Below are 44,754 nucleotides of genomic sequence, written 5' to 3'. Positions count from 1 at the left end.
ACTGATGTGCCGTCCCATATGTGGATGCCCGCCCCGATCCCGTCATGGCTGGAAAACACGATCCTGCCATCCGGCAGCAGCCCGTGATCGTTGTTGCACCGCTCATTGCTGCCCGTGTCAATCAGGCAGAGACCATCGGCCGATGCCTGCCACAGGCGGCCATCACCATTCACCAGGAACCAGCCGTCGGGATCCCAGTTCGGCGCCTCGATCAGCCGTGACGTCCGCAGGATGACACGCGTCTGGCCTGTGGTCAGATCAAAGACTTCCAGTGAGGAACGCCAGGTCATCCCGGCACTACCCTGCGTCGCTGCTGCAACGCGCGCAGGCCCAGCACCAGCAGGATCGCTGCAAAGACGGCCATCTGGTAACCGAGCGCATGGGACAGCGAGGCAGCATAATCACCCGCCGCCCGCAGATGAACGAAGAACAGGCTGGAGGCGACCGCGATACCAATGGCTGCACCGACCTGCTGCAAGGCCTGCATGCTGCCTGTCGCCGCCCCCGCGATCCGTCCGGGAACGTCACGCAGCACCAGCTGGAACAGCGGCGAGATGGCAAGCCCCATCCCGAAGCCGTTCACTGCCAGCGGGCCTGCCAATGTCAGCACGTCCAGATCGGGCGGCGGATGGCCCCCTGCATTACGCAGCCAAGTCATCCCCACCAGCAGGACAGCTGCACCAATGGCGATCCGCATCATCAGCGCGCGGATGCCGAAGCGCCCGGTTATCCAACTGCCCAGCATCACGCCAAGGGGAAAAGGTGCAGTGGCGAGCCCCGACTCCAATGGCGTCAGTCCGAACCCTGTCTGCAGATAGATCGCCAAAATCAGGAACATTCCCGGAATGGCAGAAAAGTGCAGCATCACGACCAGCACCGCCGACAGAAATCCGCCGTCGCGCAGCAGCGTCATGGGCAGCAACTGTTCGCGTCCCGCGCGCTCCAGCGCGTACTGGCGCTGGAGGAACAAGGCGACGACAGGCAGCGCCATGATCAGGGCCACGAGGCTCCACCACGGCCAGCCCAGCAACGGCCCCTCGATCACCGGCAGGACGATCAGGACAATGGCCAGACCGAACAGCCCGACACCCGGCCAGTCGATCGTCATGCCGCGTGCCGGCGCCAGCGCGGGGATCAGGCGGATGCCGCCCAGGACCACCAGGATCCCCACCGGCAGGTTCACCAGAAAGATCGGCCTCCAGCCCAAGCCTTGAAGGTCGCCGGTGATCAGAAGGCCGCCCAGCAACGGTCCCGTCACGGCACCGAGGCTGACAACAACCCCGGCAAGTGCAAAGGCCCGCGCCTTCTGTTCGGGTGGAAAAATCACGTGCATGATGGCCATGACCTGCGGCACCATCATCGCGCCGCCCACCCCCTGCAGGCCGCGCGCCCCGATCAGGACCCAGATGCCGGGTGCAAGTCCGCACAGCACCGAGGCCAGGGTGAACAACCCCACGCCCCACAGGAACAGCCGCTTGCGCCCCAGCTTGTCACCAAACCGGCCGCAGGGCAGCAATCCCACCGCAAAGGCCAGAACATAGGCTGCGGATACCCATTCGATCTGCGTCTCCGTGGCGTTCAGGTCCGCGCGGATCGAAGGCAAGGCCACGTTGACGATGCTTACATCGATCAGGTTCATGAAGTTGCCCATCAACAGCAGCACCGTGGCCGCCCAAGGGTTCGTGCGTGATGTGGTCATGTCTTCCTCGTGCTGCCGTGGCTGAACCGGCTGTGGCCGAAAGGGTTCCGCAACGCGAAACGGCCCCGGCGCGTGCCGGGGCCGTTTCCGATGTTCAAGCGATCAGCTCAGACCGATCAGACCCATGCCTTCCAGCTTCAGCAGCACCTGATGGGCGGCGCTGTCCACGTCAATATCGGTGGTGTCCACACTGAGTTCGGGGTTCTGGGGCTCTTCGTAAGGGTCGGAAATGCCGGTGAACTCCTTGATCTTGCCTTCGCGCGCCAGCTTGTAGAGGCCCTTGCGGTCGCGCCGTTCGCATTCGTCCAGCGGGGTCGCGACGTGGATCTCGACAAAAGCGCCGCCCGCCTCCACCATTTCGCGCACGGCACGGCGGGTCGCGGTATAGGGCGCGATGGGCGCGCAGATCGCGATGCCACCGTTCTTGGTGATCTCGGACGCGACATAGCCGATGCGCTTGATGTTGATGTCGCGATGCTCCTTGGAGAAGCCCAGTTCCGAAGACAGATGCTTGCGCACCACGTCACCGTCCAGCAGCGACACGGGGCGGCCACCCATCTCCATCAGCTTGACCATCAACGCATTGGCGACGGTCGACTTGCCCGAACCCGAAAGGCCCGTGAAGAACACGGTAAAGCCCTGACGCGCGCGCGGAGGCGAGGTGCGGCGCAGCTGCTGAACGACCTCGGGGAAGCTGAACCATTCCGGGATGTCCAGACCCTCGCGCAGGCGGCGGCGCAGTTCGGTGCCGCTGATGTCCAGGACGGTCGAACCCTCCGGAACCTCATTTGCAGGGTAATAGCTGGCCTTTTCCTGCACATAGACCATGTGCTTGAAGTCCACCATCTCGACGCCGATCTCGTCCTGGTGCGTCTTGAACAGTTCCTGCGCGTCATAAGGACCGTAGAAATCGCGGCCTTCGCTGTTCTTGCCCGGGCCGGCGTGGTCGCGGCCGACGATGAAATGCGTGGCACCGTGATTCTTCCGGATCAACCCGTGCCACACCGCCTCGCGCGGGCCGGCCATGCGCATGGCCAGGTTCAGCAGCGATAGCGTCGTCGTCGCGGCCGGGTACTTGTCCAGCACCGCCTCGTAGCAACGGACGCGGGTAAAGTGATCGACATCGCCCGGCTTGGTCATGCCGACAACAGGATGGATCATCAGGTTGGCCTGAGCCTCGCGTGCCGCACGGAAGGTCAGTTCCTGATGCGCACGGTGCAGCGGGTTGCGGGTCTGGAACACCACGACGCGCTGCCAGTTCAGTTTCTTGAACATCGCGCGCAGTTCGTTGGGGCTGTTGCGACGGCCGCGGAAATCGTAATGCGTCGGCGCCTGCAGGCCCTTGATCGGCCCCCCCAGATAGACCGGTCCCGCCACATTGTGCAGATAGTTCACGGCCGGATGCGCAAGGTCATCCGCGCCAAACACCTTTTCAGCCTCCAGCGCCTTGTTCGGCACCCATTTGTCGGTCACCGACATGATGGCCAGGATCACGCCTTCCTGGTCGCGCAGCGCGATGTCAGTGCCCGGTTCCAGTCCTTCAGCGAACTTCTCGTTCACATCCAGCGTGATGGGCATGGGCCAGAGCGCGCCCGATGCCAGGCGCATCTCGCCGACGACGCCGTCATAGTCGGCCTGCGTCAGGAACCCTTTCAGCGGGTTGAAGCCGCCATTCATCAGCAGTTCCAGATCGCAGATCTGCCGGGGTGTCAGATCCCAGCTGGGCATCCGGCCCGCCTCGTCCTTCAGCGCGGCAGCCGCTTCGGCCGAAACATAGAGTTCAGGAATCGGGTTGTGGTTCGATTGGGTCATGGGCGCTCGGGGTTGGCAGGATGCAGGGAACCATGCGTCGTGGCATGGCCAGGTGACTCGCCGCCTCCATTAGCGAGACGAAAAGCGATATTCAAGTCTGGGAAAACGCTTTTGCGTTCGGGCCTGCGTTCGGAACCATGCCCGGACGGTCCCGTTGAGTCTGCGACAACGAATGCGAAGGAGATCATCATGTCCAGCAACGACGCCGTGACGCCCGAAGAACAGCGCGCCCTCAGCCGAGACGAGCTGGAGCTGGCCGATCAGACACGGCCGCCTTTGTTGAAGCAGCTGAGCGACAGGGAGCTGTCCGATCTTGTCACGCGCCTGCGCGACCGGCGCAACCGGGCACGTGATCTGGCGGACCGTCAAGGCCGGGAAGCGCGCGGCAAGGCCGAGCCGGCCGGTGCGACCCCCGCTGCGGGCAATCGCGGGACGCTGACCAAGACGGATTACCTGGATGCCGCGCTCCACCGCGCAACGGCGGAACGCCATCGGCGCGAATCCGGTGACGGACCCAGTCAGACCGAACTCTCACAAAAGGCTGCCGCGCTGAAGGAAGAGGGTCAGACCGCCAACCCGATGGTCGAGGACGGCGCACCCCTGCATCCTGCAGACCCCGACGCCGATCCCGGCAAGGCGCCGCTGGCAGGTACCGAAAGAAACATGCCTCCGTCGGGTGCTTTCGATCATGCCGGCAACTTGCCTGCACGCGAGCGGTCCCGGAACCGGAACTGAATTCTCAAGCCCGCGCGGCGCCGATGCCGCGCAGGCTGCTTCTTCAGTAGATGGCTGCCACCAGTTGCTCGGGTACTGTTTCGACACCATCCTGAGCCGCCAGGAAGTGTTCAGCATCGAGTGCGGCCATGCAGCCCATTCCTGCACTGGTGATCGCCTGACGATAGGTGTGATCGGTCAGGTCACCGGCTGCAAAGACCCCAGGAATGGAGGTCCGTGTGCTGCCGGGTTCGACCTTCACATAACCGCCATTGTGGGTTTCCAACTGGTCGCGGACCAGTTCACTGGCCGGCGCGTGGCCAATGGCCACAAAGACGCCATCTGCACGGATAACCTGCGTCGAGCCATCGCGGATGTCGCGCAAGACAGCGCCTGTGACGCCCATGGGTGTGTCCACACCCGTTACCTCGGCCAGTTCGTGGTGCCAGATCACTTCGACCTTCGGGTGGTCCAGCAGGCGGTTCTGAAGGATCTTTTCCGCACGCAGCGTGTCGCGACGGTGAACCAGGGTGACCTTGCTCGCGAACTTGGTCAGGAACAGGGCCTCCTCGACGGCAGTGTTGCCACCGCCGATGACCACGACCTCGCGATTTCGATAAAAGAACCCGTCACAGGTCGCACAGGCGCTGACGCCAAAGCCCTTGAACCTTTCCTCGGACGGCAGTCCCAGCCAGCGGGCCTGCGCTCCCGTGGCCAGGATCACCGCATCCGCCGTCACCACCCGCCCACTGTCGCATTCGGCACGGAACGGGCGTCGCCCGAGGTCCAGTCGCGTGACCATGTCGGTCACGATCTCGGCACCCATCGCGCGGGCGTGGGACTCCATCTTGACCATCAGTTCGGGGCCTTGGATCTCGGTCTCACCCGGCCAGTTCTCGACCTCGGTGGTAATGGTCAGCTGTCCGCCCGGCTGCATTCCCTGGATCAGCATCGGTTCCAGCATGGCGCGCGAGGCATAGACGGCGGCGGTATAGCCAGCCGGACCCGAGCCGACGATCAAAAGTTTCACATGGCTGCGTTCGGTCATCTTGCGCCTCTTTCCCGGTTTGTGCATGAGGTAATCGCTCATGCACCGGACTGCAACGTGTCCCGGCGGAGTTGCGGCATCAGAAAGATTGTTGCGCCCCAGCGGGCGTCACTGTAGTTTCCGGAAACGCCAAGATCCGACAGAAGAAAGAGAAACATGGCCGGCGCCAAGCTTGACGATATCGACCGCAAGATCCTGGCCGAACTTCAGGCCGATGGTCGGATGACCAATGTCGAGTTGGCGCGCCGCGTCGGCATCTCGGCCCCGCCTTGCCTGCGTCGCGTCCGCACCTTGGAAGAGTTGGGCTATATCCGCGGCTATCACGCCGATCTTGATGCGCGGGAACTGGGCTTCGAGGTCAAGGTCTTTGCCATGGTCCGCCTCGCCTCGCAATCGGAGCGCGACCTGTCGGCATTCGAGGCACTGGTTCAGGACTGGCCGCTTGTGCGCGAATGCCACATGTTGAACGGAGAGATCGATTTCATCCTGAAATGCGTCTCGCCCGACCTGTCGACTTTCCAGCGCTTCCTGACCAACAGCCTGACGGCTGCGCCGAATGTGGCTTCGGTCAAGACCTCCTTGGTGATCAGGGGCGCCAAGGACCAGCCGGCTGTTCCCTTCGAAATTGTCGAGGAACGCGTTCGCGAAGCTGGTTGAGGCCTGTTGTCACAACCGTATTGCGCTGATCAGCCGGCCGTAGTCGGCCTGTCCTTCATGCGTGGCACGGCGATAGCTGAAGAACCGGGCGGGATCGGAATAGGTGCAGTGGCGTGACCATTCCGCCTCGACCCCGGCCGCGCGCAGCCGCATCAGGCCAAAGCCCGGCAGGTCGAACATCGGCCGTCCATTGGGCCCACCGCTGAAAAAGCGCTGGTATTCCGGATCTTCCGCAAGAAACTCGTCCATGAACCCATCGCCGACCTCGTAGGCTGCTTGGCTGATCGTGGGGCCGATGACGGCGCAGATCTGCTCGGCCCCCAGATCGCGCATTGCTGCGACCGTTGCCTCGATCACACCCGACAAGGCGCCGCGCCAGCCGGCGTGACAGGCCCCTATGACGCCCGCCCCTGCATCCGCCAACAGGATGGGTTGGCAATCGGCGGTCAGAACGGCAATGGCCACATCTCGCCGCGCCGTTACCAGACCATCGGCCCTGATCTCCCTGATGTCCTCGATCCGATCCTCGTCGCGCAGGGTGACGACATCGGCAGAATGAACCTGCTTGACCGTTGCCAGATGGTCTGCAGGCACGCCCATGGCCTTGGCCACCCGGGTGCGGTTGACCCGCACCATCTCGCTCTGGTCGGAGGAGCGGCGCCCGCAGTTCAGACCGGCAAACAGGCCCGACGAGGCTCCGCCCTTGCGCGTGAAGAACCCATGCCGAACCTGTGACAGCAACGGGTGGGTCAGGATTTCAAGCGTCGTGTGCATGATCCTCCAGCGCGACAAAACCGGGAACGGGTGGCGCTCCCTTTGACCAGATGGCGATGGCCTTGAACAGGTGACCCATTTCCGCCGGATCGGTCAAGCGGTGAAGCGCCGCCATGGCGCCTGCATCGCCGGCCTGCGCCAGCCGCCGGGCCCGCGCCTCGGCGCCAAGCGACAAGAGCCAGTCTCCCTGTCGTACGGGACATGAGGCCACGGCTCCGCCACGCAATGCGGCCGCTGCGAGCGGCGCGAAATCCACATGCGCGGTCAGGTCCGCCAGCCCGGGAGAGGCCAAGGGATCCTCGGTCTGATGGTTGCGCAGGGCTTGGAACGTGTCGCCCACACCGTTCCAGCCGCCGTAATCGATAATGATGGCCGCCCCGCCATGGGCTGCGATGCGTCGTGAAACGGCCTCGACAAAGGCCACGCCTTCGGGGCACTCCTCGACAATGTCGCCGATCCCGCCCTGCCGGGGCAGGGAAACCGGGGATCCAAGGCCGATTTGGAGCGAGCCATTGTCGGACAGTCCGACCAGACGTTCCCGCCAACCCTGCTCGGTCTTCTGGAACTGCCGGATCGGCAGCGCATCGATAAACTCGTTTGCAATCAGAAACAGTGGCTTGTTTGGCAATTCCTCGACATGATCGAGATGTTGGACTGCCCCGAGGCGAACGCGTTGAAGTCTGCGCAGGTGAGGCGAGGCCTCGATCAGGGCAACCTTTACCGCATCATGCAAGCCAGGGACCACTCTGGTCGCGCGCAGCAGGTCCTCCATCAGCGTTCCGCGGCCCGGGCCCGGTTCGGCCAAGGTAACGGGCACCGGGCAACCCTGATCTATCCAGGCCTGCGCCAGCGCCAGTCCGCAGAGTTCGCCGAACATCTGGTGGATCTCGGGGGCGGTGGTGAAATCACCCTTTGCCCCAAAGGGGTCACGGGTCGCGTAATAGCCATGCCGGCTGTCCAGCAGGCAGATCTGCATGTAGTCGGCAAGGCTGATGGGCCCGGTGGCGCGTATGCGGGCCGCGATGATCTGGGCGAGCGGTGTCACGAGGCCGCAATGGCCGGACGCCGGCGTGCATTCCAGATCAGCACAAGGCCGATCAGCACCATCGGCAGCGACAGGACCTGCCCCATCGTCAGACCCATCACCGGCCCGCCGATCACATGGCCAAGCGGGTTGCCCGGCGTGATGAATTGCGCGTCGGCAACCCGGAACAATTCGACAAACATGCGGGCGAGCCCATAGCCTGCCAGGAATACGCCAAAGGCCAATCCCGGGCGGCGCAAGCCTCCGGCCCGGACAAGGGCCCAGAGGATCAGCCCGAGGACCAGCCCTTCCAGCCCAGCCTCGTAAAGCTGGCTGGGGTGACGGGCGCAAAGCCCTTGGACCCCCGGGCAGGCCTGTGCGGCCTCGCCAGGGAAAATCACGCTCCAAGGAAGGTCGGTCGGACGCCCCCAAAGCTCAGCATTGATGAAATTGGCAATACGCCCGAAAAAGATTCCGATGGGTGCCACCACCGCCATTGCATCCGCCAGGCGCAGGACCGGCACCGAATGCGCGCGCGACCAGGCCCAAGTGGCGACGATGACGCCCGCAAAGCCCCCGTGAAAGCTCATCCCGCCTTGCCAGACCTTGAGGATGTCGGCAGGGTTCGCGAGGTAATAAGCAGGTTCATAGAACAGCACGAATCCTAGGCGCCCGCCCAGTATGACGCCCAGGATCACCCAGGTCAGAAGGTCGTCCACCTTGTCAGGATCAGTGGGCGCACGATCACCCCACAGGGCCTGACGGCGCATCATGACGACGATCAGCCGCCAACCGATGATCAGCCCCGCCAGATAGGCCAGCGCATACCAGCGCAGCGACAACGACAGGCCGCCCAGGTTGATCGTGAAGATCTCGGGGGCGATATCGGGAAAGGGGATCATGGGGCCTCGGCTGCAATTCGCCGCGCACGCTAGCGGTCAAAGCAGCGGAGTCAACATTGAACCCCGGGCCCGTCCGGACCATATAAGGGCCAAGCAGCGACAAAGGGCCAAGCCAGATGACCACGCAAAACCGTATCTTCGACGACATCTCCAAGCTGATGACGAACGCCATGGGCGTGGCGCAGGGCGCGCGCACCGAGGCCGAGACCGCCATCAAGAGCCGCATAGACCGCTGGCTGGCGGATCGTGATTTCGTGACCCGTGAGGAATTCGAAGCCGTGCGCGAGATGGCCATCAAGGCCCGCACCGAAAACGCCGAACTGAAGGCCCGTCTGGAAGCTCTCGAGGCTGGGCGTGGGGGCGAACAGGGTCAGGGGATCTGAAGCACCACCTGCCCGACCAGTGCCCCTGATCGATCATAGACCAGCACCTCGTCCGCGTCCGTCAGAACAACGATCCGGTCGCGGGCAAAGGCGATGGTTTGTGCCGAAGCCCCTTGGGGCAAGGTGATTGCGGCGGGCAGTTCAGGCAGCACAGGTTGACTCAGACGCAGCCACAGCAGTGCCACCACGGCAATCATTCCAAGGCCCATGACCAATGTCAGGCCAGTGACAAGCGTTTTGAGAAAGCGCAGTTCCGGCACGGCTTTCGCAGCAGCCTTCCATTCGGTATCATCATCCGCCATGTCGAACCTATCCGTGATCATTCCGGCGAACCCGCCTGACCGGCTTGATAAGGCGCTTGCGCTGGCTGTGCCAGAGGAGGCGGCCTTGTCACGGTCCCGTTTGGCCCGCCTGATCGCCGAAGGCTCAGTGACTGGGCCGGAAGGCGTGGCACGAGACGGCAAGGCCCGGGTCGCGGAAGGACAGGAATACCATATTGCCCTTGCTCCGCCCGAGCCGGTCGAGACGCGCCCCGAGGCCATTCCCCTTTCCATCGCCTATGAAGATGATGACCTGATCGTGATCGACAAGCCGGCCGGCATGGTTGTTCATCCGGCCCCGGGCAGCCCCAATGGCACCTTGGTCAACGCCCTTCTGGCCCATTGCGGGGACACGCTGTCAGGGATCGGAGGTGAAAAGCGGCCCGGCATCGTGCACCGGATCGACAAGGACACGTCCGGGCTTCTGGTTGTTGCCAAGTCGGATCGCGCCCATCATGGACTTGCCGCACAATTCGAGGCACATTCTGCGCAGCGACGGTATCTGGCACTGGCGCATGGCATCATCGACGGTGCCGATCCGCGTTTGCGGGGAACGCCGGGTGTCAGCTTCGAGGACGGCGGTGTCCTGCGCATCGCTACGCATCTTTCGCGCCATCCGACGGATCGCCAGAAGCAGGCCGTTTATTTTGACAAGGGGCGCCACGCGGTCACGCGTGCTCGTCTTTTGGAGCGGTTCGGCACACCACCCGTGGCCATGCTGGTTCAGTGTCAGTTGGAAACGGGGCGGACACACCAGATCCGCGTCCACATGGCGCATGCGGGTCTGGGCCTGATCGGCGACCCTGTTTACGGCGGGTCGCGCCGTGCCTCCACCCGCGCCTTGGGCCGGGCAGCAGAAGCAGTGCAGGCTTTCCCCCGTCAGGCACTGCATGCCGCGCATCTGGGATTCACCCATCCTGTCAATGGAAAGGTGCTCGGCTTTGACAGCCCCCTTCCCGATGACATGCAAGGGCTGCTGGATGCTCTGAAGGGGGTGCCAGGCAGGGCGCCATAGTTCAAGGAAGATGTTCAAGGCCACTGAAAGAGCCCTGTTTTTCTGAAATGGATCTTGACAGGTCCGCGCTCGGATCCCATCTTCGATAACCGCGAAGAGAGAAGTAGCCGGCAGGCTTGCCCTTCAGCGGTCCAACCTTGGTATCCACGTGGTCGGGAACCTGACTGCGTCAAGGCGCGTTCGTCGATCTCTGCGAAAGGCAAATCTCATGGCGTCTTATGGTAACCTTCCCGCCCCCAGTCCGGAACAGGGCCTGAACCGCTATCTGCAAGAGATCCGGAAGTTCCCGCTGCTGGAGCCTGAAGAAGAATACATGCTCGCCAAGGCTTGGGCCGATCATGAGGACAGCGAGGCTGCACACAGGCTGGTCACCAGTCACCTGCGCCTCGCCGCCAAGATTGCCATGGGTTATCGTGGATACGGCCTGCCGCAGGCCGAGGTTATCAGCGAGGCCAATGTCGGGCTGATGCAGGCCGTCAAGCGTTTCGACCCTGAGCGTGGTTTCCGCCTTGCAACCTATGCGATGTGGTGGATCCGTGCCTCGATCCAAGAGTACATCCTGCGGTCATGGTCGCTGGTGAAGATGGGGACGACCAGCGCGCAGAAAAAGCTGTTCTTCAACCTGCGCAAGGCAAAGTCCAAGATCGGCGCGCTTGAAGAGGGTGATCTTCGTCCCGAGAACGTCGCTCAGATCGCGACGGAATTGAATGTAACCCAGCAGGAGGTGATCGATATGAACCGCCGCCTGTCGGGTGGCGATGCCTCGCTGAATGCGCAGGTCGGATCGGGAGATGGAGAATCGGCGGCCCAATGGCAGGACTGGCTGGAAGATACGGACGCCAATCAGGCCGAAAGCTATGCCGAGACCGAGGAACTAGACACCCGCCGCCGCATGCTGGTCGGCGCCATGGATGTATTGAACGACCGCGAGCGCGACATCCTGATGGAGCGGCGGCTGCGCGACGATCCGATGACATTGGAGGATCTTTCTGCACGCTATGGTGTCTCGCGCGAGCGGATTCGCCAGATCGAGGTTCGCGCCTTTGAAAAGCTGCAGGAGCGCATGCGTGCCCTCGCCCGGGAAAAAGGTATGCAGATCGTCGAGACGGCCGAATGACCGCATATGAGCACCGCGCAGCCGATTGACGGCAGGCGGCGCGGCGCTATGGTTCGGTGAACCGATAGGATCACCCTCGACCGTGTCAAACTCATGACGGCATTGACAGAATTTCAACGGCTCGAGGCACAGGGAATGTGGCGCGAGACGCCGGATGTTGCTCCGCGTGAGGTGGTCGTGTCCGTGGGCAAGGCCACCCTGACCCTGATGGACCCGCGAACGGACCGGCCCTTGTCGCATTGGTCGCTGCCGGCCGTCACGCGGTTGAACGGTGACACTCTGCCAGCCCTGTACACGCCCAGCACGACGCTGCCCGACGAGACGGTCGAGATCGACGACCCCCTGATGATCGATGCGATCGAGCGCGTGCAGCAGGTCATCGCTGCACATCGCGGGACCCGGCGCGGGCGGTTGCGCGGCGTGGTGACCGGCTTGGCCGTTCTGGCCATGCTCATCGGCGCTGTTGTCTGGCTGCCCGATGCGCTGATCCGTCACGCGGCCGCGATCGCCCCTCCTGCACAGGCGCGAACGATCGGTCTGGCCATCCTGCGCGACATGGAAGACACGGCGGGCAGTGTTTGCCGCCGCAATTCGGGACAGCAGGTGCTGAACTGGATCACCCCGGACTTGATCGGGTCCGGTGCGCTGGCGCAGGTCCTGCCGGGCCCCATCAATGGGGCGAGGCGCCTGCCAGGAGAGCTTTATGTTCTGGGCAACGATCTGCTGATGGCGACCCCGGGCCCCGAGGCCGCGGCGGGTCACCTTGTGGCGGCAAGGATGGCGCGTGACGATCATCAGGTCACGTTGGAGGCACTTCGCCACGGGGGCCTGATGGCCTCGCTGCGGTTGATGACCTTGGGCACCCTGCCGCAGAAGGCAATGGAAGGTTTGGGCGAAGCGATGCTGAGCCAGCCCCTGCCCCGGCCGGACATGGCCGCCTTGCCCGCAGCCTTTGCCGAACGGGGTCTGTCCACTGAACCTTATGCGCGCAGCATCGACCCGACCGGGGCAGCCATGCTGCCCCTGATCGAGGCCGACCCGATCCGCAGCGGGACGCCCCCTGTGGATCTGCTGACGGATGAACAATGGCTGGCCCTGCAGCAGATCTGCGCCGGCTGACTGTTTAAACGAACTGTTCGCGCAGCAGCCGTTCTTCCAGGCCATGGCCGCTGTCGAACAACAGGCGGTGGCGGATGTCCTGTGCGCTGCGGATTTGCACGCGCGTCACATGCCGGACCGAACGGCTGTCCGCGTCGGCCATGACAGGGCGGCGCTCGGGATTCAGCACCTCGACCACCACCTCGGCCGCCTTGGGCAGCAAGGCGCCCCGCCAGCGCCGGGGACGGAAGGGAGCGATGGCCGTCAGCGCCAGAACCTCGGAATTGATCGGCAGGATCGGACCATGAGCCGAATAGTTGTAGGCTGTGGACCCTGCGGGCGTGGCCACAAGCGCTCCGTCGCAGACCAGTTCCTCCATCCGCAGGCGCCCGTCGACGTGGATGCGGAGCTTGGCGGCCTGAGGACCTTCGCGCAGCAGGCTGACCTCATTGATGGCCAGTGCCTCGTGGCTGCTGCCGTTGGCACAGGTCGCATTCATCCTCAGCGGATTGATGACGGCTTCCTCGGCTGCGGCGAGCCGGTCGGGCAAGTCATCCTGGCCATAGGTGTTCATCAGAAATCCGACGGTGCCCCTGTTCATGCCGTAAACCGGAAGGTCCCGCCCCTGGATAGTGTGCAGTGTTTGCAGCATGAACCCGTCCCCGCCCAGTGCCACGACGACCTGCGCCCGCTCCAGAGGGGCGTTGCCGTAACGCGCCGTCAGTGCGGCGAGCGCCGCCAGCGCCGGTTCAGCCTGGCTGGCGGTGAAATGTATTCTGGGCGTCATCAGCCAGTCCGCTCCCCTTAATGGCCCGCAGCATCACGCGAGGGCGCCGCAAAGACAAGCCCCGCCGCCTGCCCTTGCCGCAGTGCGGTCGCCTGTGGTCGTTTTGACACTTTCCGCGCAAAGGGTGTTGGAGTAGAAGGCCGCAACCTCAGCCGCTCCAGCTACGAAAAGGACGCGAGACCCATGAACGCCCCCACCCGCGACAATGGCTTTTTCACCGAGACCCTGACCAGCCGCGATCCCGACATCGCCAAGGCCATCACCCAGGAATTGGGCCGTCAGCGCGACGAGATCGAATTGATCGCCTCGGAAAACATCGTCAGCCGCGCCGTGCTGGAGGCGCAGGGTTCGGTCCTGACCAACAAATATGCCGAAGGCTATCCCGGCAAGCGTTATTACGGCGGCTGCCAGTATGTCGACATCGCCGAGAACCTGGCGATCGAGCGGGCGAAAGAACTGTTCGGCTGCGACTATGCCAACGTCCAGCCCAACAGCGGCAGCCAGATGAACCAGGCCGTGTTCCTGGCCCTGCTGCAGCCGGGCGACACCTTCATGGGCCTCGACCTGAACTCGGGCGGGCACCTGACGCATGGGTCACCGGTGAACATGTCGGGCAAGTGGTTCAACGTGGTCAGCTATGGCGTGCGCCAGCAGGACCAGCTCCTGGACATGGAGGCGATCGCTGAAAGCGCGCGCCAGAACAAGCCCAAGCTGATCGTCGCCGGCGGCACGGCCTATAGTCGCGTCTGGGATTGGGCCGCCTTCCGCAAGATCGCGGATGAGGTCGGTGCCTATCTGATGGTGGACATGGCCCATATCGCGGGTCTGGTCGCAGGGGGCCAGCACTCTTCGCCCATTCCGCACGCACATGTCGTCACCTCGACCACGCACAAGTCGCTGCGCGGGCCGCGCGGTGGCCTGATCCTGACGAATGACGCGGACATCGCGAAAAAGATCAATTCGGCCGTGTTCCCCGGCCTGCAGGGCGGGCCGCTGATGCATGTCATCGCCGCCAAGGCCGTGGCCTTCGGCGAGGCGCTGCGCCCCGAATTCAAGACCTATGCCGCACAGGTGGTCAAGAACGCGCAGGCCATGGCGGACGAGTTGATGAAGGGCGGCATCGACATCGTGTCGGGAGGCACCGACAACCACCTTTGCCTGGCTGACCTGCGCCCCAAGGGCGTGACCGGCAAGGCGACCGAGGCAGCCCTTGGCCGCGCGCACATCACCTGCAACAAGAACGGCGTGCCGTTCGACCCGGAAAAGCCCTTTGTGACTTCGGGCATCCGACTGGGCGCGCCTGCCGGCACCACCCGCGGCTTTGCCGAGTCCGAGTTCCGCCAGATTGCCCGCTGGATCATCGAGGTGGTGGACGGTCTGGCCGCCCATGGTGAGGACGGCAACAGCGAGGTCGAGGCCAAGGTTCGCGGCGAGGTTGCCGAACTCTGCGCCCGCTTCCCACTGTATCAGGGCATGTGATCGCGCCGTTCCGAGTCGTTCTTCAACCCCGCCACTCGTGTGGCGGGGTTTTTGTTTCTGGCCGCGACGCAAAAAGATGCCATCGATCGGCGCAGCCGGCAGCAGGCCGCATCACGACCGGCCGCTGCCCAGCCAGTCTGGCTTTCGCTTGTCAAAAAAGGCGTTGATGCCTTCCACTGCCTCGTGGCCCTCCCAGACGGCCACCAGCCTGTCGATACTGTCCTCGATCACGGCCTGGTCGATGCGTGCGCCCAGTGCGCGACATTGCGCCTTGGCAGCCGCGATGGCTTGGGGTGCTCCCTGCAGAAAAGGCGTCACCTCTGCGTCGACGGCCGCGTCCAGTTCGTCAGGTGCGACCATTCTCGTGGCAAGGTTCAGGCCCACGGCTTCCTCTGCATCAAAGATTCGGGCCGAGAAGAACACGCGCCGCGCCTTGTCCTCGCCCATGCGGGCAACGACATACGGCCCGATCGTCGCCGGAATCAGGCCAAGGCGCACCTCGGTCAGGCCAAATCTTGCTGTACTGGCCACGATGGCGATGTCGCTGACCGACATTATGCCGACGCCGCCGCCGAACGCATTGCCCTGCACCCGCGCAACCAGGGGACGCGGCATCTCGTTCAGGGCCGACAGCATCCCCGCCAGTGCACGCGCGCCTTCGCGCCGTGTCTCCTGGTCGGCCTGCATCTGCTGGCGCATCCAGCCAAGGTCGCCGCCTGCGCAAAAGCTGGTTCCTTCGCCCGCCAGCACAACCACACGCACCGCCGGATCCTGGCCCAGATCATTGGCTGCCTCGGTCACCTCGTCCATCATCTGGCGGGACAGGGCGTTGTGCTTGTCCGGTCGCGCCAGCCACAGGGTCGCCACCCCCCGGCCATCGGTCTGGATGCGGATCGTGTCAGGCATGGGTGCCCTCCCTCAATGCGCGGGCCATGTCCGCCGCCCGCTGGATGATGTTCATGTCCAAGCCATGGTGAAAGCCGCGGTCTTCCAGATGCTCAGCCAAGGCTTCGGTCGCGACATTGCCCGCTGCACCCGGGGCATAGGGACAGCCACCTAAGCCCCCCACCGCAGCGTCGAAGATGCGCAGGCCGCGCGCAAGGCTTGCGTCCACATTCGCAAGGGCGCGACCGGCAGTGTCATGGTAATGGCCTGCCAGTTTCTGGGAGGGCAGTTCGTCCAGAACGGCCGACAGCATGGCGTCAATCGTCTCGGGACGGCCCTGCCCGATCGTGTCACCCAAGCTGATCTCGTGGCAGCCCATGTCCCGCAACGCCGCCGCCACCCGCGCCACCTGCGCCGGCGGGGTCGGGCCGTCGAACGGGCAGTCGGTCACCACGCTGATATAGCCGCGCAGCGGAATGCCGGCAGCCTGTGCGGCCGCGGCGACAGCGGAAAGACGCTCCAGACTGTCCGCGATCGAGGCGTTGAGGTTGGCGCGGCTGAAACCTTCCGATGCGCTGGCAAAGATCGCCACTTCATCCGCGCCCGCCGCTTGCGCCGCCTCGTACCCCCTGAGGTTTGGCGTCAGGACCGCATAGCCGACACCCAGGGCGCGCGTGATCCCCGCCATGACCTGAGCCGCGTCCGCCATCTGCGGGACCCATCGCGGCGATACGAAGCTGGTCACCTCGATCCGGCGGAACCCTGCCTGCGACAAAAGATCGACCAGGGCGATCTTGTCTGCGGCAGGGATCAGCCGCTTTTCGTTCTGCAGGCCGTCGCGCGGGCCCATCTCGAAGATCTCGACGCGTTCAGCCATCGGTGACCTCGTCCAGCCGGATCAGGGCGGCGCCTGCCTCGACCTGATCGCCGGCCTGCGCCAGGACCTCGGCCACGATGCCGTCACGGGCGGCGGTCAGGCTGTGCTCCATCTTCATGGCCTCCAGCACGGCCAGCCGGTCGCCGGCCTTGACGTGCTGGCCCTGACTGACATGCACCGCCTTGACCAGCCCCGGCATGGGAGACCGCGTCAGCCCGTCGCCGCCATCATCCGCCCCTGCTCGCGCCAGCGGGTCCAAGGCTGCCAGATGCACGGTATGCCCGCCAAAGACGCTGACGCCCGCCCTGTGGCAGACGATCCGTTCGCGGCAAAGGTCGCCGTCGACCCACCAGCGGTCACCTTGCCAGCGAACTTCGTGCGGGCCCTCCAGCGTGACACGCGCCGCTCCGGGTCCCAATACCTCTAAGATGGCGCTGCCACCGTCCCAGGCCACCGTGCGGCGAAGAGGCTGCCACAGCGTCATGCCGCCACGGGCGGCAGGATCGGCAAGGCCAGCCAGCCCGATCACCGCCAGGACCTGTGCCCGATCACCAGGGACAGAGGCTCCGATCAGCGCCTCCAGGTCGCGCCCGATCAGGCCGGTGTCGACCTCGCCCCGGCGAAAGCCGTCGTGGCGCGTCAGGGCGATCAGGAAGTCCAGGTTGGTGACCGAGCCCGCAACCCCGGTATCGACCAGCGCCTGCTCCAGGGCGCGCAGCGCAACCGCGCGGGTCGCTCCATGGGTCACCACCTTGGCGATCATCGGATCGTACCAAGGGCTGATGGCATCGCCCGTGCGCACGCCCGTCTCGATGCGGGCATGATCGGGAAAGTGCAGATGCGCCAGCCGCCCCGTGGCGGGCAGGAAACCGGCGGGCACATCCTCGGCATAAAGCCGCGCCTCGAAGGCATGGCCGCGGATCGACAGATCCTCCTGCCGCGCCGGAAGGGATTCACCGCTGGCAACGCGCAGCTGCCATTCCACCAGATCGATCCCGGTGATCGCCTCGGTCACCGGATGCTCGACCTGAAGACGCGTATTCATTTCCATGAACCAGAAGCGGTCGGGGCGCAGACCGTCACTGCCGTCCACGATGAACTCGATCGTGCCTGCCCCGGAATAGCCGATGGCTTCGGCCGCACGAACGGCGGCATCCCCCATGGCCGCGCGCATCTCGGCCGTCATGCCGGGGGCCGGCGCTTCCTCGATGACCTTCTGGTGGCGCCGCTGGAGCGAGCAGTCGCGTTCGAACAGGTGGACCGCGCGCGTCCCGTCTCCAAAGACCTGAACCTCGATGTGGCGGGGCTGCAGCACGTATTTCTCGATCAGGACGACCGGGTTGCCGAAGGCGTTCTGCGCCTCGGACCGGGCGGAGGCCAGCGCATCGGCGAAGTCCTCCGCATCATCCACGCGGCGCATGCCCTTGCCGCCCCCTCCTGCAACCGCCTTGATCAGGACAGGGTAACCGATGGCTGCGGCCTGTTCACCCAGAAAGGCGGGGTCCTGATCGGCGCCGTGATAGCCCGGGACAACCGGCACCCCCGCTTCCTGCATCAGGGCCTTGGCAGCATCCTTCAGGCCCATCGCGCGGATCGCACTGGCCGAGGGGCCGATGAAGACCAGTCCCGCCGCCTGGACAGCGTCGACGAAATCCGGGTTTTCGGACAGGAACCCATAGCCCGGATGAATGGCCTGGGCACCCGACGCCCGCGCCGCCGCGATGATCGCATCGCCACGAAGATAGCTGTCGGCCGGTGCGGGACCGCCCAGATGAACGGCCTGATCCGCCATCGCGACGTGGCGCGCGCCGCGGTCGACATCGGAAAAGACGGCGACGGTCGAAATTCCCAGCCGGCGGCATGTGTCGATGACGCGGCAGGCGATCTCGCCCCGGTTGGCGATCAGGATCTTGTCGAACATGGCAGACCTTTCCTCAGATCACGGGTCCCGAAAGACGCGCCCGTTGGCGTGTCCCGAACTGCACAGATGCAGGCCGCGCAGGCCTGCCACGGGGCCCGGTCAGGGCCATCAACCTTGCCATTCCAAGGAATCGCCATACCTCCCTCACATCCGGAAGAGGCCGAAGCGCGTCGGCTCGATCGGCGCATTCAGTGATGCCCGCAACGACAGGGCCAGCACGTCGCGCGACTTGCGCGGATCGATGATGCCGTCATCCCACAGCCGCGCCGAAGCATAGAGGGGATGGCTCTGCCGTTCGAACATCTCGATCGTCGGACGCTTGAACTCGGCCTCTTCCTCGGGCAGCCAAGTGCCACCCTGGCGCTCAATCCCGTCGCGCCGCACGGTGGCCAGAACGCCTGCTGCCTGTTCGCCGCCCATCACGCTGATGCGGCTGTTGGGCCAGGTCCACAGGAAGCGCGGGGAATAGGCACGGCCTGCCATGCCGTAATTGCCGGCGCCAAAGCTGCCGCCGACCAGCATGGTGATCTTGGGGACTGCCGTCGTCGCGACAGCCGTCACCATCTTGGCCCCGTGGCGCGCAATCCCTTCGTTCTCGTATTTGCGACCGACCATGAAGCCGGTGATGTTCTGCAGGAACACCAGGGGGATGCCGCGCTGGCTGCACAGTTCGATGAAATGCGCTCCCTTTTGCGCCGCCTCGCTGAAAAGGACGCCGTTGTTGGCGATGATCCCGATCGGGCAGCCTTCGACATGGGCAAAGCCGGTCACCAGCGTTTCGCCGAAACGGGCCTTGAACTCGTCAAAGCGGCTGCCATCGACGATGCGGGCAATCACCTCGCGGATGTCGTAGGGGGTGCGCAGGTCGGCGGGCACGATGCCCAGAATGTCATCGGGATCAAAGGCGGGCGGTTCAGGCGCCTGCCAGCGTACCGAGCCCGCCGGTTGCCGGTTGAGGTTCATGACGGCACGCCGGGCCATGGCCAAGGCATGGGCATCATCCTCGGCCAGGTAATCGGAGACCCCGGACAGCCGGGTGTGAACATCGCCGCCGCCCAGATCCTCGGCCGTCACGACCTCGCCAGTCGCCGCCTTGACCAGTGGCGGCCCTGCCAGAAAGATGGTCCCCTGCCCGCGCACGATGATCGTCACGTCGGACATGGCCGGAACATAGGCCCCGCCCGCCGTGCAGGACCCCATGACCACGGCGATCTGTGGGATGCCCTTGGCGCTCATCCGCGCCTGGTTGAAGAAGATGCGTCCGAAGTGGTCGCGGTCGGGAAAGACCTCGTCCTGGTTCGGCAGGTTGGCGCCACCGCTGTCGACCAGATAGATGCAGGGCAGATGGCATTCCTCGGCGATTTCCTGAGCGCGGAGATGCTTTTTCACGGTCATCGGGTAATAGGTGCCACCCTTGACCGTCGCATCGTTCGCCACGACCATCACGTCCTGCCCGTGCACGCGGCCGATCCCCGCAATCACCCCGGCTGCCGGGGCAGCTCCGTCATAAAGGCCGTGCGCAGCCAGGGCCCCGACCTCCAGGAAGGGGCTGCCCGCGTCCAGCAGGTTCGCGACACGTTCTCTCGGGGGCATCTTGCCGCGGCTGACATGGCGCTCCATCGCCTTGGGGCCGCCACCCGCGGCCGCGGCCTCCGCCGCATCGCGCACAGTGTCCAGCAGCGCCAGGTGCGCTTCGCGGTTGGTGCGAAAGGCGTCCGACCCGGACAGGATCTGGCTTTGCAGCTTCATGGTCACTCCTTTACATTCGTCAAAGGTCGGACGATGGTCATGATCACTCTTCCTCGGCCCGCTTGCGCAACTCGCGGCGCATCACCTTGCCCGTCACCGTCATCGGCAGCGCATCGAGAAATGCGATTTCCCGCGGATAGGAATGGGCAGCCGACTGCCGGCGGGCAAAGTCCTGAAGCTCTGTCACCAGCGCCTCATCCGGAGCAAAGCCAGGCCGCAGCACGACATAGGCCTTGACGATCTGGGTCCGCAGCGGGTCCGGCTTGCCGACCACGCCCACCTGCGCAACGGCCGGATGGCGCAGCAGGCAGTCCTCGATTTCCGAAGGCCCGATTCGGTAGCCGGCAGATGTGACGACATCATCATCCCGTCCGACAAAACGCACTGCGCCATCCTCGATGATGCCGCGGTCCCCGGTGACCATCCAGTCACCGCGAAACTTGCCGGACGTTGCCTGCGGGTTCTGCCAATAACCCAACATCATGCTGCCCGCGTTTCGCGCGATGGCGATGTCGCCCTCGCCTGCAACGGGATTGCCGTCGTCGTCGATGACCGCAACATCGAAGCCCGGGACGGCGCGGCCGATGTCCCCCGGCCGGGTCGCGAACATCGCAGCAGAGGCCGAGACGGCCATGTTGCATTCGGTCTGGCCATAGAACTCATTGATCGTCAGCCCGAAGGCCTGCCGCCCCCAGTCCAGCACCTGGGCACCCAGTGTTTCGCCCCCCGAAGCCACGCTGCGCAGGCTGGGAATGACCGCATTGGTGGCCTTGAGCATCTTCAGCGCAGTCGGCGGAAAGAACACGTTGCGCACCTTGCAGTCGGCGATCAGTGTGGCAGCCGCCGCAGGATCGAACCGCGCCATCCGCGCGGCCACTACCGGAACGCCAAGCGCCAGCCCGGGCATGGCGACATCGAACAGGCCGCCGATCCATGCCCAGTCCGCTGGGGTCCAGATCACGTCACCTAGCTGCCCCAGCAGATCATGGCTCATCTCGACCCCCGGCAGATGGCCGGTCAGGACGCGATGTCCGTGCAATGCCCCCTTGGGCGCGCCGGTCGTGCCGGATGTATAGATGATCAGGGCCGGATCCTCGGGCCCGGTTTCCCGGGTCACAAAGGGTCCTGCGTCGGGCAGCCCTTCTTCCGGCACGATCACGCGCAGATCATCGAAAGGTGCCAGCATCGCACGGCCTTCGGGGTCGGCAATGACCGTCCTGATGTCCGCATCGCGCAGCCGCAACGCCAAGGCGTCGGGCCCGAACAGCTTGAACAACGGGACCGAGATGGCCGCCGATTTCCAGATTGCCAGATGAGCGGCGGCAGTCCAGGCCGATTGTGTCCTCAGAACCCCCACGCGGTCACCGCGTGCGGCCGCCAGCACATGGGCCAGCCGGTCCGTCATGGCGGCCAGTTCGCCATGGGTGACGTGACGCAGCTCCGGCCCATACTCGATGATGGCGACATGCGACGGGTCATGCGCCATGCACTGGTCAGCCATGTTCAGACGCGCCGGAAATGCCCAGCGAAAGTCGCGACGAAGCTGCTGATAGTCGGTATGAGCAAGTGTGCGGACCATGAAATCAGCGCCCTTCATCCAGATATTCGCCCAGCCACAGCGCCTGCCGGGCGGTCAGGGTCAAGATGCATTGGTGCGCGGCCGGGCCCGCGCCGGTCCCGCCACTCCACCGCGCGGCCTCGAAGGCACAGGCCGCATCGCGATAGGCGATCCAGCGCCGCTGCATGTCCTGCAGTGCCGGTTCCTGCCGGTCGGTTGCGACCAACCCTTGGTCGGCGGCGCGGGCACGATCGCGGACTTCGGCATAATTCGCGTTCAGGTGTTGATCCCAAAGATCGCTTTCCTGCTCCAGGCAATAGGACATGCCATAGGTCGTGTCCCCGCCCGAAGCCTCCATGCATGCAGCAGTTGCCAAGCCTATGCAGTCTTCGCTTTCGTTTTCCAGACAAGCCAGCAGCGGTGCAGGATCGAACACCGGCACGTCCTGTGCCACGGCAGGCGCGGCAAGGCCAGCCAGCAGCAGCAAGGCGCGCATCAGACCAGACCCATCAGCTCGCGTCCGATCAGCATGCGCCGGATCTCGCTGGTCCCGGCGCCGATCTCCATCAGCTTGGCATCGCGGAACAGGCGGCTGACCACGCTGTCGTTGAGGAATCCTGCGCCGCCAAAGGCCTGAACCGCCTGATGGGCCTGCACCATCGCCTGTTCGCTGGCGTAGAGCACGGCACCCGCGGCGTCCTGTCGTGTCACCTTGCCTGCGTCGCAGGCGCGTGCCACCTCATAAACATAAGCGCGTGACGTGTTCAGGGCGACATACATGTCCGCGATCTTGGCCTGCATCAGCTGAAAGGACCCGATGGGCTGTCCGAACTGCTTGCGCTCGGCCATGTAGGGCATGACCTGATCGAGGCAGGCGGCCATGATGCCGGTGCCGATGCCCGCCAGAACAGCCCGTTCGTAGTCCAGCCCCGACATCAGCACGCGGACGCCACGGCCTTCTTCGCCCAGGACATTTTCGAACGGGAGCTCGCAATCGTCGAAGATCAGTTCTCCGGTGTTCGAGCCGCGCATGCCCAGCTTGTCGAAATGGGGACTGGTGGAAAATCCGGCCATGCCGCGCTCGACGATGAAGGCTGTGATGCCGCGGCTGCCCGCCTCCGGGTCCGTCTTGGCATAAACAACCAGCGTGTGGGCGTCTGGCGCGTTGGTGATCCAGTACTTGCTGCCATTCAGGACGTAACGGTCGTTCCGCTTTTCCGCGCGCAGCTTCATGCCGACAACGTCGCTGCCTGCCCCTTCCTCGGACATGGCCAGTGCGCCGACATGTTCGCCCGAACACAGTTTCGGCAGATACCGTGCCCGTTGATCATCCGTCCCGTTCAGCTTGATCTGGTTCACGCAAAGGTTCGAATGCGCACCATAGGACAGACTGATGCTGGCGCTGGCGCGGGCCATTTCCTCGATCGCGATCACATGGGCCAGATAGCCCATGCCCGCACCGCCCCATTCCTCGGAAACGGTGATGCCCAGAAGGCCCAGTTCGCCCATCTCGGCCCACAACTGGTTCGGGAAGGCGTTCGTGCGATCAACCTCGGGCGCAAGCGGAGCAACCCGATCCTGGGCCCAACGGTGCACCATCTCGCGCAGCGCGTTCACATCTTCGCCCAGATCGAACTCCATGCCTCGATTGAACATCGCAACCACCCTCCCCGGTTATTGAACGTTTGTTCATTTCCATAGCGCGACCCCGCACCGCGCGTCAAGCACAGGCTGCGCCCACCAAGCGCGTCGCGTCAACAGAAACGCGGGCTTGCTCCTTGGGGCGCTGCAGGCCAGACAGGCGCCAAACGACGGAGACACCCATGCAGCTTTCGATCCTGCGTCACGCACCCAGTCTGGCAGGCGGCCTGATGGCCGGACGGCGCGACGTGCCGGCGGATTGTTCGGATGATGCGGCCTTGGCATGGCTGATGGCACGGATAGGCCGCCCATCCAGGGTGCTGGCCAGCCCGGCGCTGCGTTGCCGCCAGACTGCGGAGGCGCTGGGCCTGAAGGTCGACGGGCTGGAGCCTGACCTTTGGGAACAGGATCTGGGCGCATGGGAAGGACTGCCCGCGGAACGCCTGCCGGATTTGGGCCCGCTTTCGCCCGCTGAACTGGCTCGTTATCGGCCTGAGGGCGGCGAAAGTTTCGAAGACATGGCAGCGCGTGCGATACCCGTTCTGTGCGGACTGACTGGGCACAGCCTGGTGGTTGCGCATGCAGGGACAGTGCGCGCCGCGCTGTCGATGGTCGTGGGCCCCGCCGCCCTGTCCTTTGCCGTGGCGCCGCTGTCACTGACGGTGCTGCGCCGCGCCGGCGACGTCTGGGCCGTCGAATGCGTCAACGTGACCGGCAGGATCTGAGCCATGGCCATGATCGCGGCAGTGGCTCTGATCATCGATGCGCTGATCGGCTGGCCTGAAGGCATTTACCGCCGGATCGGCCATCCTGTCACATGGCTCGGCCGACTGATCGCTCGGCTCGATCGAGACATGAATCGGGGCGACATGAAGCGCCTCAAGGGAGCGGCGGCGGCCATGCTGGTCGTGGCGGCGGCAATTGCTCCGGCCGTCATGCTCCAGTCATGGCTGGGCCTGTGGGGGGCGGCCATCATGGCATGGCCGCTGGTCGCCGCGCGGTCGCTGGATCAGCACCTGCAGGCTGTGGCACGTCCATTGGCTGCCGGAAATCTACAGGATGCAAGGCAGGCGACGGCAATGATCGTCGGGCGCGACGTCCGCCGCGCCGACGAGGCCGCCCTGTGCCGCGCCAGCTTGGAGAGCTTATCCGAGAATACCAGCGACGGAGTCATCGCGCCCCTGTTCTGGGCGGCTGTCGGCGGACTTCCGGGTATCGCCGCCTACAAGGCGATCAACACGCTGGATTCGATGATCGGGCACCGCACGCCGCGTCATGAGGCTTTCGGCATGTTCGCGGCACGGTTGGATGATGTGGCAAACCTGATCCCCGCACGTCTGACTGCCCTGCTGATCGCGCTTGCCTCGGGTCCGGGTGCGGGCCGGGCCTTGGGCTGTGCACGCCGCGACGCCCCTGCGCATCGTTCGCCCAATGCGGGCTGGCCCGAGGGCGCAATGGCCGGGGCACTTGGGGTGCGACTCTCAGGCCCGCGCGCTTATGCAGACCGCGTTGCGGACGAACCCTGGCTGAATGGCGGCGCACCCGACCCGCAGGTCGGTGATCTGCTGCGAGGGATCGGCCTTTACCGGCGCGCAGTGGCCGTAATGGCCGCGCTGCTGATCGCCGCTGCCCTGGTGTGAGCGTTCACACCAGTTGCCGGACCGAAACGGTCTGGGTCTGCAGGTTCGCCCCCGTGATGGTTGTCAGGAAGGCGACGTCCGTCGCATCCCGGCCCACGGCGACCATGGCCATGCTGTCGGCCGTGGCCATCCCGGTCGCATCGACCAGATGCCACTCGCCTGACAGATACACCTCGGCCACGGCATGGAAATCCTGCGGCTCGACCGACGGGGCATAAACGCTGGCGATGCGCGCCGGGATTTGCGACGCCCGGCACAGCGTGATCAGCAAATGGGCGTAATCGCGACAAACCCCGCGGCGGTCCAGAAAGGTGTCGGCGGCGGTCGTGTTGCCGTCGCTGGACCCGGACACGTAATCCAGGTTCCGCTCCACCCAATCCCGCAGCGCTACGACGCGGGCACCGCCCCGCGTGTCGCCAAAGCGCGAGCCCACAAAATGGGCAAACCGCTCGGTCGGGCAATAGCGCGAAGGCAGCAGATAGCGCAGGGCATCGCCCGGCATGTGCTCGACCTCGACCGGTTGCAGGCGCGACAGGTCGGGGCGCGGGCGGGTGACCTCGACCTCGGCCGAATAATGGCAGGTCATGCGGTCGTTGGCGCGCATGACGATCCGTTCTCCGATACCTTCTTCGCCCGGGACGCGGGCCAGATGGGCAGGCTGACCCAGGTCGATCGACGCCTCGTGGATCGTCTGGCCCGTGACGCCGGCCGCTTCGATTACCAGAAGGGCCGGTCCGGGAGCTTCAAGGCGGTAGTCTAGGGCAACGTCAATCTTCATCCGCATTGCAGGCTCCTGTCAGGTGGGTTGGGGTCAGGGAACAAGGCGCTATGGCAGCACCGGGCGCAGGTCAATCGCCGAGTAGTCAACGGGTTCCGCGACACATGGTCCGGCAGCAAAATTGTGTACCAATGCGGCAGTCACTCGCCTTGCGGTGGCTGCCGCCTGCTCCCGTCCTCCCAAGGATGGGAGATGTGTCACGCAAAGCCTCAGCCTGGTCCTTCAGTGACCGCCAGGGGGCGAAGCTCATGCAGCCCGGTGCCGTGACGGGACAATCCCGGCGCCAGAGGCAGCAGATCCGCCTGCAAGGCATGATAAAGATCCGGCTTGCCTTTGAACTGATGCTGCGCGGGATTGTCATCGTCGCCAAGCTCGGGGAACCAGCCGCCACGTTCGTGATCGATCAGCCGGACGCTGGCGAACTGCCACAAGCGGCGATACCACGCCTCGTCCTCCGGCTGCGGCTCCAGCTTGATCGATGCCGCCAGCGCGCCAAGTGCCTCGGTCACCGGCCACCAATAACGCGCTGGATTGTCCTTGAACCCATCTGGACGCAACGTATAGATCAGGCCGCCGCGCCTGTTGTCCCATGCGTCCGACAGTGCCGTGCAAACCAAGGCATGCGCCTGCTGTGGCGCGTTGCTGTCTGGTCTGCCCGCCAGATCCCACCATTGCAGCAGCAGGCGCGCCATTTCAAAGCTGTGGCCCGGCGTCGTGCCTGCCGGGCGGAACATTGGATCGCCTGCGTAATCAGGGTCCGGCTTCCATTGGTCGTCGTAATGCTCGGGGATCCGCCAGCCATGAGCAGCCGCCTGGCCTGCGATGAAGAATTTCAGGATGCGCCCAGCGCGGGACAAATACTCCGTCTCGCCTGTCGCTTCATGCGCGGCCAGCAGCGCCTCGACACCGTGCATGTTCGCATTCATGCCGCGATAGGTCGAAAACGCCTCCCAATCGCGCGTGAACTCGTCCCGGAAAAGTCCGGCGTCCTCGTCCCAGAAATGGCGGTCCAGCACCTCTGCCGCGTCCGACAGCAGGCGATCAGCATCAGGATGGCCGACCATTCTTGCGCTGGAGGCGGCCAGCAGGACGAACACCTGCCCATAGGCCAACTTGGGCCCTTCCACCGGCACATCGCCGTCCAGCGCCCAAAGATAGCCGCCATACGTGGCATCCCGGTGCCGGGTCCAGAGATATTCCATACCCCGGTCGATGATGCCGGCGCGGTCCGGTCGCCCAGCCAGTTGCGCCAGCGCATAGGAGTGCACCAGACGCGTCGTGCTGTGCAGTTCCTGCAGATCTCCCAGCAGCGGCCGTCCCCGAAGGTCGAGCACATGGAACCCGCCGCCGAGGCGCGGACTGGCGTCGAAGAAATCAAGCTGCCGTCGGGCGTCCGTGATCAGGAAGCCGCGATGCGCGGCATCATCCAGCCAGAGTCCGTCCCAGTCCCGTGATCCCGCCTGCATGGCCGCCTCCTTCACCGCCGCCGCAACGCATCGGCCAAGGCCGATCCGAAAGCGCCCTGAGACGCGGCACCCTTCGGTGCGGCCTGGGACGCTTGTGTCTTGGAAGGTTTGTCCGGCCGCGGGCCACGCGGCTCGGGCATCGCGCCGTCCTTGCGCATGGTCAGGCCGATGCGCTTGCGGGCGACATCGACCTCGGTCACCCGGACCTTGACCACGTCGCCTGCCTTGACCACCTCGTGTGGGTCCTTCACGAAGCGATCGGCCAATTGGCTGACATGAACCAAACCGTCCTGGTGTACGCCGATATCGACAAAGGCACCAAAGGCCGCGACATTGGTCACCGTTCCTTCAAGCTGCATGCCGGGACGCAGGTCCTTGATGTCTTCCACACCTTCGGCAAAGCTGGCGGTGACGAAACCGGGACGCGGGTCGCGACCGGGCTTTTCAAGCTCTCCCAAAATGTCGCGAACGGTTGGCAGGCCGAAATCGCCCGTCACGAAATCTTCGGCCTTCAGACGCTTCAGCGCGCCCGCGTCACCCATCACCGCCCGCAGGTCGCGCCCGCAGGCAGCGACGATCTTGCGGGCCAGCCCATAGGTTTCGGGGTGAACGGCCGAAGCGTCCAAAGGCTCGTCCCCGTCACGGATGCGCAGGAACCCGGCGCACTGTTCGAACGCGCGGGGCCCGAGGCCCGCGACCTTCTTCAGGCTGGCACGCGTCCGGAAGGCGCCTGCGGTGTTGCGATGAGCCACGATGGCCTGCGCCAGTGACGGCCCCAGCCCCGCAACATGGGCCAGCAGCGGCGCCGAGGCCGTGTTCAGGTCCACGCCCACCGCATTCACCGCGTCCTCGACCACCGCCTCCAGCGTCTTGGCAAGCTGCCTCTGGTCCACGTCATGCTGATACTGGCCGACGCCAATCGACTGGGGCGGCACCTTGACCAGTTCCGCCAGCGGGTCCTGCAGGCGCCGGGCGATCGACACCGCCCCACGCAGCGAAACATCCAGGTCAGGGAATTCCTTTGCCGCCAGTTCCGAAGCCGAATAAACAGAAGCTCCGGCTTCGGAAACGATCACCTTGGTGGGCGCCTTGACGCCCTTGGGCAGCTGCTTCAGCGTTTCGGCAACCAGACGCTCGGTCTCGCGGCTGGCGGTGCCGTTGCCAATGGCGATCAGGTCCACTCCATGCCGCGCGATCAGCGCCAGCAGCGTGGCCTCGGCCCCGCGAAGGTCGTTCTTGGGCTGAAAGGGATAGATCGTGGCGGTCTCCAGCACCTTGCCCGTCGCATCAACAACCGCGATCTTGCAGCCGGTGCGGATACCCGGGTCAAGGCCAAGCGTCGCCCGTGGCCCTGCAGGTGCCGCAAGCAGAAGGTCACGCAGGTTGCGGGCAAAGACGTGGATCGCTTCGTCATGGGCGCGCTTGCGCAACTCGGTCAGCAGGTCGATATACATCGTGTTCGACAAACGGACGCGCCAGCACCAGCCCGCCACCCCCCGCAGCCAGTCTGTACCCGGTCCCTGCCCCACTGGACCAAGCCCCCGCGCCACGATCCCCTCGGCCCGTGCGACGCCGGCCTCTGGCTCGGGAGAAATGTCGATGGTCACGACCTCTTCCTTGGCCGCGCGCAGGATTGCCAGCGCACGATGGCCGGGAATATCGGCCCATGCCTCCTGATGGGCGAAATAGTCGCTGAACTTGGCGCCGGCCTCTTCCTTGCCCGACACCACCCTGGCCGAGATACGGGCCTCGCGGCGCATGAAGTCGCGAAGGCTTCCCAGAACTTCGGCGTTTTCGGACAGTTCCTCGACCAGGATGTCGCGGGCACCTTCCAGGGCAGCCTTTGGCGTGTCGATGGCCTCCCCCATATACCGCGGCGCAAGAACGGCCGGATCGGCGGAAGGATTGGCCTGGATGGACCGCAACAGCGGCTCCAGCCCGTTCTCGCGGGCGATCATCGCCCTGGTGCGGCGCTTGGGCTTGAAGGGCAGATAGATATCCTCCAGCGCCGCCTTTGTATCGGCCCCGGCGATGGCGCGGGCCAGATCGTCCGTCAGCTTGCCCTGATCGCGGATCGAGGAAAGGATGGCGCCGCGACGGGCCTCCATCTCCCGCAGATAGGCAAGGCGCTCGGCCAGGGTGCGCAGCTGCGTGTCGTCGAGGCCACCGGTTGCCTCCTTGCGGTAACGCGCGACAAAGGGCACCGTCGCGCCCCCGTCCAGAAGCGCTGCGGCGGCTGTCACCTGTGCGGGGCTGGCCGCAATCTCGGCGGCGATCTGGCGGGAGATGCGGGCGGCGCTGTCCATGCGAATTACCTGTGGGATCGTGGTCGGAAAGGCCTTTCTAGCTGCTTGGCTGCGCCTCGCCAAGCGGAGCGTCCAATCGCAGTTCGGGAAGTTTCAACGCTTCTGCCGAAGAACCCTTGCCGACGATGCTGTCCCGCACCGCCCCGCGCAGCGCGGGCGAGCGTTTCAGCAGGCGGCGAAACCCTGTCTCGTCCAGCAGCAGCAGGCTGGTCGGCGTGATGGCGCGCACCTCGGTCCGGCGGATGCGGCTGGTCAGGACACCCATCTGGCCGAACATCTCGCCGCGGCCGAGGCGGGTGGTCTGGCCCGCGACCTCTTGCTCGACCGCGCCGGAGGCCACGAAATACACCGTCCGGGCTGGCGTATCCTTGCGTGTGATGATCGTGCCGGCGTTGAAATAACGGGTGCGAACCTCGCGGCTGAGGCGCTTCAGTTCGGCATCGTCCAGATCGGCAAAGAGCGGAAACTGGCGGACAAGGTCGTTCTTGCTGAGGGCTAGGTCCAGCTTCGGACGGCTTTCGGTCTGCTGGCGCCTGCGCCCGATATCGGCCATCAACTCGGTATGCACCTCGGCGCCGATCAGGCCGTCCTCCCGCATGGCCGCATATTCGCGCTCCTCAAGCCGCAGCGCGGTGCGGCGAATGAAGCGACGTTCCAGTTCCTCGGCATAGCCCGGATATTGCAGGCGCAGGCCCTCCAGCGCCGTTTCGGCCGCCTCGATCCGGCGGTTCAGCAGTTCGTGCAACAGTTCGGCCACGCGGCGCCCGTGGATGCGACGGATGCGGCGGTCGATGAAGGCGTGAAGGTCCCGCAGGATCAAACGCTTACCCAGAAGCATCTCGAAGCGGTCGGCGGTCATTCGGGCCAGCATGCCGGACAGGCCGAGCCGGTTGCGCAGGAACGCGGCGAACCGGAAGGCCGGCCCATAGCGCAGGCTGCTGCGCGCCGCACGCTGATAGCCGGTGCGACCGCCCGAGCGCGCCCCTTCGATCAGGCGATCGGCATCGAACAATGCTTGTTCCGACAAACGCGCCGACAGCGCACGTTCCCGGAAACGCTGCACGATCACCTCGCGTTCGTGACCGGCCAGTGCGATCAGGCCCAGGGTGATGCGATCGCGGTCGAGAATTTCGGCATTGTCCTCGGCCTCGGCCCGTTCGATGGCCTCGTCGAGGCGGGCGCCAAAGCGCTTGGCCTCGCTTCGGACCGTTTCGCGTGTCAGGTCATAGTTCTCGGTCGCCGAAGCCACGCCTTCGCGTACGCTTTGCAGCGCCACGGCAACAACCTGGTTCGACAGCGCCCGATCCAGCGGCGACAGCTTGTCGAGGCCCAGAAGGCTGATGACGCCGCGCAACGTCGTGCCCTGCACGATCAGGGTGAACAGTGTGAATCCTGTGGCAAGGATGCCGACGACGCGTTTTGTTTCCACGGGCACGCGAAGGTTCTCGGTCACGGCCAAGGCCAGCGCCAGGGTGACCGCTCCGCGCAAGCCCCCCCACATGATCGCGATCCGATAAGGGCGCTGGATCCGCGGCGACAGCCGCAGCCCGGTCAGCAGGGGCAGCAGAAGGAACAGGATGATCGCCCGCGCCACAAAGGCTGCCAAAACCACGATGCCGACAAGAACCAGGTCGCTCAGCCGCACCTCGCCCAGGAGGCGCGGGATCAGCAGCGCAGCAAGGATGAAGATCATGGCTCCCGCCCAATGGGCCAGAAGGCCCCAGACCTCGCGCAGGTTGACCCAGAACGCGGGCGCCAGCCGACCGCGGCCCATGAAGTTCAACGTAAGGCCCGCCGCCACGACCGCGATGACACCCGAAGCCCCCAGCAGCTGTTCCGCGCTCACATAGGCCAGATATGGCACCGCGACTGAAACCGATATCTGCGCGGTCTCAAAGCGCGAAAAGAGCCCCATCAGCATCAGCGCCAGGCGCGCGGTCAGCCAGCCGGCCAGAACCCCCCCAAGGATCAGGCCAGGGAACTGGCCCATCGCCTCGCTCAGGCTCGGGTTCGGCACGCCCAGCATCACATAGCCCATGAACAGGCCGAACAGGGCGATGGCGGCCGCGTCGTTCAAGAGGCTCTCGCCCTCGATGATCCGGGCCAGCCGTCGCGGCGCCGACAGCGACCGGAAGATGCTGACAACGGCCGAAGGGTCGGTGGTGGACACGATCGCCCCGATCAGCAGGCCCACCATGATTGGCAGACCGCCGATCCAGGACAGCGCGAAGCCGATGGTCAGCGTCGCCACAACGACCGCCACCACCGCCAGCGTCAGGATCGGCACCCAGTCATCCAGCATCCGCCGGATGTTCATCTCGAGTGTGGCCTGGAAGATCAGCGTGGGGAGAAAGACATAAAGAAAGACCGAGGAACGGATCGGCAGGCCCAGGATGCTTTCGGCGATCGGGTTCAGCGTGTCGGTCAGTTCCGTCCGCAGCAAAAACACCGCGCCCCCGCCGATCACGATGCCGATAGCGGCCACCACCACGCTGAACGGCAGGGACAGGCGCGCGGCCAAGGGTTCGGCCGCGGCGATCAGCAGGAACAGAAAGGCGGTGAAGGTCGTCAGAAGCACGATATCCATGATTTCGAATACCTCCAGATGTCGTTCTTGGAAAGCTGGCCAGCGCCAAATCTGGTTCGAAATGCGACGAACTGGCAGTAACGTGAAAGTCGCTGCCGAAGAAGCCTGGTGCTTGAAATACTGCCGCGCGATCTACAGCTGTGCCTTGACGCAACAACCATGAAAGGAGGCCCCATGCCTTCGATGTTCAAACCCCTGTCTCTGGGCGCTGTTACCCTGAAGAACCGTATCGTGATGGCACCGTTGACGCGGAGCCGTGCAGGCGAGGCGCGGGTGCCCAACGAGATGATGGTCGAGTATTATGCCCAACGCTCGGGTGCAGGGATGATCCTCTCCGAAGCGACCAGCGTGACCCCGATGGGGGTTGGCTATGAAGCCACGCCGGGCATCTGGAACGAGGAGCAGGTGGCAGGCTGGGCCGAGGTGACGCGCGCCGTGCATGAACGTGACGGCCTGATCTTTCTGCAGCTGTGGCATGTGGGCCGGATTTCGGATCCGCAATTGCTGGACGGACAGACCCCGGTGGCCCCTTCGGCCATCCAGCCGGGCGGACATGTCAGCCTGCTGCGCCCCAAACGCCCTTATGTCACGCCTCGTGCCCTTGAGACGGACGAGATCGCGGACATCATCGAAGCGTATCGCAAGGGCGCCGAGAACGCGCGCCATGCCGGCTTCGACGGGGTCGAGATTCATGCCGCCAACGGTTACCTGATCGATCAGTTCCTGCAGCATCGCAGCAACACGCGCACCGATCAGTACGGAGGCAGCATCGAGAGCCGTGGCCGTCTTCTGGAAGAGATCGTGGATGCCGTCATCAGCGTGTGGGGCGCCGACCGGGTTGGCGTGCACCTCGCGCCCCGCGGAGACAGCCATGACATGGGCGACAGCGATCCGCGTGCGCTGTTTACCCATGTCGCGCGCCAGATGGGTCGCCGCGGCGTCGCCTTCCTTTGCCTGCGCGAATATCCTGCCGCAGACAGCCTGATGGGCGACATCCGTGACGCCTTTGGCGGCCACGTGATCGCCAACGAGGGCCTGACCGTCGAAACCGCCAAGGCGCTGCTGGATGATGGTCGTGCCGATGCCGTGGCCTTTGGGCGCGACTTCATTGCGACGCCCGACCTGCCCGAGCGGGTTCGCCGTGGCCTGCCCCTGAACGAGCAGGATCCTGCGACCTTCTATCAGGGTGGCGCCAAGGGATACGTCGACTATCCCTTTGCCACGGGCCTGGCAGCCGAGTGATAATCACGAAGAAGGGCGGCCCCGGAAGGCCGCCCTTTTCAATGATCCGGGATCGTGATCAGCAGCTGTAATACATCGCGTATTCGATCGGGTGGGGCGTATGCTCATAGGCATAAACCTCTTCCCACTTCAGCGCGATATAGGATTCCAGCTGATCGCGGGTGAACACGTCGCCCGCCAGCAGGAAGTCCATGTCCTTGTCCAGCTCTTCGAGCGCCTCGCGCAGCGAACCGCAGACGGTCGGGATTTCGGCCAGTTCTTCCGGCGGCAGGTCGTAAAGGTCCTTGTCCGACGCGGGGCCCGGATCGATCTTGTTCTTGATGCCGTCCAGACCGGCCATCAGCAGCGCCGCGAACGCTAGGTAAGGGTTCGCCGCCGGATCCGGGAAGCGGGCCTCGACGCGCTTGGCCTTGGGCGATTCGGTCCACGGAATGCGGACGCAGCCACTGCGGTTGCGGGCCGAATAGGCGCGCAGAACCGGAGCCTCGAAGCCGGGGATCAGGCGCTTGTAGCTGTTGGTCGCCGGATTGGTCAGGGCGTTCAGCGCCTTGGCATGCTTCAGGATGCCGCCGATGAAATACAGCGCTTCCTGGGACAGGTCGGCGTATTTGTCGCCGGCGAACAGCGGCTTGCCGTCCTTCCAGATCGACATGTTGACGTGCATCCCCGACCCGTTGTCGCCCTTCATGGGCTTGGGCATGAAAGTCACCGACTTGCCATAGGCATGGGCGACGTTGTGGATGACGTACTTGTATTTCTGGATGTTGTCGGCCTGCTCGACCAAGCCACCAAAGATCAGCCCCAGTTCGTGCTGCGCCGAGGCAACCTCGTGGTGGTGCTTGTCGACCTTCATGCCCATGCGCTTCATCGTGGACAGCATCTCGCCGCGAATGTCCTGAGCCGCATCGATCGGATTCACGGGGAAATAGCCGCCCTTGTGTGCGGCGCGGTGGGCGGTGTTGCCCATTTCGTATTCGGTGTCGGTGTTCCAAGCGGCGTCAACGGCGTCGATCTGGAACGACACCTTCTGCGGCGTCACGGAATAGCGGACGTCGTCGAACAGGAAGAACTCGGCCTCGGGGCCGAAATATGCGGTGTCGCCGATACCCGTGGACTTGAGGTAGGCCTCGGCCTTGGCGGCGGTTCCGCGGGGATCGCGGCTATAGGCTTCGCCCGTGTCGGGCTCGGCTACGTTGCAGTGCACGCAGAGCGTCTTTTCGGCATAGAACGGATCGATATAAACCGATGCCGGGTCGGGGATCAGTTTCATGTCCGACTGGTCGATCGATTTCCAGCCCGCGATCGAGCTGCCGTCGAACATGAAGCCTTCCTCGAAGAAGTCCTCGTCGACCAGATCGCGGTCCAGGGTCACATGCTGAAGCTTGCCTTTGGGATCGGTGAAGCGAACGTCGACATAAGCGACGTCTTCGTCCTCGATCAGCTTCAAGACATCCTTGATTTCCATCTCTTCCCTTTCTTCATGGTAGCAACCCGGCGGCCGGGGCGGCCGGGTGCGGGAGTCCTGTTCTTCGGAATTGCGCTGCGATCAGACCGCGTCGTCGCCGGTTTCACCGGTACGGATGCGAATCGCCTGTTCGACAGGCAGCACGAAAATCTTGCCGTCACCGATCTTTTCGGTGCGGGCGGCGCCGACGATGGCCTCGATGGCCGCATCGACCTGGTCGTCGGGCAAGACCATCTCGATCTTAACCTTGGGCAGGAAGTCGACGACATACTCAGCGCCACGATACAGTTCGGTATGCCCCTTCTGGCGGCCGAAGCCCTTGACTTCGGTCACGGAAAGACCCTGGACACCCACCTCTTGCAGCGCTTCTTTGACATCGTCCAGCTTGAACGGCTTGATGATGGCCTCGATCTTCTTCATCGCTCCAGATCCTTCCTCGCGGCTTGCCTTGACGCCTGATTGGCGCGTTTGATGGAGGACGTAAATGAGGCAGTCCCATCTTGGTGCAGGAGATCCGTCTCGCTGCTTCCAACTGCCTTTATATTAATCAGGATGCACATTTTAAGGGCAATCATGATGCTGACAGGCACGGAAATTCTTGGCAGCGCACAAATACGCGCCATGGAGGCAAAGGCCATTGCCGAAGGGAGCGCCACCGGCGAGACGCTCATGGAACGTGCCGGCCATGCTGTTGTTGACGCGATCTTGGCCCAATGGCCGGAACTGCAAACCACGCCGGGCCGTGCGATCATCCTGTGCGGTCCGGGCAACAACGGCGGAGACGGCTTTGTTGTTGCCCGACTGCTGACAAAACAAGGTTGGGATGTCGAGGTGACGCTGATGGGGCAGCGGGAAGCGCTGCCGCCTGACGCCCGCCGGCAGCATGACCTGTGGTCTGCAGTCAGGCCGGTGCTGTCCCGGCAGCAGGACAAGTCGGCGGACCTGGCCATCGACGCACTGTTCGGGATTGGGCTGAGCCGGCCGATCGATACCCATGCCCCTGCCTTGTCCAGCCTGAGGCGGGCCCCCAGAATGGTGGCCGTGGACATTCCCAGTGGCCTTTGCGCCGACAGCGGCCGAGTGGTCGGCGATCGAACCCTCCTGCGGGCGGTCGACCTGACCGTCACATTTCATCGCCTTCGACCGGGTCATTTGCTGGCCGAAGGGCCCTCGCTGTGCGGGAAGGTTGTCGTGGCCGATATCGGGCTGACCGGCTCGCCCCCCGGCCCCGCGAACCTGCTGGTCCAAGGTGCCAATCTGGAAAAACGGCAAGGCCACAAGTTCGATCACGGCCACGCGGTCATCGTGTCCGGCGGCTCTGCACAAGGGGGTGCGGCACGACTGTCGGCACGGGCCGCCCTACGGGTCGGAAGCGGCCTTGTCACCCTTTGTCCCACGACGGCCGCACTGCCCGAACATGCAGGTCCACCCGACGCCCTGATGAAACGCCCGGTCGATGATGCGGCAGCTTTGCGCAGGGTCCTTGCGGACAAGCGCGTGTCCGCGATCTGCATCGGGCCGGGCTGCGGGATCGAGCGTGCCAAAGCGCTGCTGCCAGCCGTTCTGGAAACGAACATCCCGACCATACTGGATGCGGATGCAATCACCGCCTTGGCGGCGCGTGCTCAACCTTTTGATGACCTTCATTCCGCCTGCATTCTGACCCCTCATGCAGGAGAGTTTGCGCGGCTGTTTCCAGACCTTTTGGAGCAGCTTTCGGCGCCGGTGAAGCAAGGGCCTGCCTTTTCGCGCCTTGATGCGGTGCGCAAGGCTGCGACACGCGCGGGCGCCTTGGTTCTGCTGAAAGGACCCGACACCGTCATCGCGGCGCCGGACGGGACGGCACTGGTCCATTCGGCAAACGATCTGCCTTGGCTTGCAACAGCGGGGGCTGGCGATGTTCTGGCAGGTCTTATGGTTGGTCTGGCGGCTCGACGCTTTCCGGTGCTGGAGGCGGCGGGGGCGGCGGTGCTGGTTCATGCTCTCGCTGCTCGTGGCTTTGGTCCCGGCCTGATAGCGGACGATCTGCCCGACTATATTCCCGGCGTCCTGCGGGGGCTGTCTCCTCCCTCTGATCCCCCCGCACGACAGGTTCTGCCCTGACAGGACAATTGCGCGGCACGAACTCTCAACCGGTTGCTCTTCTCGATTAATGGCTCTCCGTAGGAGATTTATCTACCGTCGCGTTGCTGTGCGCATCCGGGTTTGTGCGGGAGTTTCCGTTGCGGCGACAATCAAGGCGGAAGCTGGAGAGGCGGATGTCTTGAACATGTTGGGCGGGTGTGGCGAAATTGGCAGACGCACTAGATTTAGGTTTTGACGAAAAGCTAATTTTTCAATCTCTTGCTCCGCAAAATTTACAGGACAAACCGAGATCAAAGCGAGAATGTGTAAAACAGCACATTGCGTCACGCTTGCTGTATTTCAGACAGGAGAGACGTGATGATGATCCGGTCTATCGCCGTGAGGCACCCCGCGCGCTTGAGATCGCCCTGAGCCGTCTGAAGATTGACCCTGAGACAGAGCGCATCCTGAAGTGCCGCCTGAGTAATAACCGCGAGGCCGCGGTCCAACTCAGCGCCAGCACCAAGAAAGCCGCATCATGACACGCCCTATCGCTGAAGGAAGATCACACCGAGGCGGACGTAATGATGATCCCGCAGCCCGCTTAACAAGGCCAGCGCCGCCACAAGGATACGCCCCTCGCATCTCACCCGACACCATGACCGCCCCCTCGCCCTGACCTCTTCCAGCGCGGTTTTCATCATCTGCGCGTATCCTATGCCGCACCCATCCAACTGCACAGCAAGACCCACCGTCTGCCGCCGATGTCAGAGCGAGACGATTAGCCCTCCATCAAAAACCCTGTGCGATACAGTTTCAAAAGCGGAGGCGTGAATGGGTGGAAAGAAAAGCTCCACCGAAGCAATATGAGAAGAACTCACAGCGGCACAGCAGGCCGTCATCCTATATAGGGCAAATCTCAATGCTGCCGCGCTCGCGCCTGGCGAACGGGAATGGCTCTTGCGAAGATTAGCCGGTACAATTTCGAGCTTGATCGCTTGACTGTGGACGAGGTCTTCACCCGGTGAAGCTTCCACCCGTTGATTGGTTTGGTCGCCTAGAGCCTCGTCGCCTACCCTACCTTTCCGCCCAAAGCGTGACATGCAATACACTTCGCAAAGCTTCATCAAGCGGGCAGCAACATGAGCTCAAAAGTTGATTTCTTCATTGTCGGTACGCAGAAGGGAGGAACCACCGCGCTTGACCGCTATTTGAGAACGCACCCACAAATTCAAATGGCGCGCACCAAAGAAGTTCATCATTTTGATAATGAGGATATTGCTTGGTCGGACCCTGATCACGAGCAGCTGCAGCTTCAGTACGACTGGACGATACCCGATGTACTACGCGGAGAAGCCACGCCCATTTATCTGTACTGGCCAAACTCGCTCTCTCGGCTCCGAGCGTACAATCATCAAGCTAAACTGATCGTCAGCTTACGGCACCCAACGTTCCGCGCCCACTCGCATTGGCGGATGGAAACGCGCCGCGGCTGGGACACGCTCTCATTCGAAGACGCCGTTTCACCTCTTGGGCGGGACCGTGTTAAGGAAACGCCGAGCGCGGCTCGTATCTATTCTTATGTCGAGCGCAGCTGCTACGCATCGCAGATCCGGGTCCTGCTGCAGAACTTCCCGCGCCACCAAGTGCTTTTTCTGCGTGTGGACTCACTCTGGTCAGAACCGTCTGGGTCTCTGGCGCAGGTTGAGCAGTTCCTCGGTGTCGATGCTGCAGTGAGCAGCGTCATGCAGCCATCTTACGTTGACGTGGCTGCCAGCGTGTCTGAGGCGAGAACGACCATACCTTGCGACGTGCGAGCGCAGTTAGATAAGCTTTTCAAACCTGAAATCGAAGAAGCTGCAAAGCTCACAGGCATGGATTTATCAGACTGGCTGTCGAGCAGCTATGTAGAAAACATGATGCCTTTGCCTTAGCAATAGGCTTAAGGCTGATTACTGAAGTACCGGCGGCAGGAAGCATATTGCCTAGCAGCCTCCAGCCGTTAATACCACGTCAGATCATCCGGGTTCCGGTACCCATCAGGCCCTGTCTCCCGCAGCACAACCAAGTTCTCAGCACCGAGACGGCAGCAACTGGCGCACCGGACGCGGGGCAGGATCCGGTCGCGGTGCCTCCATTCCGGCAGGACGATGACGCCCCGGTGGCCGCAGTAGAAGATGATCTCAAAAGCGGTGCGCATGGCCTGCAATATCTTGGCGCCCGGCGCTTCCGTTAAATCAACTTGCAGTGGCATTTGAAGGCTTTTGCTGCTGGTCGATCCGGGTATAGTCGGCGACTATGGGTACCTAGTCGCGGGTGTCATCGACACCCAGCACAGCTGCGATGGCGTCGAGTGCACCCTTCTGTGCCGTGATGAAGTTGTCGTCGTCGGGATAGACGGTCCCGCTCGGTGGGCAGCACGTCAGCGTCACCAGGATGTCACCCGTGGTCGGGACCAGACCCTTCGCGCGGTGCAAGCACTCGTGGTAGGCAACCGCCGTGGCCATGCCCTTCTGGTTCTTTACCAAGCGGGGCTTCTTGCGCCAGTGCAGGCGGCTGTTCTGCGACAGATCCAACATGCGGACCCACTCAAGCGTGAGGCGGACGATCTTCATGCTCCGACCTTTCCATGGGCCTTTGCCAGACGCTGCCTGATGTCTGCTGTTGCGGTGGATTTGGTGGCCCGGCAGGGGCACTCAGCAAGCGCCATGCGCAGGCCATGCACCTCGGACAGAGGGATGTGGATCACGGAAATGCCCGCCTCAACCTTGATCAAGGCTCCCGTGTCAGACGCGCTGGTCATGGCAGCGCCCGTCAGAAAGTTCTCCGGAAAGTTTTCCAAGCCGATGAGCTGCGCGAGCAGCCCACCATTCCCCGAACGTGCCGAGGTGGATCGCGGCCAGGATCTGGACGCGGTAGAAAGCCATGAGAGTTCTTCTGATCAGTGTCCCGTCAGTAAGGTGAGCGCGGCATCACGCAATTGCGGGTCGGAGATGGCTTTTCCAACGACCCGGCCTGAGGGCGCGTTCAGCCCCCAGAACCACTTCTCCGCAGTCGAGGCATCGACCTTGAAGACGTGGGCGGCATGGGCCGGACTGTCGAAATTCTGGACAACAAAGCGCTGCCAGACTTGCGCCAAATGCTGGCGATAGCTCAGCGTCTCGCGACGATCGGAAAACTTCACGGGCGACATACTAATTACACCTGTGCTTTGGGTCGCTGTGTAACGAGTGACCAAGAGCAACGAGTATGGAGAGCGCAGTCTTCACGCTGCGCTCTCCGACGTCTTAATGGGTGGATTTTGAGCAATGTGAGCGAGAATGCGATCAGCAACGGCCATGATTTGGCTGGACTCTCCATCCTGCCACTTTTGCCACGTGTTGCAGCTCGATCCGATCACATCGCGAAGAAACTTCTGCGGTGTGACACCCTGCGCACTGGCATGACTTTGAATTTCGGAGGCGAGCTTTTTCCATAGCTCTACGACAGGGAAATTTCCCCATTTAGGAAAAAGGGAAACTTCCCTATATGCCTTGAATTACTTATGGGGCAACTTCCCCACATGTGCGAGCCTGATCTTGACCCCTTCGTTCGCGGCCTCGGAGTTGCAATGGAACTCACCGGCTGGAAGCCTGCTCCGCTATCCAGGGCTGCCGGCATGGGTGAAACAGCGGTTCGCGATCTGTTTCGAAAACGATCATCCCCCAAAGTGTCGACTGCTAAGGCCTTGGCTGCTGCCATGGGAATGACAGTTGATCACATAATTGACCTTGGCGAAGGGACTGCAACGATTGAGATGCAAGGCGGCGCCAGCACTGGTAAGCAGCGCATTATGGCTCTGTGGGATCATCTATCTCCCGACCGCCGCCACCTTCTAGAAGGTTATATCGAGTATCTCGCAAGTCAGGAAGAAGTCGCAGCCGGAGAGCAACCGAAGTGAATGTTGCGGAAGAAAGCATGTCCGATGCTGCCTTGAAGCGCTGCCTGTCATTCATCCCTCACCCCTTACTGACATGTACATAAAGAACGTAAGCGGAACATTGACCATCCGCCACCCGTCAAAAGTACGGTTGATCGCACTTTCTTGTGGGCGAATCGAACTTTGATAAGATGTGGTGGCTAATGTGACCGAGGCGCTGAAGGAAGCGGCTGAAAAGGTGAGAGCAGAATGAAATACGTACTGATGGGACTGCTAATCCTAGGTGGTTGCGCCACCCCTCCAGTCTCAGACTTCGGCACGGCAGACGAACATTTCTACAAAGGGAACGCTTGGTACATTGCCGATCGCCGTGGCCAGTTGGAGGTCGCGCTGATGGCTGATGGCGTCGATGATCCCGAGAGTGAGTATCGAGGGGCTGCTCGCAATTACCTCCTCAGCCTTGGGCGCGTCTGCTCAGTCGGCATCGGCAGGCCGGGCGGGGATGAGCGGTATGTGTTCGACTATTCTTGCCGCTGATGTGGCAAGAACAACGTTCAAAAAATATGAGGGTGCGCTGGGCAACACGAAATATGATCATGCTGCCACTGCTAGTATTGTTAGGCTGCGCAGTCGAACCTACAGCGCCTGAAAGGCATATAGACGAAGTTCCCAAGCAGCACCTCCGAGCAAACGGTGAGCGTGAGTACCGGTTCGAAAACGGATGCGTGCTTGTACTGAGGGCAAAGCGGTCGCCCCTCCGGTCAGTGCGGACAAAAATCCGGTCGGAAAGCCAAGAATGCCAAAGTGCACCACCAGACTGTCGCACGGCTTTATGCCACAGGAAAAGAAGCGTCTCCAAAACACAGCAATAGATAATGGGGCGCCTGCTCCAGCGGGAACAACGTTCTCTAAAGCGTGTTGACCTACAGGAGGACCAAAAAATGTCTCAGGAACAGCCGAAGCAAGACAATCCTGCCACAGATCCACCTAACCGGCAAAACGGTCAGGGCGACCACCATGGCACTGCTCACTCCCCTAAGGAGTTTGACGTGATGAACCCAGCGGTGCCTGGCGACGATAAGCAGGAGAACCAGTAGCTGACGCTACCGTCCGTAGGACAGTTGACCCGCCTTCATCGGCGGGCCCTTTCTTATGCTGGCATACTCGACTTCCGCACCAACGCTTCCAGACCTTCAATTGTCGCATCATAGACCTTTCCTGCCTTCGGAAAGTCCTCGCGCTGCTTGCGATAGAACTCCAGCCACTTCGGCAGCTCGTCCAATTGATAGGTGCTCGACCACTCTTTCATGGTCATGGTGAACGTCGTTTCAGTGTGCATGATCTTCATGCGGCGCGTTATGGCCGACGCCCGCGCCAAGACGCAAGTGCCGGAACATTCGAGACACGCACAAGTTGATATGTTGCGATCTGATCGCAGGCCCCGCAGTGCGCACTCACGGCGGGGCCGTCTGAAATCAAGCTTGATGGAACATCAACTGAACCCCTTCGTTCGCTCAGCGTGAGGGGAAACGCACACCCTCATGGGGAAGCCTCCGTAGTTGAACAACTGCGGAGGCTTTTTCATGCGCCAGGGCTTGGTGCTGGCTCAAGGCGCCGGAAGCTGGACTCAGCCCCCGGCGCCGCCCCATCATCCGATCTTTGACAACCTTTAATGATGGAGAATCCAATGACTGATGACGCCATCGACATTACGATCAACGGTACCAGCCACGCGATCCTTTGCGGCTTCTGCAAGACGCCGATAACCTTCTTGGGAGAACCGGATATGGACAGCCGCGATGCAGGATGCGCCGCTTGCAGGAACTGGGACAACGTCCAGAAGGTCGCCCGGATTGCCATTGAGTATGCCAAAGACGAGGGGCAGTTGATGCTCAACCAAGCGGCTCAAGATGCCGCGCGCAAGAGCAAGCTCATGACGTTCAGTGGCCAGACTGAGCACGATGAGCGACATCGCTTCATCGTCGGTGATCTTAAGATCTGACACCCACGCATCTTTGTCCTGAGACAGCCCTGCCCCGCGCGGGGCTTCTTCATTTCTGGTCATCGCGGAGGCCTCCTGATGCGCGCCACTGCCTGGCGCTGGCAGGGGCAGTATAGCACGCCCGAATCAATGAGGCAGACTTTTTTTGGGGAAGTTTCCCCTAATATTATTTAAGTAGGGAATTTCCCCATTACCTTTATCTCATCAGCAGCGCCCCACGAGCCTGCTGCTCACCCCAGATGAAGGACCACCCACATGAAAGCCTACCTCGCCTTGGCCGCCCTTGCTTCGCTCCCCTTGAGTGCTGCCGCGACCACCGTTGCAGACTACTGCGACACCTTCGCGGATGCTGCGGCAGCCACCATGGTGGCCCGCCAGATCGGCGCCCGTCCTTCGGAACTGTACCAGATCGCGGCTGAGAGCGGACTCACCTTCAGGGACGCTGCCAATGCCCTCGTCGACTCCGCCATGGCCCCGCCGATCTACGCCAGCGACAGCGATAAGAAGGCCGCCGTCTACGTCTTCGGTCAGCGCGCCTTCGATGGCTGCCTGCGCAAGTTCTGGTGAGGGCACGATGCTCACCATCATCGCCTACATCCTGATCGCCGTGTGCCTCGCGGTCATCATCGCCTTCATCTGGGCGCGACTGGACGACAGCGCCCCCTACACGCTCACCGCCGCCAACTTCCGCGACGAAGACCACGACGGCGCCATCAGCAAGTGACCCTGATGTTCCGGTGCGGGCACCTTACAGGCGGCCCATCCCGAGCATCAGCATCGGAGAACCCCATGCACGACCAAGCATCATTCGAAGAACAGATGGACCACAAGTACGGCGCGCAACGCGAGCCGATCGAGAACACCTTCATTTGGCATTGGCTGGCTCTCTTTGCAGTGGCCAGAGCGCTGTTCTACGGCGCCATCGGTGTCGCCATCGCCAAGGCGGTGATGCCGGGCGCCTGCGCAGGCTTCGCCACCGAGTGTGCGGCTGCAGTTGCGGGGGTGACGCGATGACCGGCCACCTGAACTTCTGCGACAAGCCGCTCGACGCTCCCGGCCTGAACTCGTTCCGGATACAGTCGAAGTACGGCTGGATCAAGGTCGTGGCCAAGGATGCGGGCGAAGCGATCTGGAAGGCCCGCAAGCTGACTGCGGCGCCGACCGACCTCCAGGTGTGGACGGGCATTGAGTACGTGCCCGCCACCGCGCACCGGGGCCTGTCCCTCATCGCGAGGGCGCAGTGATGAAAACCCGCATCGACCTCTACCCGGGCGATCTGTGTCTGGAGGACGTGCCCGCCCAGTTCCACGTCGATGATGTCCACCTCAACCGCCGCGCCACGCTGGACCGCATCAAGGTCGGCCAGTTCTACCTCGACCGCGAGCAGGTCAAGCTGATGGTCGGCACCACGACAGTCTGGGCGATCGAGAAGGACATCCTCGAACGCCTGCAGCACCCGGAGCTTGGCTCCATCGTGGCCGAATAGGAGCAACTCATGAACGCCATCACGAAAGACCTGTTCGCCAGCGGGTACGCGGCACCCGCCAAGGCCTTGGGCCCCGACATCCATGACATCAGCGTGGAAGAATACCACGCTGATCCTTGTGCCGCACCGTCTCTGTCCTCAACGCTGGCCGGGCTGCTCCTGAACCGCAGCCCGCGCCACGCCTGGACGGCTCACCCGCGGCTGAACCCCGAGCATCAGAGCAAGGACAGCAAGACCTTCGACATCGGCCGCGCGGCGCACCGGGCGGTTCTGGGCAAAGGCGGCGACTTCATCGCCTATCCCGACCGGGTGCTGGCGAAGAACGGCGCGGCCTCGACC

General features: G+C 63.5%; 46 protein-coding genes and 2 pseudogenes. 22 read left to right on the top strand and 26 right to left on the bottom strand.

What is annotated here, in order from left to right; genetic code table 11:
- The 3 genes and pseudogenes from ACLHHB_RS05605 to ACLHHB_RS05595 all read right to left on the bottom strand — a co-directional run.
- Positions 1-290: pseudogene (locus tag ACLHHB_RS05605) on the bottom strand (hypothetical protein); the annotation flags it as partial.
- Positions 287-1,699, bottom strand: coding sequence for an MFS transporter (locus ACLHHB_RS05600; RefSeq protein WP_410217302.1), 1,413 nt, complete (start codon positions 1,697-1,699; stop codon positions 287-289). The pseudogene ACLHHB_RS05605 and the gene ACLHHB_RS05600, both read right to left, overlap by 4 nt.
- Positions 1,700-1,801: 102 nt before the next feature.
- Positions 1,802-3,511, bottom strand: coding sequence for a bifunctional sulfate adenylyltransferase/adenylylsulfate kinase (locus ACLHHB_RS05595; protein WP_410217301.1), 1,710 nt, complete (start codon positions 3,509-3,511; stop codon positions 1,802-1,804).
- 189 nt (positions 3,512-3,700) lie between these two features.
- Between ACLHHB_RS05595 and ACLHHB_RS05590 the strand changes: the two genes are divergently transcribed.
- Positions 3,701-4,246: a hypothetical protein gene (locus ACLHHB_RS05590; protein ID WP_410217300.1), complete on the top strand. Its 546-nt coding sequence runs from the start codon at positions 3,701-3,703 to the stop codon at positions 4,244-4,246.
- Between the two features lie 43 nt (positions 4,247-4,289).
- Here ACLHHB_RS05590 and trxB read toward each other — a convergent pair whose 3' ends face one another.
- The gene (trxB, locus tag ACLHHB_RS05585; protein ID WP_410217299.1) at positions 4,290-5,273 is read right to left on the bottom strand and encodes a thioredoxin-disulfide reductase; all 984 of its coding nucleotides are present in this window, start codon (positions 5,271-5,273) and stop codon (positions 4,290-4,292) included.
- Between the two features lie 156 nt (positions 5,274-5,429).
- Here trxB and ACLHHB_RS05580 point away from each other — a divergent pair, with 156 nt between their 5' ends.
- Positions 5,430-5,930: an Lrp/AsnC family transcriptional regulator gene (locus ACLHHB_RS05580; RefSeq protein WP_410217298.1), complete on the top strand. Its 501-nt coding sequence runs from the start codon at positions 5,430-5,432 to the stop codon at positions 5,928-5,930.
- A gap of 9 nt (positions 5,931-5,939) precedes the next feature.
- Here ACLHHB_RS05580 and pgeF read toward each other — a convergent pair whose 3' ends face one another.
- From pgeF to lgt, 3 genes are read right to left on the bottom strand one after another with little or no spacing between them, the layout of a single operon-like run.
- A complete protein-coding gene (gene pgeF, locus ACLHHB_RS05575; protein ID WP_410217297.1) occupies positions 5,940-6,704 on the bottom strand; it encodes a peptidoglycan editing factor PgeF in 765 nt (254 codons plus the stop codon).
- A complete protein-coding gene (locus ACLHHB_RS05570) occupies positions 6,688-7,749 on the bottom strand; it encodes a class I SAM-dependent methyltransferase (RefSeq protein ID WP_410217296.1) in 1,062 nt (353 codons plus the stop codon). Before ACLHHB_RS05570 ends, pgeF begins: the two co-directional genes overlap by 17 nt.
- A complete protein-coding gene (gene lgt / locus ACLHHB_RS05565; RefSeq protein ID WP_410217295.1) occupies positions 7,746-8,630 on the bottom strand; it encodes a prolipoprotein diacylglyceryl transferase in 885 nt (294 codons plus the stop codon). The genes ACLHHB_RS05570 and lgt overlap by 4 nt, the downstream gene beginning before the upstream one ends.
- A gap of 116 nt (positions 8,631-8,746) precedes the next feature.
- On the opposite strand from lgt, the gene ACLHHB_RS05560 reads away from it, so the two are divergent.
- Entirely contained in the window at positions 8,747-9,013 is a 267-nt protein-coding gene (locus ACLHHB_RS05560; protein ID WP_410217294.1) for an accessory factor UbiK family protein, read from the top strand.
- On the opposite strand, the gene ACLHHB_RS05555 is transcribed toward ACLHHB_RS05560, so the two are convergent.
- On the bottom strand, positions 9,001-9,315 hold the full coding sequence (locus tag ACLHHB_RS05555) for a DUF6476 family protein (protein WP_410217293.1): 315 nt from the start codon (positions 9,313-9,315) through the stop codon (positions 9,001-9,003). The genes ACLHHB_RS05560 and ACLHHB_RS05555 overlap by 13 nt on opposite strands.
- On the opposite strand from ACLHHB_RS05555, the gene ACLHHB_RS05550 reads away from it, so the two are divergent.
- The 3 genes from ACLHHB_RS05550 to ACLHHB_RS05540 all read left to right on the top strand — a co-directional run bounded on the left by ACLHHB_RS05550 (position 9,314) and on the right by ACLHHB_RS05540 (position 12,584).
- Positions 9,314-10,348 (top strand): RluA family pseudouridine synthase, encoded by a 1,035-nt coding sequence (locus ACLHHB_RS05550; RefSeq protein ID WP_410217292.1) that lies wholly within the window; start codon positions 9,314-9,316, stop codon positions 10,346-10,348. The genes ACLHHB_RS05555 and ACLHHB_RS05550 overlap by 2 nt on opposite strands.
- 208 nt (positions 10,349-10,556) lie before the next feature.
- Entirely contained in the window at positions 10,557-11,465 is a 909-nt protein-coding gene (rpoH, locus tag ACLHHB_RS05545) for an RNA polymerase sigma factor RpoH (RefSeq protein ID WP_410217291.1), read from the top strand.
- A gap of 135 nt (positions 11,466-11,600) precedes the next feature.
- The gene (locus ACLHHB_RS05540) at positions 11,601-12,584 is read left to right on the top strand and encodes a hypothetical protein (RefSeq protein WP_410217290.1); all 984 of its coding nucleotides are present in this window, start codon (positions 11,601-11,603) and stop codon (positions 12,582-12,584) included.
- 4 nt (positions 12,585-12,588) lie between these two features.
- Here the strand turns inward: ACLHHB_RS05540 and ACLHHB_RS05535 are convergent, their stop codons facing one another.
- Complete coding sequence (locus ACLHHB_RS05535) at positions 12,589-13,350, bottom strand: NAD kinase (protein ID WP_410217289.1); 762 nt, start codon at positions 13,348-13,350, stop codon at positions 12,589-12,591.
- 183 nt (positions 13,351-13,533) lie between these two features.
- On the opposite strand from ACLHHB_RS05535, the gene glyA reads away from it, so the two are divergent.
- A complete protein-coding gene (gene glyA, locus ACLHHB_RS05530; protein WP_410217288.1) occupies positions 13,534-14,829 on the top strand; it encodes a serine hydroxymethyltransferase in 1,296 nt (431 codons plus the stop codon).
- 111 nt (positions 14,830-14,940) lie between these two features.
- Here the strand turns inward: glyA and ACLHHB_RS05525 are convergent, their stop codons facing one another.
- From ACLHHB_RS05525 to ACLHHB_RS05495, 7 genes are all read right to left on the bottom strand, one after another.
- Positions 14,941-15,735: a crotonase/enoyl-CoA hydratase family protein gene (locus ACLHHB_RS05525; protein WP_410217287.1), complete on the bottom strand. Its 795-nt coding sequence runs from the start codon at positions 15,733-15,735 to the stop codon at positions 14,941-14,943.
- Positions 15,728-16,591: a hydroxymethylglutaryl-CoA lyase gene (locus ACLHHB_RS05520; protein WP_410217286.1), complete on the bottom strand. Its 864-nt coding sequence runs from the start codon at positions 16,589-16,591 to the stop codon at positions 15,728-15,730. Before ACLHHB_RS05520 ends, ACLHHB_RS05525 begins: the two co-directional genes overlap by 8 nt.
- A complete protein-coding gene (locus ACLHHB_RS05515) occupies positions 16,584-18,512 on the bottom strand; it encodes an acetyl/propionyl/methylcrotonyl-CoA carboxylase subunit alpha (RefSeq protein WP_410217285.1) in 1,929 nt (642 codons plus the stop codon). The genes ACLHHB_RS05520 and ACLHHB_RS05515 overlap by 8 nt, the downstream gene beginning before the upstream one ends.
- 144 nt (positions 18,513-18,656) lie before the next feature.
- Positions 18,657-20,261, bottom strand: coding sequence for a carboxyl transferase domain-containing protein (locus ACLHHB_RS05510; protein ID WP_410217284.1), 1,605 nt, complete (start codon positions 20,259-20,261; stop codon positions 18,657-18,659).
- Between the two features lie 43 nt (positions 20,262-20,304).
- Positions 20,305-21,840, bottom strand: a complete 1,536-nt coding sequence (locus ACLHHB_RS05505) for an AMP-binding protein (protein ID WP_410217283.1) — start codon at positions 21,838-21,840, stop codon at positions 20,305-20,307.
- Between the two features lie 4 nt (positions 21,841-21,844).
- Entirely contained in the window at positions 21,845-22,315 is a 471-nt protein-coding gene (locus tag ACLHHB_RS05500) for a lysozyme inhibitor LprI family protein (protein WP_410217282.1), read from the bottom strand.
- A complete protein-coding gene (locus ACLHHB_RS05495; RefSeq protein WP_410217281.1) occupies positions 22,315-23,475 on the bottom strand; it encodes an isovaleryl-CoA dehydrogenase in 1,161 nt (386 codons plus the stop codon). The genes ACLHHB_RS05500 and ACLHHB_RS05495 overlap by 1 nt, the downstream gene beginning before the upstream one ends.
- 167 nt (positions 23,476-23,642) lie before the next feature.
- Here ACLHHB_RS05495 and ACLHHB_RS05490 point away from each other — a divergent pair, with 167 nt between their 5' ends.
- A complete protein-coding gene (locus ACLHHB_RS05490) occupies positions 23,643-24,185 on the top strand; it encodes a histidine phosphatase family protein (protein WP_410217280.1) in 543 nt (180 codons plus the stop codon).
- 3 nt (positions 24,186-24,188) lie between these two features.
- The gene (cbiB, locus tag ACLHHB_RS05485) at positions 24,189-25,100 is read left to right on the top strand and encodes an adenosylcobinamide-phosphate synthase CbiB (RefSeq protein WP_410217279.1); all 912 of its coding nucleotides are present in this window, start codon (positions 24,189-24,191) and stop codon (positions 25,098-25,100) included.
- A 4-nt stretch (positions 25,101-25,104) separates the two neighbouring features.
- Here the strand turns inward: cbiB and ACLHHB_RS05480 are convergent, their stop codons facing one another.
- From ACLHHB_RS05480 to ACLHHB_RS05465, 4 genes are all read right to left on the bottom strand, one after another.
- Positions 25,105-25,884 carry a transglutaminase-like domain-containing protein gene (locus tag ACLHHB_RS05480; RefSeq protein WP_410217278.1) on the bottom strand — a complete coding sequence of 260 codons (780 nt, stop codon included), beginning with the start codon at positions 25,882-25,884 and terminating at the stop codon, positions 25,105-25,107.
- A gap of 203 nt (positions 25,885-26,087) precedes the next feature.
- A complete protein-coding gene (locus ACLHHB_RS05475; RefSeq protein WP_410217277.1) occupies positions 26,088-27,344 on the bottom strand; it encodes an AGE family epimerase/isomerase in 1,257 nt (418 codons plus the stop codon).
- 11 nt (positions 27,345-27,355) lie between these two features.
- Entirely contained in the window at positions 27,356-29,650 is a 2,295-nt protein-coding gene (locus ACLHHB_RS05470; RefSeq protein WP_410217276.1) for a Tex family protein, read from the bottom strand.
- 37 nt (positions 29,651-29,687) lie between these two features.
- Positions 29,688-32,237, bottom strand: a complete 2,550-nt coding sequence (locus tag ACLHHB_RS05465; RefSeq protein WP_410217275.1) for a cation:proton antiporter — start codon at positions 32,235-32,237, stop codon at positions 29,688-29,690.
- A 174-nt stretch (positions 32,238-32,411) separates the two neighbouring features.
- On the opposite strand from ACLHHB_RS05465, the gene ACLHHB_RS05460 reads away from it, so the two are divergent.
- Complete coding sequence (locus tag ACLHHB_RS05460) at positions 32,412-33,479, top strand: alkene reductase (RefSeq protein WP_410217274.1); 1,068 nt, start codon at positions 32,412-32,414, stop codon at positions 33,477-33,479.
- A 58-nt stretch (positions 33,480-33,537) separates the two neighbouring features.
- On the opposite strand, the gene glnA is transcribed toward ACLHHB_RS05460, so the two are convergent.
- Positions 33,538-34,944 (bottom strand): type I glutamate--ammonia ligase, encoded by a 1,407-nt coding sequence (glnA, locus tag ACLHHB_RS05455; protein WP_410217273.1) that lies wholly within the window; start codon positions 34,942-34,944, stop codon positions 33,538-33,540.
- Positions 34,945-35,025: 81 nt separating this feature from the next.
- Complete coding sequence (locus ACLHHB_RS05450) at positions 35,026-35,364, bottom strand: P-II family nitrogen regulator (RefSeq protein ID WP_265499432.1); 339 nt, start codon at positions 35,362-35,364, stop codon at positions 35,026-35,028.
- A 153-nt stretch (positions 35,365-35,517) separates the two neighbouring features.
- Here ACLHHB_RS05450 and ACLHHB_RS05445 point away from each other — a divergent pair, with 153 nt between their 5' ends.
- The 3 genes from ACLHHB_RS05445 to ACLHHB_RS05435 all read left to right on the top strand — a co-directional run bounded on the left by ACLHHB_RS05445 (position 35,518) and on the right by ACLHHB_RS05435 (position 38,942).
- Complete coding sequence (locus ACLHHB_RS05445; RefSeq protein ID WP_410217272.1) at positions 35,518-37,047, top strand: NAD(P)H-hydrate dehydratase; 1,530 nt, start codon at positions 35,518-35,520, stop codon at positions 37,045-37,047.
- Positions 37,048-37,226: 179 nt separating this feature from the next.
- On the top strand, positions 37,227-37,550 hold the full coding sequence (locus tag ACLHHB_RS05440) for a hypothetical protein (protein ID WP_410217271.1): 324 nt from the start codon (positions 37,227-37,229) through the stop codon (positions 37,548-37,550).
- Between the two features lie 600 nt (positions 37,551-38,150).
- On the top strand, positions 38,151-38,942 hold the full coding sequence (locus tag ACLHHB_RS05435; RefSeq protein ID WP_410217270.1) for a sulfotransferase: 792 nt from the start codon (positions 38,151-38,153) through the stop codon (positions 38,940-38,942).
- Positions 38,943-39,314: 372 nt separating this feature from the next.
- On the opposite strand, the gene ACLHHB_RS05430 is transcribed toward ACLHHB_RS05435, so the two are convergent.
- From ACLHHB_RS05430 to ACLHHB_RS05420, 3 genes are all read right to left on the bottom strand, one after another.
- Positions 39,315-39,623, bottom strand: coding sequence for a hypothetical protein (locus tag ACLHHB_RS05430; RefSeq protein ID WP_410217269.1), 309 nt, complete (start codon positions 39,621-39,623; stop codon positions 39,315-39,317).
- Positions 39,624-39,794: 171 nt separating this feature from the next.
- The gene (locus tag ACLHHB_RS05425; RefSeq protein ID WP_410217268.1) at positions 39,795-39,935 is read right to left on the bottom strand and encodes a hypothetical protein; all 141 of its coding nucleotides are present in this window, start codon (positions 39,933-39,935) and stop codon (positions 39,795-39,797) included.
- A 14-nt stretch (positions 39,936-39,949) separates the two neighbouring features.
- Complete coding sequence (locus ACLHHB_RS05420) at positions 39,950-40,201, bottom strand: hypothetical protein (RefSeq protein WP_410217267.1); 252 nt, start codon at positions 40,199-40,201, stop codon at positions 39,950-39,952.
- Between the two features lie 417 nt (positions 40,202-40,618).
- Between ACLHHB_RS05420 and ACLHHB_RS05415 the strand changes: the two genes are divergently transcribed.
- Both ACLHHB_RS05415 and ACLHHB_RS05410 read left to right on the top strand, forming a co-directional pair.
- Complete coding sequence (locus ACLHHB_RS05415; RefSeq protein ID WP_410217266.1) at positions 40,619-40,948, top strand: helix-turn-helix domain-containing protein; 330 nt, start codon at positions 40,619-40,621, stop codon at positions 40,946-40,948.
- 228 nt (positions 40,949-41,176) lie between these two features.
- Positions 41,177-41,464 (top strand): hypothetical protein, encoded by a 288-nt coding sequence (locus tag ACLHHB_RS05410; RefSeq protein WP_410217265.1) that lies wholly within the window; start codon positions 41,177-41,179, stop codon positions 41,462-41,464.
- A 613-nt stretch (positions 41,465-42,077) separates the two neighbouring features.
- Here ACLHHB_RS05410 and ACLHHB_RS05405 read toward each other — a convergent pair.
- Positions 42,078-42,242, bottom strand: coding sequence for a hypothetical protein (locus ACLHHB_RS05405; RefSeq protein ID WP_410217264.1), 165 nt, complete (start codon positions 42,240-42,242; stop codon positions 42,078-42,080).
- Positions 42,243-42,614: 372 nt separating this feature from the next.
- On the opposite strand from ACLHHB_RS05405, the gene ACLHHB_RS05400 reads away from it, so the two are divergent.
- The 7 genes and pseudogenes from ACLHHB_RS05400 to ACLHHB_RS05370 form a co-directional block, all read left to right on the top strand.
- The gene (locus ACLHHB_RS05400) at positions 42,615-42,929 is read left to right on the top strand and encodes a hypothetical protein (RefSeq protein ID WP_410217263.1); all 315 of its coding nucleotides are present in this window, start codon (positions 42,615-42,617) and stop codon (positions 42,927-42,929) included.
- A 255-nt stretch (positions 42,930-43,184) separates the two neighbouring features.
- Positions 43,185-43,496, top strand: coding sequence for a hypothetical protein (locus tag ACLHHB_RS05395; RefSeq protein ID WP_410217262.1), 312 nt, complete (start codon positions 43,185-43,187; stop codon positions 43,494-43,496).
- A 7-nt stretch (positions 43,497-43,503) separates the two neighbouring features.
- On the top strand, positions 43,504-43,653 hold the full coding sequence (locus ACLHHB_RS05390; protein ID WP_410217261.1) for a hypothetical protein: 150 nt from the start codon (positions 43,504-43,506) through the stop codon (positions 43,651-43,653).
- A gap of 65 nt (positions 43,654-43,718) precedes the next feature.
- Positions 43,719-43,943 (top strand): hypothetical protein, encoded by a 225-nt coding sequence (locus ACLHHB_RS05385; RefSeq protein ID WP_410217260.1) that lies wholly within the window; start codon positions 43,719-43,721, stop codon positions 43,941-43,943.
- Positions 43,940-44,173, top strand: coding sequence for a hypothetical protein (locus ACLHHB_RS05380; RefSeq protein WP_410217259.1), 234 nt, complete (start codon positions 43,940-43,942; stop codon positions 44,171-44,173). Before ACLHHB_RS05385 ends, ACLHHB_RS05380 begins: the two co-directional genes overlap by 4 nt.
- Positions 44,173-44,415 (top strand): hypothetical protein, encoded by a 243-nt coding sequence (locus tag ACLHHB_RS05375; RefSeq protein WP_410217258.1) that lies wholly within the window; start codon positions 44,173-44,175, stop codon positions 44,413-44,415. The genes ACLHHB_RS05380 and ACLHHB_RS05375 overlap by 1 nt, the downstream gene beginning before the upstream one ends.
- Positions 44,416-44,424: 9 nt before the next feature.
- Positions 44,425-44,754, top strand: a pseudogene (locus ACLHHB_RS05370) (hypothetical protein); the annotation flags it as partial.

Source organism: Paracoccus sp. (in: a-proteobacteria) (assembly GCF_046462195.1).
Taxonomy (GTDB): Bacteria; Pseudomonadota; Alphaproteobacteria; order Rhodobacterales; family Rhodobacteraceae; genus Paracoccus.
Note: the sequence above shows the minus strand (reverse complement) of the source record. Positions and strands in the feature narration are given on the sequence as shown.

Excerpts from the sequence above, each read along its gene's own strand:
- ACLHHB_RS05600 (WP_410217302.1), bottom strand. The coding sequence starts at position 1,699 with ATGACCACATCACGCACGAACCCTTGGGCGGCCACGGTGCTGCTGTTG.
- ACLHHB_RS05595 (WP_410217301.1), bottom strand. The coding sequence starts at position 3,511 with ATGACCCAATCGAACCACAACCCGATTCCTGAACTCTATGTTTCGGCC.
- ACLHHB_RS05590 (WP_410217300.1), top strand. The coding sequence starts at position 3,701 with ATGTCCAGCAACGACGCCGTGACGCCCGAAGAACAGCGCGCCCTCAGC.
- trxB (WP_410217299.1), bottom strand. The coding sequence starts at position 5,273 with ATGACCGAACGCAGCCATGTGAAACTTTTGATCGTCGGCTCGGGTCCG.
- ACLHHB_RS05580 (WP_410217298.1), top strand. The coding sequence starts at position 5,430 with ATGGCCGGCGCCAAGCTTGACGATATCGACCGCAAGATCCTGGCCGAA.
- pgeF (WP_410217297.1), bottom strand. The coding sequence starts at position 6,704 with ATGCACACGACGCTTGAAATCCTGACCCACCCGTTGCTGTCACAGGTT.
- lgt (WP_410217295.1), bottom strand. The coding sequence starts at position 8,630 with ATGATCCCCTTTCCCGATATCGCCCCCGAGATCTTCACGATCAACCTG.
- ACLHHB_RS05560 (WP_410217294.1), top strand. The coding sequence starts at position 8,747 with ATGACCACGCAAAACCGTATCTTCGACGACATCTCCAAGCTGATGACG.
- ACLHHB_RS05550 (WP_410217292.1), top strand. The coding sequence starts at position 9,314 with ATGTCGAACCTATCCGTGATCATTCCGGCGAACCCGCCTGACCGGCTT.
- ACLHHB_RS05555 (WP_410217293.1), bottom strand. The coding sequence starts at position 9,315 with ATGGCGGATGATGATACCGAATGGAAGGCTGCTGCGAAAGCCGTGCCG.
- rpoH (WP_410217291.1), top strand. The coding sequence starts at position 10,557 with ATGGCGTCTTATGGTAACCTTCCCGCCCCCAGTCCGGAACAGGGCCTG.
- ACLHHB_RS05540 (WP_410217290.1), top strand. The coding sequence starts at position 11,601 with ATGTGGCGCGAGACGCCGGATGTTGCTCCGCGTGAGGTGGTCGTGTCC.
- ACLHHB_RS05535 (WP_410217289.1), bottom strand. The coding sequence starts at position 13,350 with ATGACGCCCAGAATACATTTCACCGCCAGCCAGGCTGAACCGGCGCTG.
- glyA (WP_410217288.1), top strand. The coding sequence starts at position 13,534 with ATGAACGCCCCCACCCGCGACAATGGCTTTTTCACCGAGACCCTGACC.
- ACLHHB_RS05525 (WP_410217287.1), bottom strand. The coding sequence starts at position 15,735 with ATGCCTGACACGATCCGCATCCAGACCGATGGCCGGGGGGTGGCGACC.
- ACLHHB_RS05520 (WP_410217286.1), bottom strand. The coding sequence starts at position 16,591 with ATGGCTGAACGCGTCGAGATCTTCGAGATGGGCCCGCGCGACGGCCTG.
- ACLHHB_RS05515 (WP_410217285.1), bottom strand. The coding sequence starts at position 18,512 with ATGTTCGACAAGATCCTGATCGCCAACCGGGGCGAGATCGCCTGCCGC.
- ACLHHB_RS05510 (WP_410217284.1), bottom strand. The coding sequence starts at position 20,261 with ATGAAGCTGCAAAGCCAGATCCTGTCCGGGTCGGACGCCTTTCGCACC.
- ACLHHB_RS05505 (WP_410217283.1), bottom strand. The coding sequence starts at position 21,840 with ATGGTCCGCACACTTGCTCATACCGACTATCAGCAGCTTCGTCGCGAC.
- ACLHHB_RS05500 (WP_410217282.1), bottom strand. The coding sequence starts at position 22,315 with ATGCGCGCCTTGCTGCTGCTGGCTGGCCTTGCCGCGCCTGCCGTGGCA.
- ACLHHB_RS05495 (WP_410217281.1), bottom strand. The coding sequence starts at position 23,475 with ATGTTCAATCGAGGCATGGAGTTCGATCTGGGCGAAGATGTGAACGCG.
- ACLHHB_RS05490 (WP_410217280.1), top strand. The coding sequence starts at position 23,643 with ATGCAGCTTTCGATCCTGCGTCACGCACCCAGTCTGGCAGGCGGCCTG.
- cbiB (WP_410217279.1), top strand. The coding sequence starts at position 24,189 with ATGGCCATGATCGCGGCAGTGGCTCTGATCATCGATGCGCTGATCGGC.
- ACLHHB_RS05480 (WP_410217278.1), bottom strand. The coding sequence starts at position 25,884 with ATGCGGATGAAGATTGACGTTGCCCTAGACTACCGCCTTGAAGCTCCC.
- ACLHHB_RS05475 (WP_410217277.1), bottom strand. The coding sequence starts at position 27,344 with ATGCAGGCGGGATCACGGGACTGGGACGGACTCTGGCTGGATGATGCC.
- ACLHHB_RS05470 (WP_410217276.1), bottom strand. The coding sequence starts at position 29,650 with ATGGACAGCGCCGCCCGCATCTCCCGCCAGATCGCCGCCGAGATTGCG.
- ACLHHB_RS05465 (WP_410217275.1), bottom strand. The coding sequence starts at position 32,237 with ATGGATATCGTGCTTCTGACGACCTTCACCGCCTTTCTGTTCCTGCTG.
- ACLHHB_RS05460 (WP_410217274.1), top strand. The coding sequence starts at position 32,412 with ATGCCTTCGATGTTCAAACCCCTGTCTCTGGGCGCTGTTACCCTGAAG.
- glnA (WP_410217273.1), bottom strand. The coding sequence starts at position 34,944 with ATGGAAATCAAGGATGTCTTGAAGCTGATCGAGGACGAAGACGTCGCT.
- ACLHHB_RS05450 (WP_265499432.1), bottom strand. The coding sequence starts at position 35,364 with ATGAAGAAGATCGAGGCCATCATCAAGCCGTTCAAGCTGGACGATGTC.
- ACLHHB_RS05445 (WP_410217272.1), top strand. The coding sequence starts at position 35,518 with ATGATGCTGACAGGCACGGAAATTCTTGGCAGCGCACAAATACGCGCC.
- ACLHHB_RS05435 (WP_410217270.1), top strand. The coding sequence starts at position 38,151 with ATGAGCTCAAAAGTTGATTTCTTCATTGTCGGTACGCAGAAGGGAGGA.
- ACLHHB_RS05430 (WP_410217269.1), bottom strand. The coding sequence starts at position 39,623 with ATGAAGATCGTCCGCCTCACGCTTGAGTGGGTCCGCATGTTGGATCTG.
- ACLHHB_RS05425 (WP_410217268.1), bottom strand. The coding sequence starts at position 39,935 with ATGGCTTTCTACCGCGTCCAGATCCTGGCCGCGATCCACCTCGGCACG.
- ACLHHB_RS05420 (WP_410217267.1), bottom strand. The coding sequence starts at position 40,201 with ATGTCGCCCGTGAAGTTTTCCGATCGTCGCGAGACGCTGAGCTATCGC.
- ACLHHB_RS05415 (WP_410217266.1), top strand. The coding sequence starts at position 40,619 with ATGGAACTCACCGGCTGGAAGCCTGCTCCGCTATCCAGGGCTGCCGGC.
- ACLHHB_RS05410 (WP_410217265.1), top strand. The coding sequence starts at position 41,177 with ATGAAATACGTACTGATGGGACTGCTAATCCTAGGTGGTTGCGCCACC.
- ACLHHB_RS05405 (WP_410217264.1), bottom strand. The coding sequence starts at position 42,242 with ATGACCATGAAAGAGTGGTCGAGCACCTATCAATTGGACGAGCTGCCG.
- ACLHHB_RS05400 (WP_410217263.1), top strand. The coding sequence starts at position 42,615 with ATGACTGATGACGCCATCGACATTACGATCAACGGTACCAGCCACGCG.
- ACLHHB_RS05395 (WP_410217262.1), top strand. The coding sequence starts at position 43,185 with ATGAAAGCCTACCTCGCCTTGGCCGCCCTTGCTTCGCTCCCCTTGAGT.
- ACLHHB_RS05390 (WP_410217261.1), top strand. The coding sequence starts at position 43,504 with ATGCTCACCATCATCGCCTACATCCTGATCGCCGTGTGCCTCGCGGTC.
- ACLHHB_RS05385 (WP_410217260.1), top strand. The coding sequence starts at position 43,719 with ATGCACGACCAAGCATCATTCGAAGAACAGATGGACCACAAGTACGGC.
- ACLHHB_RS05380 (WP_410217259.1), top strand. The coding sequence starts at position 43,940 with ATGACCGGCCACCTGAACTTCTGCGACAAGCCGCTCGACGCTCCCGGC.
- ACLHHB_RS05375 (WP_410217258.1), top strand. The coding sequence starts at position 44,173 with ATGAAAACCCGCATCGACCTCTACCCGGGCGATCTGTGTCTGGAGGAC.